The 54,876-nt window shown below is 59.6% G+C and carries 58 protein-coding genes, 1 tRNA gene and 4 pseudogenes (2 of these 63 cut by a window edge); 40 read left to right on the top strand and 23 right to left on the bottom strand.

The features are described from left to right. Positions 1-673, bottom strand: partial view of a substrate-binding domain-containing protein gene (locus tag PSH86_RS20455; RefSeq protein WP_370873825.1) — the 5' portion only. 653 nt of this gene lie to the left of the window's left edge; only the first 673 of its 1,326 coding nucleotides appear in the window; the start codon lies at positions 671-673; its stop codon lies off the left edge, out of view. 101 nt (positions 674-774) lie between these two features. Then, positions 775-1,668 (bottom strand): LysR family transcriptional regulator, encoded by an 894-nt coding sequence (locus tag PSH86_RS20450; protein ID WP_305484587.1) that lies wholly within the window; start codon positions 1,666-1,668, stop codon positions 775-777. Between the two features lie 114 nt (positions 1,669-1,782). Between PSH86_RS20450 and PSH86_RS20445 the strand changes: the two genes are divergently transcribed. Both PSH86_RS20445 and PSH86_RS20440 read left to right on the top strand, forming a co-directional pair. Continuing rightward, entirely contained in the window at positions 1,783-2,796 is a 1,014-nt protein-coding gene (locus PSH86_RS20445; RefSeq protein ID WP_176689420.1) for a polysaccharide deacetylase family protein, read from the top strand. 66 nt (positions 2,797-2,862) lie between these two features. Further along, positions 2,863-3,414 carry an ester cyclase gene (locus tag PSH86_RS20440; RefSeq protein WP_116832944.1) on the top strand — a complete coding sequence of 184 codons (552 nt, stop codon included), beginning with the start codon at positions 2,863-2,865 and terminating at the stop codon, positions 3,412-3,414. A gap of 39 nt (positions 3,415-3,453) precedes the next feature. Here the strand turns inward: PSH86_RS20440 and xthA are convergent, their stop codons facing one another. Then, the gene (xthA, locus tag PSH86_RS20435) at positions 3,454-4,266 is read right to left on the bottom strand and encodes an exodeoxyribonuclease III (protein WP_109754667.1); all 813 of its coding nucleotides are present in this window, start codon (positions 4,264-4,266) and stop codon (positions 3,454-3,456) included. 177 nt (positions 4,267-4,443) lie between these two features. Here xthA and PSH86_RS20430 point away from each other — a divergent pair, with 177 nt between their 5' ends. The 7 genes from PSH86_RS20430 (at position 4,444) to PSH86_RS20400 (ending at position 15,660) form a co-directional block, all read left to right on the top strand. Then, positions 4,444-5,088: an N-acetyltransferase gene (locus PSH86_RS20430; RefSeq protein WP_109754668.1), complete on the top strand. Its 645-nt coding sequence runs from the start codon at positions 4,444-4,446 to the stop codon at positions 5,086-5,088. 65 nt (positions 5,089-5,153) lie between these two features. Next, positions 5,154-6,881, top strand: a complete 1,728-nt coding sequence (locus PSH86_RS20425) for an autotransporter assembly complex family protein (RefSeq protein ID WP_218950892.1) — start codon at positions 5,154-5,156, stop codon at positions 6,879-6,881. Next, a complete protein-coding gene (locus PSH86_RS20420) occupies positions 6,878-10,552 on the top strand; it encodes a translocation/assembly module TamB domain-containing protein (RefSeq protein ID WP_305484580.1) in 3,675 nt (1,224 codons plus the stop codon). Before PSH86_RS20425 ends, PSH86_RS20420 begins: the two co-directional genes overlap by 4 nt. Before the next feature lie 233 nt (positions 10,553-10,785). Next, positions 10,786-11,259 carry a MarR family winged helix-turn-helix transcriptional regulator gene (locus tag PSH86_RS20415; RefSeq protein WP_109754671.1) on the top strand — a complete coding sequence of 158 codons (474 nt, stop codon included), beginning with the start codon at positions 10,786-10,788 and terminating at the stop codon, positions 11,257-11,259. Continuing rightward, positions 11,256-12,725 (top strand): efflux transporter outer membrane subunit, encoded by a 1,470-nt coding sequence (locus PSH86_RS20410; protein ID WP_109754672.1) that lies wholly within the window; start codon positions 11,256-11,258, stop codon positions 12,723-12,725. Before PSH86_RS20415 ends, PSH86_RS20410 begins: the two co-directional genes overlap by 4 nt. Before the next feature lie 15 nt (positions 12,726-12,740). Beyond that, on the top strand, positions 12,741-13,937 hold the full coding sequence (locus tag PSH86_RS20405) for an HlyD family efflux transporter periplasmic adaptor subunit (RefSeq protein ID WP_109754673.1): 1,197 nt from the start codon (positions 12,741-12,743) through the stop codon (positions 13,935-13,937). Between the two features lie 193 nt (positions 13,938-14,130). Continuing rightward, positions 14,131-15,660, top strand: a complete 1,530-nt coding sequence (locus PSH86_RS20400; protein WP_163857820.1) for a DHA2 family efflux MFS transporter permease subunit — start codon at positions 14,131-14,133, stop codon at positions 15,658-15,660. Between the two features lie 158 nt (positions 15,661-15,818). On the opposite strand, the gene PSH86_RS20395 is transcribed toward PSH86_RS20400, so the two are convergent. Then, positions 15,819-16,568 carry a UDP-2,3-diacylglucosamine diphosphatase gene (locus PSH86_RS20395; RefSeq protein ID WP_305484576.1) on the bottom strand — a complete coding sequence of 250 codons (750 nt, stop codon included), beginning with the start codon at positions 16,566-16,568 and terminating at the stop codon, positions 15,819-15,821. Continuing rightward, positions 16,565-17,068, bottom strand: coding sequence for a peptidylprolyl isomerase (locus tag PSH86_RS20390; RefSeq protein WP_305484574.1), 504 nt, complete (start codon positions 17,066-17,068; stop codon positions 16,565-16,567). Before PSH86_RS20390 ends, PSH86_RS20395 begins: the two co-directional genes overlap by 4 nt. Positions 17,069-17,317: 249 nt before the next feature. Here PSH86_RS20390 and PSH86_RS20385 point away from each other — a divergent pair, with 249 nt between their 5' ends. The 3 genes from PSH86_RS20385 to PSH86_RS20375 all read left to right on the top strand — a co-directional run bounded on the left by PSH86_RS20385 (position 17,318) and on the right by PSH86_RS20375 (position 21,203). Then, the gene (locus PSH86_RS20385) at positions 17,318-19,015 is read left to right on the top strand and encodes a glutamine--tRNA ligase/YqeY domain fusion protein (protein ID WP_109754678.1); all 1,698 of its coding nucleotides are present in this window, start codon (positions 17,318-17,320) and stop codon (positions 19,013-19,015) included. A 21-nt stretch (positions 19,016-19,036) separates the two neighbouring features. Then, on the top strand, positions 19,037-20,419 hold the full coding sequence (gene cysS, locus PSH86_RS20380) for a cysteine--tRNA ligase (RefSeq protein WP_305484573.1): 1,383 nt from the start codon (positions 19,037-19,039) through the stop codon (positions 20,417-20,419). Between the two features lie 328 nt (positions 20,420-20,747). Continuing rightward, positions 20,748-21,203, top strand: coding sequence for a DUF2214 family protein (locus PSH86_RS20375; protein WP_305484571.1), 456 nt, complete (start codon positions 20,748-20,750; stop codon positions 21,201-21,203). Between the two features lie 191 nt (positions 21,204-21,394). On the opposite strand, the gene csrA is transcribed toward PSH86_RS20375, so the two are convergent. Further along, the gene (gene csrA / locus PSH86_RS20370) at positions 21,395-21,589 is read right to left on the bottom strand and encodes a carbon storage regulator CsrA (RefSeq protein WP_003179932.1); all 195 of its coding nucleotides are present in this window, start codon (positions 21,587-21,589) and stop codon (positions 21,395-21,397) included. A gap of 247 nt (positions 21,590-21,836) precedes the next feature. Here csrA and PSH86_RS20365 point away from each other — a divergent pair, with 247 nt between their 5' ends. Next, entirely contained in the window at positions 21,837-22,202 is a 366-nt protein-coding gene (locus tag PSH86_RS20365) for an SPOR domain-containing protein (RefSeq protein ID WP_212801196.1), read from the top strand. Between the two features lie 135 nt (positions 22,203-22,337). Here PSH86_RS20365 and PSH86_RS20360 read toward each other — a convergent pair whose 3' ends face one another. Both PSH86_RS20360 and PSH86_RS20355 read right to left on the bottom strand, forming a co-directional pair. Continuing rightward, positions 22,338-23,027, bottom strand: coding sequence for an endonuclease (locus PSH86_RS20360; RefSeq protein WP_176689427.1), 690 nt, complete (start codon positions 23,025-23,027; stop codon positions 22,338-22,340). A 5-nt stretch (positions 23,028-23,032) separates the two neighbouring features. Continuing rightward, on the bottom strand, positions 23,033-23,332 hold the full coding sequence (locus PSH86_RS20355) for a DUF1654 domain-containing protein (protein WP_176689649.1): 300 nt from the start codon (positions 23,330-23,332) through the stop codon (positions 23,033-23,035). A gap of 198 nt (positions 23,333-23,530) precedes the next feature. Here PSH86_RS20355 and PSH86_RS20350 point away from each other — a divergent pair, with 198 nt between their 5' ends. The 8 genes from PSH86_RS20350 (at position 23,531) to PSH86_RS20315 (ending at position 31,079) form a co-directional block, all read left to right on the top strand. Continuing rightward, the gene (locus PSH86_RS20350; protein ID WP_109754685.1) at positions 23,531-23,983 is read left to right on the top strand and encodes a hypothetical protein; all 453 of its coding nucleotides are present in this window, start codon (positions 23,531-23,533) and stop codon (positions 23,981-23,983) included. A 134-nt stretch (positions 23,984-24,117) separates the two neighbouring features. Continuing rightward, positions 24,118-25,074 (top strand): sugar ABC transporter substrate-binding protein, encoded by a 957-nt coding sequence (locus tag PSH86_RS20345; RefSeq protein WP_163857828.1) that lies wholly within the window; start codon positions 24,118-24,120, stop codon positions 25,072-25,074. A 58-nt stretch (positions 25,075-25,132) separates the two neighbouring features. After that, the gene (locus PSH86_RS20340) at positions 25,133-26,686 is read left to right on the top strand and encodes a sugar ABC transporter ATP-binding protein (RefSeq protein WP_305484568.1); all 1,554 of its coding nucleotides are present in this window, start codon (positions 25,133-25,135) and stop codon (positions 26,684-26,686) included. Beyond that, positions 26,683-27,660 (top strand): ABC transporter permease, encoded by a 978-nt coding sequence (locus PSH86_RS20335; RefSeq protein ID WP_013693780.1) that lies wholly within the window; start codon positions 26,683-26,685, stop codon positions 27,658-27,660. Before PSH86_RS20340 ends, PSH86_RS20335 begins: the two co-directional genes overlap by 4 nt. A gap of 3 nt (positions 27,661-27,663) precedes the next feature. Then, positions 27,664-28,683: a LacI family DNA-binding transcriptional regulator gene (locus tag PSH86_RS20330; protein WP_109754688.1), complete on the top strand. Its 1,020-nt coding sequence runs from the start codon at positions 27,664-27,666 to the stop codon at positions 28,681-28,683. A gap of 23 nt (positions 28,684-28,706) precedes the next feature. Next, entirely contained in the window at positions 28,707-29,621 is a 915-nt protein-coding gene (gene rbsK, locus PSH86_RS20325; RefSeq protein WP_305484566.1) for a ribokinase, read from the top strand. Continuing rightward, a complete protein-coding gene (gene rbsD / locus PSH86_RS20320; RefSeq protein WP_116832927.1) occupies positions 29,618-30,022 on the top strand; it encodes a D-ribose pyranase in 405 nt (134 codons plus the stop codon). Before rbsK ends, rbsD begins: the two co-directional genes overlap by 4 nt. Positions 30,023-30,050: 28 nt before the next feature. Continuing rightward, positions 30,051-31,079 carry a nucleoside hydrolase gene (locus PSH86_RS20315; RefSeq protein WP_116832926.1) on the top strand — a complete coding sequence of 343 codons (1,029 nt, stop codon included), beginning with the start codon at positions 30,051-30,053 and terminating at the stop codon, positions 31,077-31,079. Between the two features lie 48 nt (positions 31,080-31,127). Here the strand turns inward: PSH86_RS20315 and PSH86_RS20310 are convergent, their stop codons facing one another. Next, positions 31,128-31,325, bottom strand: a complete 198-nt coding sequence (locus tag PSH86_RS20310; RefSeq protein ID WP_109754692.1) for a hypothetical protein — start codon at positions 31,323-31,325, stop codon at positions 31,128-31,130. A 129-nt stretch (positions 31,326-31,454) separates the two neighbouring features. Here PSH86_RS20310 and PSH86_RS20305 point away from each other — a divergent pair, with 129 nt between their 5' ends. Together PSH86_RS20305 and PSH86_RS20300 are read left to right on the top strand one after the other, a co-directional pair. Continuing rightward, positions 31,455-31,760, top strand: a complete 306-nt coding sequence (locus tag PSH86_RS20305; protein WP_109754693.1) for a hypothetical protein — start codon at positions 31,455-31,457, stop codon at positions 31,758-31,760. A gap of 164 nt (positions 31,761-31,924) precedes the next feature. Then, positions 31,925-32,239, top strand: coding sequence for an I78 family peptidase inhibitor (locus PSH86_RS20300; RefSeq protein ID WP_176689429.1), 315 nt, complete (start codon positions 31,925-31,927; stop codon positions 32,237-32,239). Between the two features lie 68 nt (positions 32,240-32,307). Here the strand turns inward: PSH86_RS20300 and PSH86_RS20295 are convergent, their stop codons facing one another. Both PSH86_RS20295 and PSH86_RS20290 read right to left on the bottom strand, forming a co-directional pair. Beyond that, on the bottom strand, positions 32,308-32,520 hold the full coding sequence (locus PSH86_RS20295; protein WP_003179963.1) for a cold-shock protein: 213 nt from the start codon (positions 32,518-32,520) through the stop codon (positions 32,308-32,310). Positions 32,521-32,809: 289 nt separating this feature from the next. After that, complete coding sequence (locus tag PSH86_RS20290; protein ID WP_109754695.1) at positions 32,810-33,112, bottom strand: hypothetical protein; 303 nt, start codon at positions 33,110-33,112, stop codon at positions 32,810-32,812. Positions 33,113-33,479: 367 nt separating this feature from the next. Here PSH86_RS20290 and thrS point away from each other — a divergent pair, with 367 nt between their 5' ends. The 9 genes from thrS to PSH86_RS20245 all read left to right on the top strand — a co-directional run bounded on the left by thrS (position 33,480) and on the right by PSH86_RS20245 (position 40,946). After that, the gene (gene thrS / locus PSH86_RS20285; protein ID WP_109754696.1) at positions 33,480-35,402 is read left to right on the top strand and encodes a threonine--tRNA ligase; all 1,923 of its coding nucleotides are present in this window, start codon (positions 33,480-33,482) and stop codon (positions 35,400-35,402) included. Further along, the gene (gene infC / locus PSH86_RS20280) at positions 35,402-35,953 is read left to right on the top strand and encodes a translation initiation factor IF-3 (RefSeq protein ID WP_169432615.1); all 552 of its coding nucleotides are present in this window, start codon (positions 35,402-35,404) and stop codon (positions 35,951-35,953) included. The genes thrS and infC overlap by 1 nt, the downstream gene beginning before the upstream one ends. Positions 35,954-36,013: 60 nt before the next feature. Next, entirely contained in the window at positions 36,014-36,208 is a 195-nt protein-coding gene (gene rpmI, locus PSH86_RS20275) for a 50S ribosomal protein L35 (RefSeq protein ID WP_002553160.1), read from the top strand. 30 nt (positions 36,209-36,238) lie between these two features. Next, on the top strand, positions 36,239-36,595 hold the full coding sequence (gene rplT, locus PSH86_RS20270) for a 50S ribosomal protein L20 (protein WP_002553161.1): 357 nt from the start codon (positions 36,239-36,241) through the stop codon (positions 36,593-36,595). A 109-nt stretch (positions 36,596-36,704) separates the two neighbouring features. Then, positions 36,705-37,721 carry a phenylalanine--tRNA ligase subunit alpha gene (pheS, locus tag PSH86_RS20265; RefSeq protein WP_025212923.1) on the top strand — a complete coding sequence of 339 codons (1,017 nt, stop codon included), beginning with the start codon at positions 36,705-36,707 and terminating at the stop codon, positions 37,719-37,721. 35 nt (positions 37,722-37,756) lie between these two features. Then, positions 37,757-40,135 (top strand): phenylalanine--tRNA ligase subunit beta, encoded by a 2,379-nt coding sequence (gene pheT / locus PSH86_RS20260; RefSeq protein ID WP_305484559.1) that lies wholly within the window; start codon positions 37,757-37,759, stop codon positions 40,133-40,135. Positions 40,136-40,138: 3 nt separating this feature from the next. After that, positions 40,139-40,441: an integration host factor subunit alpha gene (gene ihfA, locus PSH86_RS20255; protein WP_002553164.1), complete on the top strand. Its 303-nt coding sequence runs from the start codon at positions 40,139-40,141 to the stop codon at positions 40,439-40,441. Then, positions 40,422-40,778, top strand: a complete 357-nt coding sequence (locus PSH86_RS20250) for a MerR family transcriptional regulator (protein ID WP_003179985.1) — start codon at positions 40,422-40,424, stop codon at positions 40,776-40,778. Before ihfA ends, PSH86_RS20250 begins: the two co-directional genes overlap by 20 nt. A gap of 91 nt (positions 40,779-40,869) precedes the next feature. Next, positions 40,870-40,946, top strand: a tRNA-Pro gene (locus tag PSH86_RS20245). A gap of 33 nt (positions 40,947-40,979) precedes the next feature. Here the strand turns inward: PSH86_RS20245 and PSH86_RS20240 are convergent. From PSH86_RS20240 to PSH86_RS20230, 3 genes and pseudogenes are all read right to left on the bottom strand, one after another. Next, positions 40,980-41,165, bottom strand: a complete 186-nt coding sequence (locus PSH86_RS20240) for a hypothetical protein (RefSeq protein WP_305484557.1) — start codon at positions 41,163-41,165, stop codon at positions 40,980-40,982. 402 nt (positions 41,166-41,567) lie between these two features. Continuing rightward, positions 41,568-42,420 (bottom strand): annotated as a pseudogene (locus PSH86_RS20235) (tyrosine-type recombinase/integrase); the annotation flags it as partial. Next, positions 42,309-42,713 (bottom strand): hypothetical protein, encoded by a 405-nt coding sequence (locus tag PSH86_RS20230; RefSeq protein WP_305484555.1) that lies wholly within the window; start codon positions 42,711-42,713, stop codon positions 42,309-42,311. The pseudogene PSH86_RS20235 and the gene PSH86_RS20230, both read right to left, overlap by 112 nt. 64 nt (positions 42,714-42,777) lie before the next feature. Between PSH86_RS20230 and PSH86_RS20225 the strand changes: the two genes are divergently transcribed. Then, positions 42,778-43,008, top strand: coding sequence for a hypothetical protein (locus tag PSH86_RS20225; RefSeq protein WP_305484553.1), 231 nt, complete (start codon positions 42,778-42,780; stop codon positions 43,006-43,008). Here the strand turns inward: PSH86_RS20225 and PSH86_RS20220 are convergent. Continuing rightward, a pseudogene (locus PSH86_RS20220) lies at positions 43,005-43,928 on the bottom strand (DNA cytosine methyltransferase). The gene PSH86_RS20225 and the pseudogene PSH86_RS20220 overlap by 4 nt on opposite strands. A gap of 84 nt (positions 43,929-44,012) precedes the next feature. On the opposite strand from PSH86_RS20220, the gene PSH86_RS20215 reads away from it, so the two are divergent. Next, positions 44,013-44,318: a hypothetical protein gene (locus PSH86_RS20215; RefSeq protein WP_305484551.1), complete on the top strand. Its 306-nt coding sequence runs from the start codon at positions 44,013-44,015 to the stop codon at positions 44,316-44,318. A gap of 26 nt (positions 44,319-44,344) precedes the next feature. Here the strand turns inward: PSH86_RS20215 and PSH86_RS20210 are convergent, their stop codons facing one another. Further along, positions 44,345-44,983 (bottom strand): hypothetical protein, encoded by a 639-nt coding sequence (locus PSH86_RS20210; RefSeq protein WP_305484549.1) that lies wholly within the window; start codon positions 44,981-44,983, stop codon positions 44,345-44,347. Positions 44,984-45,118: 135 nt separating this feature from the next. Here PSH86_RS20210 and PSH86_RS20205 point away from each other — a divergent pair, with 135 nt between their 5' ends. After that, on the top strand, positions 45,119-45,853 hold the full coding sequence (locus tag PSH86_RS20205; RefSeq protein ID WP_305484547.1) for a DUF5677 domain-containing protein: 735 nt from the start codon (positions 45,119-45,121) through the stop codon (positions 45,851-45,853). 15 nt (positions 45,854-45,868) lie between these two features. On the opposite strand, the pseudogene PSH86_RS30690 reads toward PSH86_RS20205, so the two are convergent. Beyond that, a pseudogene (locus PSH86_RS30690) lies at positions 45,869-46,237 on the bottom strand (hypothetical protein). Between the two features lie 349 nt (positions 46,238-46,586). Continuing rightward, positions 46,587-46,817: pseudogene (locus PSH86_RS20195) on the bottom strand (DNA cytosine methyltransferase); the annotation flags it as partial. Positions 46,818-47,088: 271 nt separating this feature from the next. Here PSH86_RS20195 and PSH86_RS20190 point away from each other — a divergent pair. Continuing rightward, entirely contained in the window at positions 47,089-47,607 is a 519-nt protein-coding gene (locus PSH86_RS20190) for a hypothetical protein (RefSeq protein WP_305484545.1), read from the top strand. Between the two features lie 43 nt (positions 47,608-47,650). Here the strand turns inward: PSH86_RS20190 and PSH86_RS20185 are convergent, their stop codons facing one another. Further along, entirely contained in the window at positions 47,651-48,529 is an 879-nt protein-coding gene (locus PSH86_RS20185) for a hypothetical protein (protein ID WP_305484543.1), read from the bottom strand. Then, positions 48,510-49,319, bottom strand: a complete 810-nt coding sequence (locus tag PSH86_RS20180) for a HipA family kinase (RefSeq protein WP_305484541.1) — start codon at positions 49,317-49,319, stop codon at positions 48,510-48,512. The genes PSH86_RS20185 and PSH86_RS20180 overlap by 20 nt, the downstream gene beginning before the upstream one ends. Before the next feature lie 688 nt (positions 49,320-50,007). Here PSH86_RS20180 and PSH86_RS20175 point away from each other — a divergent pair. After that, a complete protein-coding gene (locus tag PSH86_RS20175; protein WP_305484540.1) occupies positions 50,008-50,247 on the top strand; it encodes a YceK/YidQ family lipoprotein in 240 nt (79 codons plus the stop codon). 107 nt (positions 50,248-50,354) lie between these two features. Continuing rightward, positions 50,355-51,395: a zinc-dependent alcohol dehydrogenase family protein gene (locus PSH86_RS20170; RefSeq protein ID WP_305484538.1), complete on the top strand. Its 1,041-nt coding sequence runs from the start codon at positions 50,355-50,357 to the stop codon at positions 51,393-51,395. Here PSH86_RS20170 and PSH86_RS20165 read toward each other — a convergent pair. Beyond that, positions 51,392-53,401 (bottom strand): DKNYY domain-containing protein, encoded by a 2,010-nt coding sequence (locus PSH86_RS20165; RefSeq protein ID WP_305484536.1) that lies wholly within the window; start codon positions 53,399-53,401, stop codon positions 51,392-51,394. The two genes, PSH86_RS20170 and PSH86_RS20165, sit on opposite strands and share 4 nt — an antisense overlap. Positions 53,402-53,526: 125 nt before the next feature. Between PSH86_RS20165 and PSH86_RS20160 the strand changes: the two genes are divergently transcribed. Beyond that, the gene (locus tag PSH86_RS20160; RefSeq protein ID WP_109754714.1) at positions 53,527-53,757 is read left to right on the top strand and encodes a type II toxin-antitoxin system ParD family antitoxin; all 231 of its coding nucleotides are present in this window, start codon (positions 53,527-53,529) and stop codon (positions 53,755-53,757) included. Between the two features lie 2 nt (positions 53,758-53,759). Further along, entirely contained in the window at positions 53,760-54,077 is a 318-nt protein-coding gene (locus PSH86_RS20155; protein WP_109754715.1) for a type II toxin-antitoxin system RelE/ParE family toxin, read from the top strand. Positions 54,078-54,351: 274 nt separating this feature from the next. On the opposite strand, the gene PSH86_RS20150 is transcribed toward PSH86_RS20155, so the two are convergent. Together PSH86_RS20150 and PSH86_RS20145 are read right to left on the bottom strand one after the other, a co-directional pair. Next, positions 54,352-54,615, bottom strand: a complete 264-nt coding sequence (locus tag PSH86_RS20150) for a hypothetical protein (protein ID WP_109754716.1) — start codon at positions 54,613-54,615, stop codon at positions 54,352-54,354. 60 nt (positions 54,616-54,675) lie between these two features. Further along, positions 54,676-54,876: the end of a glycosyl transferase gene (locus PSH86_RS20145; protein ID WP_305484533.1), read on the bottom strand. It continues 906 nt past the right edge of the window; 201 of the gene's 1,107 nt are visible here — the last part of the coding sequence; its start codon lies off the right edge, out of view; its stop codon occupies positions 54,676-54,678.

The following is a 54,876-nucleotide window of genomic DNA, read 5'->3' as shown; positions in this document are numbered from 1 at the left end:
GGTCCTGGCTGACCGCGTCGGACAACTGTTCGCTGGATTCGAAGCGCCGCGCTGAAAGATCCAGCCGTTTTCCCTGGCGGCTGAGCACCAGTTCCTTGAAGGTATCGTAGGTGCCGGATTGTTCATCGCGGGCATACAGATGAATCGGCCCGCCAGTGCCGCCCACTGCCTCCCAGGTTTTCGCCTCGCCACTGAATATCCGTGCCAGTTGCAGGGTATCGAGCTGACGTAGCGGGTTCTGCGGATGAAGGATGATCGCCAGGCCGTCGATGGCAATGACCTGCTCGGCGGTAGGACTTTTCAGATCGCCGAGGGACGCGAGTTCCTTCAGCTCGCTGTCCTTGATCGGGCGGGACGAGGCGGCCAGGTCGGCGCTGGCCTGCCTGAGGGCAGCGAACCCGGTGCTGGAGCCGTGGGCGGCAATGTCGATCTCGACCCGTCGGCCATCGGTGGTCTGGCCGACGATTCGTTGTTCGTTGTCCCGGCCGGTGATTTCGCTACTGACCCTGCGCAGCCCCTGATCCTCCATCAACCCCCTGACCAGTGCCGGCCCCAGCGCCGCACCGATGGTATTGGAGCCCTGGAGGCGCAGGGCCGGGCCGGACGCAGGAAGGGGCAGGCCAGGCGCGGGCTCACGCTCGGCGCAGAACGCCAACGGCAGCCACAACGCCATTATCCAGACCACGCACAGCCGCATGCCGCCACCTTCAGATCCCAGGGAAGTGCCGGGAGAATAAGTCAGGCAGATGACTGAACGATGACAGGGTGGTTGCGCTAGGCCTCGCTCGCCGCCAGCCCGGCCACCAGGCATTCGATCAAGGCGCGCACGCGCCGGGGCTGGATGCGGGCGGTCGGGTAGACGATCTGCAGCAGCGTGTTGCCGGCGGTGAAGTCCGGGAGCAATTCCACCAGCCGTCCGCTCTTGAGATCGTCGCGTACGTCCCAGATCGACTTGAGGCTGATGCCATGTCCCTCCAGGCACCATTGCCGCACCAGGCCGCCGTCGTTGGCGATTCGCCGGCCCTGGACCATCACCCGATGCACCTCGCCGTCCCGGCTGAATGTCCATTCCCGCGCGGTGTTGATGCCCAGGCGCATCACCAGGCATTCGTGCCGGGCCAGTTCGCAGGGATGCGTTGGCGTGCCATGTCGCGCCAGGTAAGTGGGGGCGGCACAGACCACGCGACGATTCTCTCCCAACGGCCTGGCCCGCAGTGAGCTATCGGCCAGGGCACCGTAGCGAATGGCGAAATCGAACCCCTGGCTGACCAGGTCCACATAGCCATCGCCCAGATTCAGATCGAGGCTGACATCAGGGTGCTCGTCGAGAAAGCGCGACAGGATCGGCTCGATGTACTGGCGGCCCAGGTCTTGCGGGGCACTCAGGCGAATCGGCCCGCTGAGGGCTTGGGTACCGGTGCGGATGCTGCTGTGCAACTCGCCGGCCTCGGCCAGCAAGCGCCGGGCGCCTTCGACCAGAATCCTGCCTTCGTCGGTCAGGCTGATCGCCCGCGTGGTGCGATTGAGCAGGCTGGCACCGTAATAGGTTTCCAGGAGGGCAAGCCGCTCCGAGACCGAGGCCGGGGACAACCCTACCTCTCGACCGGCAGCAGACAAGCCACCTTTTTCAACGATGAGCAGAAAGAGCTCGAGATTCTTCAGGAACATTGTTCGGAAGTTCCGAAATGTATTTTCGTAAGTTGATCAATTATCAGGAAAACCCGCAAGGCATACCTTAGCGCCTCAGACGATCACACCGCAGCGTTTCCCAGGAGTTCTGCCATGGCCATCCCCGAAGCAGCCGATGTCACTCACAATCCCGAACGCAGGACTTTCCTGGCCCAGGCAAGTGCTGGCGCGGCGCTGTTGGCCGTAGGCGACCTGCTGACGACGGGCTCGGCGCAGGCTGGCGTCTTGGCAAAAGCCGCCGGCGTTTCCAAGGGGGGCTTCTGGCCGGGCGACACGCGCTTGGTCATTTCGATTTCCATGCAATTCGAAGCGGGCGGACAGCCGCCTAAAGGCACTGACAGTCCGTTTCCCGCGGTCGACTTCCCGGACAGTGTGCCTAGCGATCCGGCAACCAATACCTGGTTTGCCTACGGCTATCGGGAAGGCATCCCACGCTTGCTGGATCTGTGGGACCGCCATGGCGTCAAGGTCACCTCCCACATGATCGGCGAAGCGGCGCGGCGCCAACCGGCCCTGGCACGGGAGATCGTCACTCGCGGTCACGAGGCGGCCGGGCACGGGCCGCGCTGGAGTTCGCAATTTGCAATGAGTCGGGACGAGGAACGCACGTTCCTGCGCCAGGCCGCGCAGATGGTCCAGGAGGTCACCGGGCAGCCAGTCACCGGCTACAACTGCAACTGGCTGCGCCGGGGACCCAATACCCTGGGGTTGTTGCAAGAGTTGGGCTACCTCTATCACATCGATGACGTCAGCCGCGATGAACCCTTCATCGAAGCGGTCAACGGCAAGGATTTCGTCGTGGTCCCCTACACGTTGCGCAACAACGACATCGTGCTGATCGAAGGCCGGCATTACTCGCCCCAGGTTTTCCTGGAGCAAGTGAAGCTCGATTTCGACCAGCTCTACGAAGAAGCCGGCACGCGGCGGCGAATGATGTCCATCAGTGCCCACGACCGCATCAGCGGCACGCCACAAATGGTGCGGGTCTGGGATGAGTTCCTGCGTTACGCCAAAAGCCATCCGGGCGTGGCGTTTATGCGCAAGGACGACATTGCCCGCTACACCCTTGCCAGCCCGCTGTCCTTGCGGGAGTCCGAAACCCTCTGAAACCTGTTCCATAACCCCGGGCCGCACGGTGTTGTCCGGCCCTTGATCGACCCGAAGGAATCCATCATGTCGTTCTCATCCCTTGCCATGCCCGGCGGCCTGCGCCTGGCCGGTTTTTTCCTGAGCCTGGGCCTGTCGCTGGGGGCTTCGGCCGCCACCGATGCGCTCGTGCAACCTCAAAGCCTGATTGTCGACCGCAGCCTGTCCGAGCAGCAGGCGACATCGATGATCCTGGCGGCGCGGCGCTATGACACGTTCTGGCACACCGGCGACGAAGCGCTGGCCCGCGAAGCCTTGGCGTCGAGTTTCATCGATAAGACCCCTCCGGCCGGGCGCAAGCAGGGCCCGGAAGGCCCGTTGCTGGCGTCGCGGGCTTTCCGCACTGCCGTGCCGGATCTCAGCTGCGTCGTGGAGCAGATGCTGGTGGCGGGGGATCGGGTGGTGGTGCACCTGCGCTTTCGCGGGCATTTCACCGGGACCTTCGACCAGCTCAAGGGCCAGGGCCAGCCGGTGGAGTTCATTGCGACGGATATCTACCAGGTCGACCAGGGCAAGATCGTCGCCAACTGGCACATCGAGGACAACCTGACCCTGTTCAAGCAACTGGGTACGCTGTGACAGGACGGCTCGCCATTGCGGCGAGCCGTTTCTTGCCGGTCAGCTCAACTGCAGCCAGATCGGCGCGTGGTCCGACGGTTTTTCCATGCCCCGCAGCTCATAGTCCACCCCGGCGTCCTTGACCCGTGGCAGCAGGCCGTGGGAGGTGAGGATCAGGTCGATGCGCAGGCCGCGCTTGGGCTCGTCTTCGAACCCGCGGCTGCGGTAGTCGAACCAGCTGAAGCGGTCGGTGACGTCCGGGTTCAGGTGGCGGAAGCTGTCCACCAGGCCCCAGTTTTTCAGGCGGGCCATCCACTCGCGTTCTTCCGGCAGGAAGCTGCATTTGCCGGTCTTCAGCCAGCGCTTCATGTTGTCCGGGCCGATGCCGATGTCGCAGTCTTCCGGGGAAATGTTCACGTCACCCATCACCACCAGCGGCTGATCGTTGCTGAAGCGGCTTTCCAGCAGTTGCTGCAAATCGCTGTAGAAACGCTCCTTGGCCGGGAATTTGGTCGGGTGGTCGCGGCTTTCACCTTGTGGGAAATAGCCGTTCATGATGGTCACCGGTACGCCGTTGGCATCGGCGAAGGTGCCCCAGATGAAGCGCCGCTGGGCGTCCTCGTCGTCGCCCTCGAAGCCTTTGTACAGGCTCAGCGGCGCCTGGCGGGAGAGCAGGGCGACGCCGTAGTGGCCTTTTTGTCCGTGGTAATGCACGTGGTAACCCAGGGCCTGGATTTCGGCCAGGGGGAACTGTTCGTCGTGGACCTTGGTTTCCTGCAGCCCGATCACATCCGGCTGGTGCTTCTCGATCAGCGCCGCCAGCTGATGGGGACGGGCGCGCAGCCCGTTGATGTTGAAGGAGACGATCTTCATGGTCGGCTGTCCTGGCAAAACTGCGATGCTAGCTGACATGTGGGAAGGGAGCCAGCGTGGCAGTAGGACAAATGCGCTGCTAATGTCCTGTGGGTGTAGGAACGATCGCAACCCAATCGGGTTCGTACTCAATAAGAGCTGGGCCTCACCGAGCCTCGCCCCAGGAGATCCAACGCCATGCCTGAAACCGCCATCGCCGACGTCCATATGCTCGACAGTGGTTATTCCCGTGAAGCCCGTTCGTTGTTGTACCAGGCCTATCGCCATGAGCCGACCTTCAGCTACCTGTTCGAATCCGAGCGTCCAGGTTATGAACAGCGGGTCCGGGCCACGGTGCGTGAGTTGGTCAAGCAGCATTTTCTCCAGGACCTGCCGGCCATTGGCCTGCTGGTCAACGACCGCCTGATCGGCATCGCCCTGATCGCCCCGCCGCAGCGACGCCTGGGTATCACCGAAAGTTGGGCCTGGCGTCTGCGCATGGTCTTGAGCACCGGTTTTCGCTGCACCCGACGCTACTTGGAATACCACGCGGCGGTGTTGGCCTGCCTGCCTTCGGATGCAGTGCATGTACTGCCGCTACTGGGGGTGCACCCACAGTTCCAGGGCAAACATTTCGGTGAACAGTTGCTTGAGGCGGTCCATAACTGGTGTGCGGTGGACGAGCATTCCCAAGGCGTGGTGCTGGACACCGGCAACCCGCGTTACCTTGAGTTCTATAAGCGCCAGGGTTACGAGGAAATTGGTGAAGTTGCTGTAGGACCGATCCGCGAGCATGTGTTCTTCCACGCCAACCCGCAGGTTCTGCAAAGCGCAACGGCATAGTCGGCCGAACTTTTGCGAAATGTCCGGCTCTATCAGGCACCTACGCTCGTGATAGCATCCGCGCCATGAACCTCCCAGGAAGAATGACCGGTGGCGCGCTTTTGCTGTCCCTCAGCTGCGCGGCACTGGCAAACAGTGAGTTGGAAGTACGAGTCCAGCCGTCCAACGATGAACTCAAGGCCAACGTAGAAGGTTACATCGGTGGCTTGGGGGATCGTGACGAGGAGGCCTTGCTGCGCTTCAGTCGCGGCGCCGAGGAGCAGGCGCGCAAGGCCGCCCAGGCGCTGGGCTACTACCAGCCGCAGATCGACAGTGAGGTCAAGGGCGGCAAGGACCCACGCCTGGTGCTGACCATCGACCCGGGCGAGCCTGTGCACTTGCGCAATGTCACCGTGCGCATCGATGGCCCGGCGGCGTCGCTCAAAGCCTTTCGCGTGCCCAGCAACGCCGCCCTCAAGCCTGGCGCGGTGCTCAACCATGGTCGCTATGAAGATGCCAAGCGAGTGATCCAGAACCAGGCCTCGCGCTATGGTTTTTTCAGCGGACGCTTTACCCGGCAGAAACTCTTGGTGGACCCCCAGGCAGGCATCGCCGACATTGAACTGATCTACGACAGCGGCCCGCGCTATGCCTTGGGCCCGGTGCGCTTCGAGGGCGACACGCCGTTCGACGAAGAGCTGCTACAGCGCATGGTGCCGTTCAAGGCCGGCACGGCGTACGACTCTGAACTCATCGCAGAGCTCAACCAGGCCCTGCAATCGAGCGGCTATTTCGAAGGCGTGCGCGTGGATGCCGCGCCCACCGCCGCCACCGATAACGTGATCCCGGTGGCGGTCAAGCTCGACACGCGCAAGCCGCGGACCATGGGCCTGGGCCTGGGTTTTTCCACCGACGTCGGCCCGCGGGCGAAAGCCAACTGGACGCGCCACTGGGTCAACCCCCAGGGCCATAGCTATGGCTGGGAAGCGGAAGTGTCGGCGCCCCGGCAGAACGTCGGCCTGTGGTACGACGTGCCGCTGGACCCGCCGCTGACCGACAAGATGCGCTACGCCGGCGGTTATCAATATGAAGAACTGGCCGGCACCGACAGCCTCAGCAAACTGCTGACCGTGGGCCCGGAATGGCACAGCAAGTTGCCCAGTGGCTGGCAGCGGGTGGTGTCGCTCAAATGGCAGCGCGAGGAGTACCGCCTCGGTGACGATGCGGGCCTGAGCACACTGTTGATGCCGGGCGTGAGCTATTCCTACCTGCGCAGCGACAACCGCATCGATCCGCACAACGGCTACCGCTTGCAGTTCGACACCAAGGTCGCCAAGGAGGGCCTTGGTTCGGACAACAACCTTTTATATGGCACCGCCATGGTCAAGGGCCTAACCACAGTGTTCGACAAGCATCGGCTGCTGGCTCGGGCGCAGATCGGCGGCAGCGCCACCAATGGCTACAGATCCATCCCGCCGTCCCTGCGCTTTTTCGCCGGTGGCGACCAGAGCGTGCGCGGTTATGACTACCAGAGCCTGTCGCCGGAAAACTCCGAGGGCGACCGTATTGGCGGCCGCTACATGGTCGCTGGTAGCCTCGAATACCAGTATTCAATCGCGGAAAAATGGCGGCTGGCGACGTTCGTCGACCAGGGCAACTCGTTTAACAGCCTTGAACTGCCGAGCCTCAAGACCGGCGTGGGTGTTGGCGTGCGCTGGGTATCGCCGGTGGGCCCGATCCGCCTCGACCTGGCCCATGCGATGGACGACGACGGCGGTATCCGATTGCACTTTTCCATGGGGCCTGAGTTGTGAAGCGTGGTGTGAAAATAACGCTGCTGGCGGTTGCCGGGGTGTTGCTGGCACTGGTGCTGGCCTTGAGCGTTGTGTTGGGCACGGCATTCGGCAGCCGTTGGGCCCTCGGCCTGGTGCCGGGGCTGAGCGTGGAGAATTTCCAGGGCCGCCTGGGCGGGCAGTGGAGCGCCGATCACCTGTTGTGGCAGCAGGACGCCAGTCGCGTGGAGGTGGATCGGCTGATATTCGCCTGGTCGCCGCTGTGCCTGGCACGCATGACCCTCTGCATCGAACAGCTCAAGGCTGACCAGGTCGCCTTGCAATTGCCAGCCTCTGCCGATGAACCGAGCAGCGGCCCGATCAGCTTGCCGGACCTGGACTTGCCGCTCGCTATCGAACTGGGCGATGTGCAGGTCGGCAGCCTGTCGTTCAACGGCAGCGAGCAGCTCAAAGGCCTGCAATTGGTTGCCCATTGGACCGCCGAGGGCCTGCAGATCGATTCGGTGCAATTGCAGCGCGACGAGTTGAGCCTGAAACTGTCCGGCTTGCTGAAGCCGGGCGGCGACTGGCCGTTGAACGCCGAGGGCCGGTTGACCTTGCCAGCGCCGGGCGCCACGCCCTGGGCCCTGGACCTGAAAGTCGACGGCAACCTGCTCAAGACCCTCAACCTCAAGGCCGGCAGCAGCGGTTACCTGCAAGGCCAGTTGACCGGTGAACTGCAACCGTTGGCGGACAACCTGCCGGCCAAGGTGCGTATCACCGCCGACGGCTTCAGGGCGAGTGCCGATCTGCCAGACACTTTGTTGCTCAACCAACTGGAATTGACCGGCGAAGGCGACCTGAAAAATGGCTATCGACTGCTCGGCAAGGCGACATTGCCCGCCGAGAAAGGGCCGGTGGCGTTGTTGCTGCAAGGCAGCGTGGACGCCAATGGCGCACAGATCGCCGGCCTGGATCTTGATGCCGGCGATCAGCGAAGCCTGAAACTCAGCGGGCAATTGGACTGGCGCGAAGGCCTGCGCGCCGAGGCGAAAGTCGCCTGGCTGGATTTCCCCTGGCATCGCCTCTATCCGCTGATCGACGAGCCGCAGGTGACATTGCGCAGCTTCGACGGCGAAGTCTCCTACACCGATGGCAAATACCTGGGCAACTTTCAGGCCGCACTGGACGGCCCCGCCGGGGCCTTCAGCCTGGACAGCCCGTTCAGCGGCGATCTGAGGCAAATCCATTTGCCGCAACTCAAGCTCGCGGCGGGGCAGGGCAAGGCCGAAGGGCACCTGAGCCTGCAATTTGCCGATGGCATTGCCTGGGACACGGCGCTGCAACTGTCGGCCATCAACCCGGCGTACTGGCTGGGCGAATTGCCTGGGACCCTGGCCGGGCCGTTGCGCAGCAAAGGGGCGATGAAGAACGACCATCTCGAGCTCGATGCGGACCTGGATCTCAAGGGCAAGTTGCGTGGCCAACCGGCGCTGTTCCAGGCCAAGGCCAGCGGCGCCGGCGAGCAGTGGAACCTCAGCGCCCTGGACATCCGCCTGGGGGACAACCGCATCAACGGCACCGGCAGCTTGCAAGAAAAACTCACTGGCCAGATCGATATCAAACTCTCGCGCCTGGCCCAACTGTGGCCGCAATTGCGCGGCCAAGTCGTCGGCCGTGTCGATGTGGCCGGCACGCTCAAGGCGCCCCAAGGCAAGCTCGGCCTGCAAGGCACGCAACTGGCGTTGCAGGACAATCGCCTGCAAAGCCTGAACCTCGATGCGACGCTCGACAGCGCCCAGCGCGGCAAGCTCGATCTCAAGGCCAGCGGCATCCGCGTCGGCGAGACTTCGCTGGGCGTGCTGACCGTCAGCGGGCAGGGCGACATCAAGCAACAAAAGCTCAACCTGGACCTGCAAGGGCCACAGCTCGACACCACCCTGGCGCTCGATGGCACGCTCGACCAGGGCAATTGGCGCGGACGCCTGGCCAGTGGCGACGTGGAGGCTGGCGGTCAAGCCTGGCGCCTGCAAGCCCCGGCGAAACTGGAGCGCCTGGCAGATGGCACGCTCAACGTCGGTGCTCATTGCTGGCGTTCTGGCGAGGCCAGCCTGTGCGGTGAAGATCAGCGGCTGATGCCGGAACCGAAGCTGCGTTATCACCTCAAGCAATTCCCCATCGAAAGCCTGGCCCAGTGGATGCCCAAGGATTTTGCCTGGCAGGGCCGGCTCAACGCGGACCTGCAACTGGACTTGCCGGCCAGCGGCCCGAATGGCCGGATCCTGGTGGACGCCAGCGGCGGTACTTTAAGGATCCGCGACAAGGAGCAATGGCTGGACTTTCCATACCAGACCCTGACGCTCAACAGTCGCCTGACCCCCAGGCGCATCGACACCGACCTGAATTTTGTCGGCGCCAGGCTCGGCGAACTGATGCTCCAGGCGCAGATCAACCCGCTACCGGCCAGCAAGCCCCTGAGCGGTTCGTTCCGCCTGAGCGGCCTGGACCTGTCGGTGGCCCGGCCGTTCGTGCCGATGGTGGAAACCCTCACCGGGCATCTGAGTGGCAGCGGGACCCTGGCCGGTGGTTTGCTCGCGCCCCAGGTCAACGGCAACCTGCTGCTCAGCGACGGCGAGGTGTCTGGCCCGGAACTGCCGGTCAGCCTTGAGGCCTTGCAGGTGCGGGCGATGATTGCCGGCGAAACGATACGGCTCGACGGCGACTGGAAAAGTGGCAAGAGCGGGCAGGGCCGCTTGAGTGGCACTGTCGGTTGGGGCGACGCCCTGACCATGAACCTGGCCCTCAAGGGCTCGCAACTGCCGGTCACCGTCGAGCCCTATGCGGTGCTCGACGTGGCGCCGGACCTCAATATCACGATGCACGGCGATCAGCTTTCCATTGCCGGCAAGGTGCTGGTGCCCAAAGGTGAGATCACCATCCGCGAACTGCCGCCGTCCACCGTCAAGGTTTCCGATGACACCGTGATCGTCGGCCACCAGACCGAGGAGGGCAAGCCGCCGCTGGCCATGGCGATGGACATTGATGTGATCGTCGGCCAGGACAAACTCGCGTTCTCGGGGTTCGGCCTGACGGCCAATGTGCAAGGCCAGGTTCACATCGGCGACAACATGGATACCCGCGGCGAGCTCTGGCTCAACGACGGTCGCTATCGCGCCTACGGGCAACGATTGACGGTGCGCCGGGCGCGACTGCTGTTCGCCGGCCCCATCGACCAGCCCTACCTGGACATCGAAGCGATCCGCCAGACCGACGACGTGATCGCCGGCATCCGCTTGAGCGGCAGCGCCGAGCAACCGACCACGCAAATCTTCTCGGAGCCGGCCATGAGTCAGGAGCAGGCGTTGTCCTACCTGGTGCTGGGCCGACCGCTGAGCACCACCGGCGAGGACAACAACATGCTCGCCCAAGCGGCGCTGGGCCTGGGCTTGATGGGCAGTTCGGGGGTGACCAGCAGCCTGGCCAACAACCTGGGCATCGAGGATTTCCAGCTCGACACCCAGGGCAGCGGCAATGCCACCAGCGTGGTCGCCAGCGGCAACCTGTCGGAAAAGCTCAGCCTGCGCTACGGCGTCGGCGTGTTCGAACCGGCCAATACCATCGCCCTGCGCTACAAGCTCAGCAAGAAGGTCTACCTCGAAGCCGCCAGCGGCGTGGCCAGCTCGCTGGACATCTTCTACAAGCGCGATTTCTAAACCCTCCCTGAATCCTCCATGTCCAATGTGGGAGCGAGCCTGCTCGCGATAGCGCAGTGACATTCAGCATCTTCGTTGACTGACACACCGCTATTCGCGAGCAGGCTCGCTCCCACATTTTTATCTGCGTTTGTCTGTTAGTGCATAGCAACCTAACTATTTGATTGACATTCGCTGCCTAAGCAGTAATATCTCGACATACATTCACTGCCTAGGCAGCAAACGGTGGTCAGATGAAGCACTTCACCCCAGACAACTTCCACAATTGCCATCTCGGCATGCTGCTCGGCCGCACCGCGTTGCTCAAGGACCGAATCATCGATACCCACATGGAACCTGTCGGCATCACCGCCGCGCAGTTCAAGGTATTGATCATCATGGCCCAGTACGGCATCGAGACACCGGCCGAGCTGTGTCGCTACCTGTCCCTGGACAGCGGCTCGATGACGCGGATGCTCGATCGCCTGGAGCAGAAAGGTTTCCTGGCCCGCGAACGTTCCGCCCAGGATCGCCGGCAAGTGCGCCTGGTGCTGACCGAAGCCGGCCAGGCCCTCGCCGATCGCCTGCCGTTTATCGGTGCCGAGGCCATGAACCAGTTGGCCAGCGCCATCAGCCCCGAGGAATTGCAAACCCTCGAACAGATCCTCAAGAAAATTCTGCTCGCCGCCGGTGACCCCATTACCGTGTCGCGACTGGGGGAAAAATGAAGCGTAAAACCTTGCGTACCCGATTAAGCCTGGTGGTCTTGGCCATGAGCCTGGCCGGTTGTGCCAGCTACAGCGGCTTGAAGACCGAAGGCGTCAGCCTCGAGGCCCAGAGCCTCAAGGCCGGGCAATCCCTGAACGGTGTCACGCTGTCACCGGCCGCGTGGCCGAAAAGCGATTGGTGGAAAAGCCTTGGCGACCCGCAACTCGATGGCCTGATCCGGGAAGCCTTGCGCGATAGCCCGGACATGCAGATCGCCAGCGCCCGGGTGCATCAGGCCAGTGCTGCCGCCTATGCCGCCAACGCGGCGCGCATGCCGACCCTGGATGCCAGCGGCGGCGTCAGCCGTTCGCGCCTGTCCCGTGACCAGGACCCGCAAGGGCTGGGTGAGGCGTATAGCACCCTGCGCACGCTGGGTGTGGATTTCAATTACACCTTCGACCTCTGGGGCGGCCAGCGTGCTGCCTGGGAAGCCGCCCTGGGCCAGGCCCGCGCCGCCGAGATCGATCGCCAGGCCGCGCAACTGACCTTGGCCGCCGACGTGGCCCGGGCCTACAGCGACCTGGGCCAGGCCCACATCATTTATGACCTGGCCACCGAGGACCTCAAGCGCACCCGACAGATGCTCGACCTGAGCAAGCGTCGCCTCACTGCCGGGATCGACAGCGAATATCAGTTCCAGCAGACCGAAAGCCTGGAAGCCAGCGCCGATGCCTCCCGGATCGATGCGGAGAAACGCCTGCAAAGCGCCAAGATCGCCCTGGCGGTCTTGCTCGGCAAGGGCCCGGACCGCGGCAATGAAATCGCCCGGCCCAATGTGCTGCAAGCCAGCGCGGTCGCCTTGCCGTCGAACCTGCCCGCCGAGTTGCTTGGGCGGCGTCCGGACTTGGTCGCGGCGCGTTGGCGGGTCGAGGCGGCGAGCAAGGACATCGAGGCCGGCAAGACCAACTTCTATCCCAATCTCAACCTGAGTGCGGCGGCCGGGACACGCTCGCTGCTGGGTGATGCGATGTTCGGCTCGGCCAGCCGCTTCTTCAATGTGGCGCCGACGGTGTCGTTGCCGATCTTCGATGGCGGCCGCTTGCGGGCCGACCTGGATGCCCGGGACGCCGATTACGACCTGGCGGTGGCGCAATACAACAAAAGCCTGGTCACGGCCCTTGGCGATGTCAGCGACACCATCAACCAGTTGCGCGATATCGCCCGGCAAATCGGTGCCCAGCAGCATGCCACCGATATCGCCCAGAGTTCCTACGACACGGTGGTCCAGCGCTACGGCTCGGGTATCGGTAATTACCTGGACGTGCTGAGCATCGAGCAGCAATTGCTCCAGGCCCAGCGCCAACTGGCGAACCTGAATGCCGAGCAGATCGATTTGTCGATTCAACTGATGCAGGCCCTGGGTGGTGGTTTCGAGGCCCAGACCCTGGCGGCGGCCACCCCGGCCTCTGCTACGCCGAATAACTGATTCGAGGTACTTGTCATGGCTACTGCCGAAACGACTCAATCCGAACATGCGCAAGACAGCAACCCACGCAAGCGCAAGGTCATGCTGGTGACGCTGACGCTGCTGGTCATTCTCTCGGGCCTGGGCGTCTGGGCCTGGCACGAACTGTATGGTCGCTGGAGCGAAAGCACCGACGATGCCTATGTGAACGGCAACGTGGTGGAAATCACACCGCAAGTCACCGGCACCGTGGTGAGCATCGGTGCCGACGACGGCGACCTGGTGCGTGAAGGCCAGGTGCTGGTGCAGTTCGACCCGAACGATGCTGAAGTCGGGCTGCAAAGTGCCCAGGCCAACCTGGCCCGGACCGTGCGCCAGGTGCGTGGCTTGTACAGCAACGTCGATGGCATGCGGGCGCAAGTCAATGCCCAAGAGGCCGAAGTGCAGAAGGCCCAGGAAAACTACAGTCGACGCAAGAACCTGGCGGCTGGCGGGGCGATTTCCCAGGAAGAACTGTCTCACGCCCGGGATGACCTGACTTCGGCACAGAACGCCTTGGCCAATGCCCGGCAACAACTCAAGACCACCAGCGCCCTGGTGGACGATACCGTGGTGTCGTCCCATCCCGACGTGCAATCCGCCGCCGCGCAATTGCGCCAGGCCTTCCTGGCCAACGCCCGCAGCACCTTGATTGCACCGGTCACCGGTTATGTCGCCAAACGCACCGTGCAACTGGGCCAACGGGTGCAGCCAGGCACGGCGTTGATGGCGGTGATCCCGCTGGATCAGCTGTGGATCGATGCCAACTTCAAGGAAACCCAACTGCGCGACATGCGCATCGGCCAGCCGGTGGACATCGAGGCCGACCTGTACGGCAGCGATGTGAAGTACAGCGGCACCATCGACAGCCTCGGCGCCGGCACCGGCAGCGCGTTTGCCTTGCTGCCGGCACAGAACGCCACGGGTAACTGGATCAAGATCGTCCAGCGGGTGCCGGTGCGCATTCATGTCAATGCCCAGGAGCTGGCCGAGCATCCGCTGCGGATCGGCCTGTCGACCCTGGTCAGCGTCAATCTGCGCGACCAGAGCGGCCCGGTACTGGCCCAGCAGCCACCGCAGAAAGCCTCGTTCAGCACCCAGGTCTATGACCGGCAACTGGCCGATGCCGACGCGATGATCTCGCGGCTGATTCACGAAAACAGCGCGGTTGCGAGCAAGACTGCCCAGCGCTGATCACCCTGTGGGAGCCGAGCTTGCTCGCGATAGCGGCATGGCAGGCAACAAAGATATTGGCTGTAAGGGCCCCATCGCGAGCAAGCTCGGCTCCCACAGGTTTTGTGTTTTGTTCAATGGTTCAGGTAGTCCTGGAACCTGTGGGAGCAAGGCTTGCCCGCGATTCACCACCGTCGCTTCATAGGATTTCGCAATGAGCAATAACGCGTCTTTCACGCCGCCCAGCCTGTTGCTCAGCACCATCGGGCTGTCGCTGGCGACGTTCATGCAAGTGCTCGACACCACCATTGCCAACGTCGCCTTGCCGACCATTTCCGGCAACCTGGGCGTCAGTTCGGAGCAGGGCACCTGGGTCATCACCTCGTTCGCGGTGAGCAACGCCATTGCCTTGCCGCTCACCGGCTGGTTGAGCCGACGGTTTGGCGAGGTGAAGCTGTTTTTGTGGGCGACGATGCTGTTCGTGCTCGCTTCGTTCTTGTGTGGCATTTCCACTTCGATGCCAGAACTGATTGGTTTTCGCGTACTTCAGGGGCTGGTCGCCGGACCGTTGTACCCGATGACCCAGACCTTGCTGATCGCGGTGTATCCGCCGGCCAGGCGCGGCATGGCCCTGGCCTTGCTGGCGATGGTCACGGTGGTGGCGCCGATTGCCGGGCCGATCCTCGGTGGCTGGATCACCGACAGCTACAGCTGGCCGTGGATCTTTTTCATCAACGTGCCCATCGGGGTCTTCGCGGCGATGGTGGTGCAACAACAGCTCAAGGCGCGGCCGGTGGTCACCAGCCATCAACCGATGGACTACGTAGGGCTGATCACGCTGATCATCGGGGTCGGCGCGCTCCAGGTGATCCTCGACAAAGGCAACGACCTGGACTGGTTCGAATCGAACTTCATCATCATCGGAGCACTGATTTCGCTCATTGCCCTGGCGGTGTTCGTGATCTGGGAAATGACTGACCGCCATCCGGTGGTCAATCTGCGGCTGTTCGCCTACCGCAACTTTCGCATCGGCACCATTGTGCTGGTGGGGGGCTACGCCGGGTTCTTCGGCATCAACCTGATCCTGCCGCAGTGGTTGCAGACCCAGATGGGCTACACCGCGACCTGGGCCGGGCTGGCAGTGGCGCCCATCGGTATCCTGCCGGTGCTGATGTCGCCCTTCGTCGGCAAGTACGCCCACCGGTTCGACCTGCGTGTGTTGGCCGGGCTGGCGTTCCTGGCCATCGGCCTGAGCTGCTTCATGCGCGCCGGGTTTACCAATGAGGTGGATTTCCAGCACATCGCGATGGTGCAGTTGTTCATGGGCATCGGTGTGGCGCTGTTCTTCATGCCGACCCTGAGTATCCTGATGTCGGACCTGCCGCCGCACCAGATTGCCGACGGTGCCGGGCTGGCGACGTTCCTGCGGACCCTGGGTGGCAGCTTCGCCGCGTCCCTGACCACCTGGATCTGGATCCGTCGGGCCGACCAGCACCATGCCTACCTGAGCGAACACATCAGCGCCTACGAGCCGACCACCCGTGAGGCACTCAACCAGCTCGGCGGCGCGAGTGCCCCGGCCTATGCCCAGCTCGACCAGATCCTCACCAGCCAGGCATACATGCTCTCCACCGTGGATTACTTCACGCTGCTGGGATGGGGGTTCATGGGCTTGATCGTGCTGGTGTGGCTGGCGAAGCCGCCGTTCGCGGCGAAGGCGGGGCCTGCGTCGGCGGGGCATTGATTCAGAAGTGAAATGCAATCCAATGTGGGAGCGGGCTTGTGGGAGCAAGGCTTGCCCGCGATGCGGGCGACACGGTTCAACTGCAAGACCGTGTCATCGTTCATCGCGAGCAAGCTTTGCTCCCACAGGCCTACTCCCACAATGGACAGCTGCGCGCTTCAGTTGCCTGGCAACGCCAACTGCGCATTGCCAAAACCAAACGGCGCCAACGCAAACCCTTGCTCATCCACCTGCAACGCCCAGCCTTGCTTGTCCCAATCCCCCAGCACGATGCGTCTCGCTGCGTGTTCGCCCAGTTGCAGCTTGTGGATGGCGGGGCGGTGGGTGTGGCCGTGGATCAGGGTCTTCACGCCGTACTCCTGCATGATCCGCGGGATCTCTTCGGGCGTGACGTCGACGATGTCATTGGCTTTCATGCGTGTCTGCGTGCGGCTTTCGCTGCGCAGTTTGCGCGCCAGTTTCTGGCGACTGCCCAGCGGCAGGTGGCGCAGGATGAACAGCGTGATCGGGTTGCGCAGCCAGCGCCGCAGCTTCATGTAGCCTTCGTCGCGGGTGCAGAGGCTGTCGCCGTGCATGAGCAGCACCGGCTCGCCGTTGAACTGCACGACACTCGGGTCCTTGAGCAGGGTGCAGCCGGCCGCTTTGCAAAAGGCCTGCCCCAGCATGAAGTCGCGATTGCCGTGCATCAGGAAGATGGCCGTGCCGCTGTCGCTCAATTCGCGCAGGGCCTGGCAGATGGAACGCTGGAACGGCGTCATGGCATCGTCGCCGATCCAGGCTTCGAAAAAGTCGCCCAGGATGTACAACGCTTGCGCCGAGCGGGCGCGTGTGGCGAGTAAATCCAGAAACGCCCGGGTGATGTCCGGGCGCTCCTCTTCCAGATGCAAATCTGAAATCAGCAGTATCACTCAATGATCTCGGCTTTCTCGATGATCACGTCTTCTGCCGGGACGTCCTGGTGGCCGGCCTTGGACGTGGTGGCGACGCCCTTGATCTTGTCGACCACGTCGGTGCCTTCGATCACTTCACCGAATACCGCATAGCCCCAACCCTGTACGGTCTTGGCGCTGTGATTCAGGAAGCTGTTGTCGGCCACGTTGATGAAGAACTGCGCGGAGGCCGAATGCGGCTCCATGGTACGGGCCATGGCAACGCTGTACTTTTTGTTCGGCAGGCCGTTGTCGGCTTCGTTCTGAATGCTTGGGCGCTTGTCTTTCTTTTCTTTCATGCCTGGCTCGAAACCGCCGCCCTGGATCATGAAGTTGCCGATGACACGGTGGAAAACGGTGTTTTCGTAGTGGCCGGCTTCGACGTATTCAACGAAGTTCTTAACGGTGATCGGTGCTTTCTCGGCGTTCAGTTCCAGGACGATGTCGCCGTGGTTGGTGGTCAGTTTGACTTGGGTCATGATCGCTACTCTTTCAAGGAATTCGTGGGTTTCGGGGCTTCACTGCCCGCCACCGGTCTGGCTGCAATCGGCCAGGTTGGGCAGTTTAGCGCGCCAGGCACGAATTTCGAGGCTGTTTTTCATCTGGTCGTCGATTAAATTCAATCGTTTACCGACCTGGCCTGTCAGGTGCTTGACAGCATCGGCTATGATACGGGCTTTGATTTATCAGGCCGCACCCGGCCGCGCACTTGTACGTTCAAGGATCCTATGAGCAAGCCCACTGTCGACCCTACCTCGAATTCCAAGACCGGCCCGGCCGTGCCGGTCAACTTCCTGCGCCCGATCATCCAGGCGGACCTGGACTCGGGTAAGCACACACAGATCGTCACTCGCTTCCCGCCGGAGCCCAACGGCTACCTGCACATCGGCCATGCCAAATCGATCTGCGTGAATTTCGGCCTGGCCCAGGAGTTCGGCGGCGTCACGCACTTGCGTTTCGACGACACCAACCCGGCCAAGGAAGACCAGGAATACATCGACGCGATCGAAAGCGACGTCAAGTGGCTGGGTTTCGAATGGTCCGGTGAGGTGCGCTATGCCTCGCAATATTTCGACCAACTGCACGATTGGGCGGTGGAACTGATCAAGGCCGGCAACGCCTACGTGTGCGACCTGACCCCCGAGCAGGCCAAGGAATACCGCGGCAGCCTGACCGAGCCGGGCAAGAACAGCCCGTTCCGTGACCGCAGCGTGGAAGAGAACCTGGACCTGTTCGCCCGCATGCGCGCCGGTGAGTTCCCGGACGGTGCACGGGTGCTGCGCGCCAAGATCGACATGGCCTCGCCGAACATGAACCTGCGCGACCCGATCATGTACCGCATCCGTCATGCCCATCACCACCAGACCGGTGACAAGTGGTGCATCTACCCCAACTATGACTTCACCCATGGTCAGTCGGACGCTATCGAAGGCATCACCCACTCGATCTGCACCCTGGAGTTCGAAAGCCACCGGCCGTTGTACGAATGGTTCCTCGAGCACCTGCCGGTGCCGGCCCATCCGCGCCAGTACGAATTCAGCCGCCTGAACCTGAACTACACCATCACCAGCAAGCGCAAGCTCAAGCAACTGGTGGACGAGAAGCACGTCAACGGCTGGGACGACCCGCGCATGTCGACGCTGTCGGGCTTCCGTCGTCGTGGCTACACGCCAAAATCGATCCGCAACTTCTGCGAAATGGTCGGCACCAACCGTTCCGACGGCGTGGTGGACTTCGGCATGCTGGAATTCAGCATCCGTGACGACCTGGACCACAGCGCCCCGCGCGCCATGTGCGTACTGCGTCCGCTGAAAGTGGTCATCACCAATTACCCGGAAGGCCAGATCGAGAACCTCGAGCTGGCGCGTCACCCGAAAGAAGACATGGGCGTGCGCGTCCTGCCGTTCGCCCGGGAGATCTACATCGACCGTGAAGACTTCATGGAAGAGCCGCCAAAAGGCTACAAGCGCCTGGAGCCGGCCGGCGAAGTGCGCCTGCGCGGCAGCTACGTGATCCGCGCCGACGAAGCGATCAAGGACGCCGACGGCAACATCGTCGAGCTGCGTTGCTCGTACGACCCCGATACCCTGGGCAAGAACCCGGAAGGTCGCAAGGTCAAGGGCGTGATCCACTGGGTGCCGGCCGCTGCCAGCGTCGAGTGCGAAGTGCGTCTGTACGATCGCCTGTTCCGTTCGCCGAACCCGGAGAAGGCCGAAGACAGCGCCAGCTTCCTGGACAACATCAACCCTGACTCCCTGCAAGTACTCACTGGTTGTCGTGCCGAACCTTCGTTGGGCAATGCACAGCCGGAAGACCGTTTCCAGTTCGAGCGCGAAGGTTACTTCTGCGCGGATATCAAGGACTCGAAACCCGGTGCTCCGGTATTCAACCGTACCGTGACCTTGCGCGATTCCTGGGGTCAGTGATCAAGTCTTAAGGGAAACCCTGTGCTTACGATCTACAACACGCTCACCAAGAGCAAAGAAGTCTTCAAGCCGCTGGATGGCAACAAGGTCCGCATGTACGTCTGCGGCATGACCGTGTACGACTACTGCCACATTGGCCATGGTCGCAGCATGGTCGCGTTCGACCTGGTGACCCGCTGGTTGCGTTTCAGCGGTTATGACCTGACCTATGTGCGCAACATCACCGACATCGAAGACAAGATCATCAACCGTGCCCGCGAAAACGGCGAGCCTTACGATGCGTTGACCGAGCGCATGATCAAGGCCATGCACGAGGATGAGGCGCGCCTCAATATCCTCAAGCCGGATCTGGAACCACGGGCAACTGATCACATTCCTGGCATGCTGAGCATGATCCAGACCTTGATCGACAAGGGCTATGCCTACGCACCGGGCAATGGTGACGTGTACTACCGCGTCGCCAAGTTCATGGGCTACGGCAAGCTGTCGCGCAAGAAGATCGAAGACCTGCGCATCGGCGCGCGTATCGAAGTCGATGAGTCGAAACAGGATCCGCTGGACTTCGTGCTGTGGAAGGCTGCCAAGCCGGGTGAGCCGAGCTGGGAGTCGCCGTGGGGCGCCGGGCGTCCGGGCTGGCACATCGAATGCTCGGTGATGTCCACCTGCTGCCTGGGCGAGACCTTCGACATTCATGGCGGCGGCAGCGACCTGGAGTTCCCGCACCACGAAAACGAAATTGCCCAGAGCGAGGCGGCCACCGGCAAGACCTACGCCAACGCGTGGATGCATTGCGGCATGATCCGGATCAACGGCGAGAAGATGTCCAAGTCCTTGAACAACTTCTTCACCATCCGTGACGTGCTGGAAAAGTACCACCCGGAAGTCATTCGTTACCTGCTGGTGTCGAGCCACTATCGCAGCGCCATCAACTACTCGGAAGACAACCTCAAGGACGCCAAGGGCGCCCTGGAGCGTTTCTACCACGCGTTGAAGGGCATGCCGAATGTGCCGGCGGCCGGCGGCGAAGCGTTCGTTGCACGCTTTACCGAGGTGATGAACGACGACTTCGGCACGCCGGAAGCCTGCGCGGTGCTGTTCGAGATGGTGCGTGAGATCAACCGCCTGCGTGAGAGCGATCTCAATGCAGCGGCCGGTCTGGCGGCACGCCTGAAAGAACTGGCCAGCGTGCTGGGTGTGTTGCAACTCGAAGCCGATGATTTCCTGCAGGCTGGTGCCGAAGGTCGCGTGGACGCCGCCGAGGTCGAGGCATTGATCCAGGCGCGCCTGACTGCCCGGGCCAACAAGGACTGGGCCGAATCCGACCGCATCCGCGACCAGCTCACCGCCATGGGCGTGGTGCTGGAAGATGGCAAGGGCGGGACGACCTGGCGATTGGCGGACTGAAGTCTTACGCAATACCACTGTGGGAGCGAGCCTGCTCGCGATAGCGGAGTGTCAGGCAACATTTTTGTCGACTGATACACCGCCATCGCGAGCAAGCTCGCTCCCACATTGGATCTGTTGCAGTTTCCAATTTTTTGCCCGCCGCCAATCCCTGTGGGAGCCGAGCTTGCTCGCGATGACGGCGGTACATTCAGCATCATTGCAAACGGATACACCGCTATCGCGAGCAGGCTCGCTCCCACAGTTTTTTGCATGCCTACCCTGGCAATCATGGTTTTATGAGCTAGTACTGTCAGGTCGATTCGACGTTCTCTGACAGGGCTCTTCCATGTTGACTCATTGGTCTTTGGCGGCCATTCATCTTCTGGCGTTCGCCCTCGGGCTCTGGGCAGTGCTGACGCGCGGCACGGCGCTGCGACGCCTGGCGGGCGGTGTGGATGCGGTTCGCAATGTGTTGATTGCGGATAACGTATGGGGTGTGTCGGCGCTGGTGTTGTTGGTGACCGGTGGGATGCGGGCGTTCGGTGGGTACGAAAAAGGTACGGATTATTACCTGCACCAGCCGCTGTTCCACCTGAAGATGGCCTTGCTCCTGCTGATCCTGTTGCTTGAGATCGCGCCGATGATCGCCCTGATCAAATGGCGGATGGCACGGGGCAAAGGGGCGGCGATTGACTCTTCGAAAGCCGGTCGGTTGGCACGGATCAGCCATATCGAAGCCTTGCTGCTGATCTTGATGGTGGTTGCCGCCACTGGAATGGCGCGCGGCGTGAGCCTGGGCTGACGGGCCGCGAACGCCCGCTTCGTCATCATTAAAACGAAACGTCTGACAGCCATGCCAAGAGCCATGCCATTAGTATCGATTCACGAGTGGGACGAAAGAAGGCGAGGGGGCAGGGTAAGGCGCGGTCGATCGGAATCTTTAGCCAGCCATTGCGGCGATGCAAACGGGCTGGCTGCGGACTGCTGCAATGTTCAGGGGGTTTGCGGCTTGTCGGGGGCGGTGAGGCCGGCCTGAATACGCTGATAGATTTCTTCGCGATGCACCGCAACGTTTTTCGGGGCGTTGATGCCGATCCGGACTTGTTGGCCACTAACGCCCAGAATGGTGATCGTGATGTCGTCACCAATGTTTATGCTTTCACCGACTTTGCGGGTGAGTATCAGCATGGTGTTCTCCTTGATTGCTTTATAGGGCACCTGATTCAGACAGTGCAGATGTCGGTACTGCTTATAGATTAGTGCTAAGTGTCACAATGTGGGTGCCTCTTTCTGACGTGCAGATGCAGCATTAATTCCCAGGGTGCGACTATACAGAGACGCCGGGCAGGATTCTCGTGTTTTGAGCACTGTTTGCGGCGATCTTGATGGGCACGGGTGCTAAAATCCGTGCCTCATGTCTTCCGGGGGAAACGTTGTGCGCAAATTGGCTTGGGTAATCGCGGTGTTGGTGCTGGCAGGGTGCGGTGAAGGGCGTGACATCGAAGCAGCGAAGCCGAAACCCGCCGCGACCTCTGCACCGGCCGCCGCTGCCGCGCCGCAGTGGGCCGTCGAGGTTCGTGGCGAGACGCCTCAGGCAGTCAGCGACCTGACCGGTTGGCTCATCGAACACAGCTTCATGTCGAACGTAGTGCGCGAGGGCGGCAAGGAGCGGGTCCTGGTCGGTCCTTTCAGTTCCAAGGCTGAAGCCGAAGCCAAGCAGGAGCAGGTCACTGCCGCTTTGGTCCGGGCGAAAAAACGCAACATCGAGACGTTGGTGGTGGATTATCCGGCCACTCAATAACCGGACAGAACAAAACCTGTGGGAGCGAGCCTGCTCGCGATAGCGGTGTATCAGTCGACAAACTGTTGTCTGTCACTCCGCTATCGCGAGCAGGCTCGCTCCCACAGTTGATTTGTGCTGTTCAAGAATGCGAGGTCAGCCGCAGGCCTTCAAATTTACCGGCCCCACGAACTCATTCCCACGCCCCATGACGCACGCCACGCTCTGGTTGCGCTGACGCTCCCAGCTTTCGACCGGGTAGGTCTTGTCCCAGGCTTCGTACAGGCGCCGATCCTGTTTCGAGAGGCGCAGGCCATATTGCTTGCTCATGTAGAAATAGGTCCGGGCGATCATTCCCCGGATAGAAGGGCGGGGCATGACCTTCTTGGCCTTGAAATCCACCTGGGTCAGGCATGAACCGTATTGCCCCTTCTGCACCGGCAACCAGCCGAAACTGAAATTGCTGCGATCGCCATTCACTTCCCCGATGCTCGGCACCAGGTTGTGCAGGTCGGCCTCGGCCCGTTGATAGACCGGGTCGTACCGGGTGCAGTTTTTACGCCCGCCTTGTTGCCAGCATTGGCGCTGATGGCCGATCTGCCACGCCGGGACAATATGTTCCCACTCGATGCGGGCGGCGCGGCTGGCGTTCTTGCGCGGCACGTAACCGCAGGCGGCCAGGTTCACGCGATTGCCGGTGTATTTGCAGCCACAGTAGAACTCGGTGGATTGCGGCGCGTAGAGTTTCCAGGCGACTTTCTTGGCTTCGTTGAAGGTGCGCGGCGCACCGGCCTGGGCGCCCATGGTGATGAACACAAGCAAAAAAGCTAAACAGCGAACACTCATCAGGCTCAATCTTCCTTCGGCACGACCCAGAAAACCTGCACGCCACCGTCGTCGCGATAGGCGAGGGTCACGTTGTCGTTCTCGTCGATTTCTTCCAGGAGGCGCTCCCATTCATCCACCGGCTCGTCGGGAAGCCGGAAGATCAGCGCGGCCTTGGCTTTTTGCGCGGTGGGGGAATTGATGATTTTCGAGACCCGCAGGCCGAGTCGCGTATAGGAATCTAAGGGGGTAGTTGCAGCGGAGGGCGTGGCCACAGGATTATCCTTATTAAGCTGTACGTGCATACAGTATTTAACTGTAGGTATTTACGCAACTGCTTAAAATTCAAGAAGATCGTCTGACAGCGCTTTTTTCGTTTTGGTGTAAGAGGAGGAAGTTTTTTATTGGCTGGCGTAAACGGCTGGGCCAAACGCTCTGGCTTGTGACAGATTTGCGTGGGCGCTAAAGAAAGTGCTTTGGCGGGCGATGTCTTTCGTAGGAATCTCATCTTATGGAGTTTTGATATGGCGTTTTCTGTCGGCTTTCCCAATGCGGCGGCCGTGACTATCGGTGGCCAATCCGCTGCTACCCTGAAGGCCCTGAGCGAGGCCGAGACCGAGGCTGCCGATGAGGCCCTTGGTACAACGCGCGCGTCGGGCAAGGTCCGCGTGGACATGGGGGCGGGCGCTGAGGCAACCGATCAGACGCAGGAGAGCGGCAGTACCCAGAGCATTGCCGTCCAGATATTGCTCAAGCGGATGCAAGAGCTTCAGGAGCAGCTCAGGGAGCAGCAACAGCAATTGGCCGCTGCGCAGACACGGAATTATCCGAAACCGGAAGACAAGACCGCGGCGGTCATGGCGGTTCAAGGGCAGATTGCCGACACCAGTGGCGCATTGTTGGAGGTCACCGGTCGCCTGGTCACGGAGCTGGCGAAGGGCGGCAGTTCGGGAGCAATGGTCAATACGACGGCCTGACGCTTCGCCATTGCGGATGCAACCGCAGCGTTGACAAATCCACGAAGCCTTACCATAGTTCACTTCACGCAAACGTTTGCGCGGCGTTCCGTGCATTGATTTGCTCACAATAATCATAAGATCGGAGTGAACCCATGAAGTTGCCATTCGCTGGACGCCTTCTCGCTGTTGCCATGCTCGCGGCCGCATCCGCTGCTCTGCCTCTCTCCTCGGCATTCGCCCAGACCGCTGAAAAACCCAAGGTCGCCCTGGTCATGAAGTCCCTGGCCAACGAATTCTTCCTGACCATGGAAGACGGCGCCAAGGCTTATCAGAAGGAACACTCCGCCGATTTCGACCTGATCTCCAACGGGATCAAGGACGAAACCGACACCGCCAACCAGATCCGTATCGTCGAGCAAATGATCGTGTCCAAGGTCGATGCCCTGATCATCGCGCCTGCGGACTCCAAGGCCATGGTGCCGGTGATCAAGAAAGCCGTCGACGCAGGCATCACGGTGATCAACATCGATAACCAGCTCGATCCGACCGTGGTCAAGAGCAAGAACATCAACGTGCCGTTCGTAGGCCCGGACAACCGCAAGGGCGCACGTCTGGTCGGTGAGTACCTGGCCAAGGAGCTCAAGGCCGGTGACGAGGTCGGCATCATCGAAGGTGTGTCCACCACTACCAACGCCCAGGCGCGTACCGCGGGCTTCAAGGATGCGATGGAGGCGGCGCAGATCAAGGTCGTCTCCCTGCAATCCGGCGACTGGGAAATCAACAAAGGCAACCAGGTTGCCGCGTCGATGCTCAGCGAATACCCGAACATCAAGGCGCTGCTGGCTGGTAACGACAGCATGGCGGTCGGCGCGGTATCGGCCGTGCGCGCGGCGGGCAAGGCGGGCAAGGTGCAAGTGGTCGGCTACGACAACATCAATGCCATCAAGCCAATGCTCAAGGACGGTCGTGTCCTGGCGACTGCCGACCAGTTCGCCGCCAAGCAGGCTGTCTTCGGTATCGAGACGGCGCTGAAGATCCTCAAGGGCGAAAAAGTCGACAGCGGTACCAACGGCGTTATCGAAACTCCGGTCGAGCTGGTGACCAAGTAGTTATCCTGGCGACACAACGGTGCTCGCCCATTCGGGCGAGCGCATGGAGAGTTTTGTTATGTCCGTTTGCGACCCGAACGCTGTCCTTTCTGTCAGCGGCATCGGCAAGACCTATGCCCAACCGGTACTGACCGATATCAACCTGACGTTGATGCGTGGTGAAGTGCTGGCGCTGACCGGCGAAAATGGTGCCGGCAAAAGCACCTTGTCCAAGATCATCGGCGGACTGGTGACGCCGACGACCGGACACATGCAATTTCAAGGTCAGGATTATCGTCCCGGCAGCCGTACCCAGGCTGAAGAGCTGGGCGTGCGCATGGTGATGCAGGAACTCAACCTGTTGCCGACCCTTTCCGTGGCCGAGAACCTGTTTCTCGACAACTTGCCCAGCGTCGGTGGCTGGATCAGCCGCAAGCAATTGCGCAAGGCGGCCATCGAGGCCATGGCCCAGGTCGGGCTCGATGCAATCGATCCCGACACGTTGGTCGGCGAGCTGGGGATCGGTCATCAGCAGATGGTCGAGATCGCTCGCAATCTGATTGGCGATTGCCATGTGCTGATTCTCGATGAGCCGACCGCCATGTTGACGGCCCGGGAAGTCGAGATGCTCTTCGAACAGATCACTCGCTTGCAGGCTCGCGGCGTGTCGATCATCTACATTTCCCATCGCCTCGAAGAACTGGCGCGGGTCGCCCAGCGCATTGCTGTATTGCGTGATGGCAACCTGGTCTGCGTCGAGCCGATGGCCAACTACGACAGCGAGCAACTGGTGACCCTGATGGTTGGCCGGGAGCTGGGTGAGCATATTGACCTTGGCCCGCGCCAGATCGGCGCGCCAGCGCTGACCGTCAAAGGCCTGACCCGTGCCGACAAGGTCCGCGACGTGTCCTTCGAAGTGCGCAGTGGCGAGATCTTCGGCATCTCCGGCCTGATCGGGGCAGGGCGGACCGAACTGTTGCGGCTGATCTTCGGTGCCGATACCGCCGACAGCGGCACGGTGGCGCTGGGCTCGCCGGCCCAGGTGGTGAGCATTCGCTCCCCGTCCGATGCGGTGGCCCATGGCATTGCGCTGATCACCGAAGACCGCAAGGGGGAAGGCCTGCTGTTGACTCAATCCATCGCCGCCAACATTGCCCTGGGCAACATGCCGGAGATTTCCAGCGCCGGCCTGGTCAATGGCAGCGCCGAACTGGCCTTGGCGCAGCGGCAGGTCAATGCCATGCGCATCCGCAGTTCCAGCCCGACCCAGTTGGTGTCCGAGCTGTCGGGCGGCAACCAGCAGAAAGTCGTGATCGGTCGCTGGCTCGAGCGCGACTGCGCGGTCATGCTGTTCGACGAGCCGACCCGGGGCATCGACGTCGGCGCCAAATTCGACATTTATGCGTTGCTCGGCGAGTTGACTCGCCAGGGCAAGGCGTTGGTCGTGGTGTCCAGCGACCTGCGCGAGCTGATGTTGATCTGTGACCGGATCGGCGTGTTGTCCGCCGGGCGCCTGATCGACACCTTCGAGCGCGACAGCTGGACCCAGGATGACTTGCTTGCCGCCGCATTCGCCGGCTACCAGAAACGTGATGCGTTGCTCAACGAAGCAGCGCCTAGGGATCTTTCATGAAAACCGCATCTGCCGTCGGCAAATCGAGTGGCAATTTCTATGGCCTGGGGACGTACCTGGGCCTGGCTGGCGCGCTGCTGGCCATGGTCGCGCTGTTCTCGGCCCTGAGCAGCCATTTTTTGTCCTATGACACCTTCAGCACCTTGGCCAACCAGATTCCGGACCTGATGGTGTTGGCGGTCGGCATGACCTTCATCCTGATCATCGGCGGCATCGATCTGTCGGTGGGCTCGGTGCTGGCGCTGGCGGCATCGACGGTCAGCGTGGCCGTGCTCGGCTGGGGCTGGAGCGTCTGGCCATCGGCGTTGCTCGGCATGGCCGTGGCGGCGCTGGCGGGGACGGTCACCGGTTCGATTACCGTGGCGTGGCGGATTCCATCGTTCATCGTCTCCCTCGGCGTGCTGGAGATGGCCCGTGGCCTGGCGTACCAGATGACTGGCTCGCGTACCGCCTATATCGGCGACTCGTTCGCCTGGCTGTCCAACCCCATCGCCTTTGGCATTTCGCCTTCGTTCATCATCGCCTTGCTGGTGATCTTCATTGCCCAGGCGGTGCTGACCCGTACGGTGTTCGGTCGCTACCTGATCGGCATCGGCACCAATGAAGAGGCCGTGCGCCTGGCCGGTATCAATCCAAAGCCCTACAAGATCCTGGTGTTCAGCCTGATGGGCTTGCTGGCCGGCGTGGCCGCGTTGTTCCAGATTTCGCGCCTGGAGGCGGCGGATCCGAACGCTGGCTCAGGTCTGGAACTGCAGGTCATCGCTGCGGTGGTCATTGGCGGCACCAGCCTGATGGGTGGGCGTGGTTCGGTCATCAGCACCTTCTTTGGCGTGCTGATCATCTCGGTGCTGGCGGCGGGCCTGGCGCAGATCGGCGCCACTGAACCGACCAAGCGCATCATTACCGGCGCGGTGATCGTGGTGGCGGTCGTGCTCGATACCTATCGCAGCCAGCGCGCCAGTCGGCGGGGCTGAACCATGGCGACGATCAAGGATGTAGCAGCGCTCGCGGGGATTTCCTACACCACCGTGTCCCACGTGGTGAACAAGACGCGACCGGTCAGCGAAGAGGTGCGGCTCAAGGTCGAGGCGGCCATCGAGCGCCTGGACTACGTGCCCAGCGCCGTGGCCCGGTCGCTCAAGGCCAAGACCACGGCGACCATCGGCCTGTTGGTGCCCAACGCCCTCAACCCATACTTTGCCGAGTTGGCCCGGGGTATCGAGGATTACTGTGAGCGCAACGGCTATTGCGTGATCCTGTGTAACTCCGACGATAACGCGGACAAGCAACGCAGCTACCTGCGGGTGCTGCTGGAAAAGCGCATCGACGGGTTGATCTTCGCGTCCGCCGGCGGCGATGTCGGCCTGGCCGAGGGCCTGGCCAACGTGCGCACGCCCATGGTGATTGTCGACCGCGGGCTCGATGGCGTCGACGCCGACCTGGTGCGCATCGACCATGAATACGGCGCTTACCTGGCGACCCGGCACCTGTTGGAGCTGGGGCACCGCGACATCGCCTTCATCGGTGGCCCGGCCGATACCAGCGTGGCGCAAATGCGCCTGGCCGGTTACTGCCGGGCGCTGAAAGAGGCCGGAATCGAACTGCCCGTCGAGCGTATGCTCGAGAGCGATTTCACCAGTACCGGCGGCTACCGAGCCGCCGCGCAACTGCTGGAGCAGCAGCCGCCGAGCGCGATTTTTGCGGCCAACGACATGATCGGCATCGGTGTGCTGCGCGCCGCCGCTGAACGCAACGTGCGCGTGCCCAGCGAGCTGTCGGTCATCGGTTTCGATGACATTCAGATGAGCCGATATGTCTACCCGGCGTTGACCACGGTAGGGCAGTCGATCCTGCAACTTGGCGAGATGGCGGCCGAAGTGCTGCTGCGACGAATTGCGACGCCAGGCCTTGCCACCGACCAGCGGATCGTGACGCCGAGTATTGTCTTGCGAGAGTCGACTGCGCCGCTGTCCGGCACATTCGCCCAATACCGCTGAACCGAATTGATGAGTAGTGATGTATGCCAGCAAAAGTAGTGGTAATAGGCAGCCTGAACATGGACCTGGTGACCCGGGCGCCGCGTCTGCCGCGCGGTGGTGAAACACTGATTGGCGAGTCGTTCTCCACCATCCCGGGCGGCAAGGGCGCCAACCAGGCGGTGGCCGCCGCGCGCTTGGGCGCGAAGGTGTCGATGGTCGGTTGTGTGGGCAGCGACGCCTACGGCGAGCAATTGCGTGGCGGGCTGTTGGCCGAGGGTATCGACTGCCAGGCGGTCAGTGTGGAGGAGGGTGCCAGCGGCGTGGCGCTGATCATCGTCGACGACAACAGCCAGAACGCGATCGTTATCGTCGCCGGTGCCAACGGTGTGCTCACCCCTGAAGTCCTGGGCGGTGTCGATGAAGTACTGCAAAGCGCCGATGTCATCATCTGCCAGCTCGAAGTGCCGGATGCCACCGTTGGCCATGCCCTCAAGCGCGGTCGTGAGCTGGGCAAGATCGTCATCCTCAACCCGGCGCCGGCCTCCCACACATTGCCGGTCGATTGGTACGCCTGCGTCGATTACCTGATTCCCAATGAAAGCGAAGCCGCAGTCTTGAGCGGACTTGCGGTGGATTCCCTGGAGACCGCCGAAGCCGCCGCAGCGCATCTGATCGCCGCCGGGGCTGGCAAGGTGATCGTGACGCTGGGCGCCCAGGGTCTGATGTTCGCCAACGGCACAAGTTTCGAACACTTCCCGGCCCCGCGGGTCAAGGCGGTGGACACCACGGCGGCCGGCGACACTTTTGTCGGCGGCTTCGCGGCAGCCTTGGCCAGTGGCAAAAGCGAGGTCGATGCGATTCGTTTCGGCCAGGTCGCCGCGGCGCTGTCGGTCACCCGCGCTGGCGCGCAGCCTTCAATCCCCACGTTGCTGGAAGTACAGGCCTTCAAATCATGAAAAAGACGCCGTTGTTGAATGTGGCACTGTCGCGACTGATCGCTTCCCTCGGCCATGGCGACAAAGTGGTCATCGGTGATGCCGGGCTACCGGTACCGCCCCAGGTCGAATTGATCGACCTGGCCCTGACCCATGGCATCCCGGATTTTGTCAGCACCTTGAAAGTGGTGCTCAGCGAAATGCAGGTAGAAAGCCATGTCCTGGCCGAGGAAATCCTCGATAAGCAACCGTCGGCCTTGACGACCCTGGAAGCGCTGCATGCCGAAGGCGCGTTGGGCGAGCGGGAACTGGTCAGTCATGAACAGTTCAAGGTCATCAGCCGACAAGCTCGGGCGATCATTCGCACAGGCGAGTGTTCTCCATACTGCAACATCGTGCTGATCGCTGGAGTCACGTTCTAACCTGTCAACCCTGCACAAGGAGTGCGCCATGCACCGCTATGCTCAGAAAATGCATCAACTGTTCCGGAGTCTGCTGCTTTTGTCATTGATCACCGCTACAAGCGCCCAGGCGGCGGAAAAGATCGACCTGATCATCGACACCGACCCGGGGGCCGATGACGTGGTAGCGCTGCTGTTCGCCCTGGCGTCCCCTGAAGAGCTCCATATCCGCGCGCTGACCACCGTCGCCGGCAATGTTCGCCTGGACAAGACCTCCCGCAATGCTCGCCTGGCGCGAGAGTGGGCGGGGCGCGAAGACGTGCCGGTGTATGCTGGGGCGCCGAAACCGCTGATGCGCACGCCGATCTACGCGGAAAACATCCATGGCAAGGAAGGCCTGTCGGGTGTCACCGTCCACGAGCCGAAGAAAGGCCTGGCCGAGGGCAATGCCGTCAACTACCTGATCGACACGCTCAAGGCCGCCAAGCCCCACAGCATCACCATTGCCATGCTCGGCCCGCAGACCAACCTGGCTTTGGCGCTGGTCCAGGAGCCGGACATTGTCCAGGGCATCAAGGAAGTGGTGATCATGGGCGGCGCGCACTTCAACGGTGGCAATATCACGCCGGTGGCTGAATTCAATCTGTTCGCCGACCCACAGGCGGCCGAGATCGTCGCAAAAAGTGGCCTGAAGCTGACGTATCTGCCGTTGGACGTGACCCACAAGATTCTCACCAGCGAAGCGCGCCTGAAGCAGATCGCCGCAGTGAACAACAACGCCAGCAAACTGGTGGGCGATATCCTTAACGAGTACGTCAAGGGCGACATGGAGCACTACGGCATGACCGGTGGGCCGGTGCACGACGCGACGGTGATTGCCTACCTGCTCAAGCCGCAATTGTTTACCGGCCGTTCGGTCAACCTCGTGGTGGACAGTCGTGAAGGTCCGACTTTCGGGCAGACCATCGTCGACTGGTACGACGGCTTGAAGGCGCCCAAGAATGCCTTCTGGGTGGAGAACGGTGATGCCCAGGGCTTCTTCGATCTGCTGACCGAGCGCCTGGCGCGCCTCAAGTAACCTGTCTCGCGGCGGGCCCGCAGGCCATGGCCTGCGGGTGCCCGAGCTTCACTCGACCGTTTCGGTGATGTTCGGGTATCGCTCGAACGCCTGCTGGATGAATTTCTGCGCGGCCGCCGTTCCCAGCTCCTTGACCAACAGGTCGATACCAATAATTGCCAGCTCTTCCGCGGTACTGGGGCTGTAGGAGCTGTGTCCCTCTGACCATTTGGCATTGATGGTGACTTCGATGCTGACGGTGCTCATGGTGGGGCTCGCGAGTTGGGAGGTCTGTAGGCTGAGTTAACCATTTTTGCAGCGGGTTTGGCACTGCGACTTAGGCATCGGGTGAGGGCTGTGCGACACTTGTTTTTTGACTTCTGAAGGAGCCCTGCCGTGCAGATCGATTTGAACGCGCCTGACGGGTTGACCCTTGAGTCGGTTCGTCAGTTGCTGGCTTCTGCCAGTGATGACGAGCACACCCAATTGCGCGTGACCAAGGGGGGGATCGCTTATCTGTCTTCGGGCGTTGTGGGGGGCGTCGACATCGATGGCTTGCTGTTTCGGCTTGAGACGTGGGCCAAAGGTTCCGGCTATGTCGGACGGGTCGCTGCCAGCGACGAGGTCTGGGTCATGCAGATCTACAACGCACTGAAAGACAACTGGCCAAACCCACCCTTCGATTACATTGACGTTTACTGAACGTTGTTCATATTCAGTCACGATTCATGTCTGACCAGGGCGACTGGGGTCAGGCAAACTGCCGGTTTTCCGGATGAGGGGAGGCTGATGGCCATGGTCTTGAAACCAAGTACCGTTTGGGCTGTCGCACGCTCTCTGTTTATTTATTGAAAAAAGGAGGCTTCATGCCTTGGAAGCTCGCGTCATTGAGTACTTTGCTGGCCGCCGTGGTTTTGAGTGGTTGCAGCAGCACCTCTGAGTCGACCCCCGATCCCGTGGCGGCCGAGACCGGTCACAGCCGCTGCGAAGCAAAGGCTGCCGAGTTCGCCATTGGCAAGCAGGCCTCGCCGCAATTGCTGGAGCAGGCCCGTGCCCGCGCCGGCGCGCAGAACGCGCGTATTCTCAAGCCCAACGACATGGTCACGCTTGAGTACCGCTCCGATCGCCTGAACCTCAATACCGACGCCAACCTGGTGGTCAACCGGGTGAACTGCGGCTGATTGGCGGCTTTCAATCGCCCATAAAAAACCCCGTCACATGGACGGGGTTTTTTTAGTGCGCCGAGAAATTACTCTGGGCGAACCTGTGCAGCTTGCATACCCTTTTGGCCTTTCTCAGCCACGAAGGAAACGGTCTGGCCTTCTTTCAGGCTTTTGAAACCGTCGCTTTCGATAGCTTTGAAGTGTACGAACAGGTCGTCACCGCCACCTTGAGGAGTGATGAAGCCGAAGCCTTTTTCATCGTTGAACCATTTAACGGTGCCGGTTTGGCGATTAGACATGGTGTATCTCCAAGAAACATATATTTTCAGTGTACTGTGCTGCTCAGGCCAACTGGGCACACCCGGGTATCATAGTCGAAATGTTCGATTTGGGAGCCCCCCGGACGCGCTGTTTGCCAATCAGTCGTGTTTACTTTACCGCCTATACCCGCTGAAAGGCCCGGTTTTAAAGGCTTTCAGCCGAAAGTAAAGACGATAAAAAAAGCTGTAAAACCTGAATAAATCGTTCGAAAAAGCCTTGAATCAGGGTTTTTCAACCCTGCCGGGCCTGTTCAGGAAGGCTGCTTCCTCATTTTTTCGCCTTGTTATCGGCCTTGCATTTTGCGATCTGCCCCAGGGCTTTTTGCTGCAGTTCCGGTGCGGCCTTGTTATCCATCAAGGCCTGGATGTCCGAGGCCGGGTAGGACTTGATCGCGTCGGCGCCACAGGCGCAATGAGCCTTGGCTGCAGCCGCGCCGATCTGGGGCGTTGCCGCCTCCGTGCATTGGGCCATGTATTTTTCGCGCTCGCCTTTGGGCCAGTCGGCATGGGCGGTCAGTGGAAGCAGCAGGGCAAGGGGGGCGACTACTGCAAACAACGTATTGAGACGCATGCGAAGATGCTCCTTTCGGGTCGATGTCTTGATATCTGAGGCGTTGCGCTCGGTTCAGTTCAGCACTCTGGCATAAAAACCCGGATTTACGCCTGTTTCAATTCCAGCACGGCGATGACCGTTCATCTGTGCTAGCATGCCGGGCTCGGCTATTTCCAGGCTGTGGACGACTCGTCCCAGTGGCAAATGTTCGAAATAACCCTGATTTGAATCCCAGTCACTCTGGTTCGGTTTTCCCGGTTGGCCGCAAGGCTCCTGCCGCTGTAAGGCAGGCGTTCGTCATTGAATGGCCTGGACTGGATCTTGTACTGGCTCATCCCAACCCACGTGACCTTTGGTAGGGGTCACCACTAGGAGAGGAGGCGCCATGCCAACTATTACTCTTCCCGACGGCAGTCAACGTTCATTCGACCACCCGGTTTCCGTAGCCGAGGTCGCCGCATCCATCGGCGCGGGCCTGGCCAAGGCCACCCTGGCCGGCAAGGTCAACGGCAAGCTGGTCGACGCCAGTGACGTCATCGACAGCGACGCCACGCTGCAAATCATCACGCCAAAGGATGAAGAGGGGCTGGAGATCATTCGCCACTCTTGTGCGCACCTGGTCGGCCATGCGGTCAAGCAGCTGTACCCGAGCGCGAAGATGGTCATCGGGCCAGTCATCGATGAAGGCTTCTATTACGACATCGCCTTCGAGCGGCCTTTCACGCCGGACGACATGGCCGCCATCGAACAGCGCATGCAGCAGCTGATCGAGAAAGATTACGACGTCATCAAGAAAGTCACCCCGCGCGCCGAAGTCATCGAAGTGTTCAAGGCCCGTGGCGAGGATTACAAGCTGCGTCTGGTGGAAGACATGCCGGACGAGCAGGCCATGGGCCTGTACTACCACGAAGAATACGTCGACATGTGCCGTGGCCCGCACGTGCCGAACACGCGTTTCCTGAAATCCTTCAAGCTGACCAAGCTGTCCGGCGCCTACTGGCGTGGCGATGCGAAGAACGAACAGTTGCAGCGCGTCTATGGCACCGCCTGGGCGGACAAGAAGCAACTGGCGGCTTACATCCAGCGTATTGAAGAAGCCGAGAAGCGCGATCACCGCAAGATCGGCAAGCGCCTGGGCCTGTTCCATACCCAGGAAGAGTCCCCGGGCATGGTGTTCTGGCACCCGAACGGCTGGACGATGTACCAGGTGCTCGAGCAGTACATGCGCCAGGTCCAGCGTGAAAACGGCTACCTGGAGATCAAGACGCCGCAAGTGGTTGACCGTAGCCTGTGGGAGAAATCCGGGCACTGGGCCAACTACGCCGACAACATGTTCACCACCCAGTCGGAAAACCGTGACTACGCCATCAAGCCGATGAACTGCCCATGCCACGTGCAGGTGTTCAACCAGGGCTTGAAGAGCTACCGCGAGCTGCCGATGCGCCTGGCCGAGTTCGGTGCCTGCCACCGTAACGAGCCGTCCGGTGCGCTGCACGGCATCATGCGCGTGCGTGCGTTCACCCAGGACGATGCGCACATCTTCTGTACTGAAGAGCAGATGCAGGCCGAATCCGCCGCCTTCATCAAGCTGACCATGGACGTCTACCGGGACTTCGGCTTCACCGAAGTCGAGATGAAGCTGTCCACTCGTCCGGAAAAACGCGTTGGCTCCGACGAATTGTGGGATCGCGCCGAAGCGGCCCTGGCCGCCGCCCTCGATAGCGCGGGCCTTGCGTATGACCTGCAACCGGGTGAGGGGGCTTTCTACGGCCCCAAGATCGAGTTCTCGCTGAAAGATTGCCTTGGTCGCGTGTGGCAGTGTGGTACCCTGCAGCTCGATTTTAACCTGCCGATCCGTCTGGGCGCCGAATACGTGTCCGAAGACAACAGCCGCAAGCACCCGGTCATGCTTCACCGCGCGATCCTCGGTTCGTTCGAGCGCTTCGTCGGGATTCTGATCGAACACTACGAGGGCGCGTTCCCCGCGTGGTTGGCGCCGACCCAGGCAGTGATCATGAATATCACTGATAAACAGGCAGATTTTGCCGCCGAGGTCGAAAAAACTCTCAACCAAAGCGGATTTCGTGCCAAGTCCGACTTGAGAAATGAAAAGATCGGCTTTAAAATCCGCGAGCATACTTTGCTCAAGGTTCCCTTTCTCTTGGTTATTGGAGATCGGGAGGTCGAGATGCAGACTGTCGCTGTGCGTACTCGTGAAGGTGCTGACCTGGGCTCGATGCCCGTCGCCGAATTCGCTGAGTTTCTCGCGCAAGCGGTTTCCCGGCGTGGTCGCCCAGATTTGGAGTAATTATTATTAAGCGTGAAATGAGACAAGATAAACGAGCTGCACCGAAAGCCCCGATCAACGAGAATATCTCGGCACGCGAGGTTCGGTTAATTGGCGCTGACGGCGAGCAGATTGGCATCGTCTCGATTGATGAAGCGCTTCGTATTGCTGAAGAAGCCAAGCTTGATCTGGTAGAAATTTCCGCAGACGCAGTCCCGCCGGTTTGCCGGGTGATGGACTACGGCAAGTCTATCTTCGAAAAGAAGAAGCAGATTGCCGCGGCGAAGAAAAACCAGAAGCAGATTCAGGTAAAAGAAATCAAGTTTCGTCCAGGGACGGAGGAAGGGGATTACCAGGTAAAACTGCGCAACCTGGTACGTTTCCTGAGTGACGGGGACAGGGCCAAGGTATCCTTGCGATTCCGCGGCCGTGAGATGGCCCACCAGGAGCTGGGGATGGAACTCCTCAAGCGGGTTGAACAAGACCTGCTCGAGTACGGTTCGGTCGAACAGCATCCTAAGATGGAAGGACGCCAGCTGATCATGGTCATCGCCCCGAAAAAGAAGAAGTAATCAACAGGGCACGGCAGGCCTTGCGATTATGTTTATCAACTGAATGCGGAGTATCCGAACATGCCAAAGATGAAGACCAAAAGTGGTGCTGCTAAGCGGTTTCTGAAAACTGCTAACGGTATCAAGCACAAGCACGCTTTCAAGAGCCACATCCTGACCAAAATGTCGACCAAGCGTAAGCGTCAACTGCGCGGTAGCAGCTTGCTGCATCCGTCTGACGTGGCAAAAGTCGAGCGCATGCTGCGCCTTCGTTAATTTTTGGATCAAGAATAGAGGAAGTAACTCATGGCTCGTGTAAAGCGTGGCGTCATTGCCCGTAAGCGTCACAAAAAAATTCTGAAACTTGCTAAAGGCTACTACGGCGCGCGTTCCCGCGTATTCCGTGTTGCCAAGCAAGCGGTAATCAAGGCAGGCCAATACGCCTACCGTGACCGTCGTCAGAAAAAACGTCAGTTCCGCGCTCTGTGGATCGCTCGTATCAATGCTGGTGCTCGTGTTAACGGTCTGTCCTACAGCCGTTTCATCGCTGGCCTGAAAAAAGCGTCCATCGAGATCGACCGTAAGGTTCTGGCTGATCTGGCAGTGAACGAAAAAGCGGCGTTTGCTGCGATTGTCGAGAAAGCTAAAGCCACCTTGGCTTAAGTACCCCCGGCAGTCACCGGGGTCCGCATCTGTGGGCCTTGGTGTCAAACGTCATAAATAGGGGAAGAGCCTTAAAGCTCTTCCCCTATTTCGTATCTGGAGTCTGTACATGGAAAACCTGGACGCGCTGGTCGCTCAAGCACTAGAGGCTGTGCAAAGCGCTGAAGATATCAATGCCCTGGAGCAAATCCGGGTTCTGTACCTTGGCAAGAAGGGCGAGTTGACCCAGGTGATGAAGACCCTGGGGAACCTGCCGGCCGAAGAGCGCCCGCAGGTCGGCGCGCTGATCAACGTTGCCAAGGAGCGTGTCACAGAGGTCCTCAATGCGCGCAAGGCGTTGTTCGAGGAGGCGGACCTGGCTGCCAAGCTCGCCGCCGAGTCCATCGACGTGACCCTGCCTGGCCGTGGCCAGACTTCCGGTGGCCTGCATCCGGTGACCCGGACCCTGGAACGCATCGAGCAGTTCTTCACCCACATCGGCTACGGCATTGCCGAAGGCCCTGAGGTCGAAGACGACTACCACAACTTCGAAGCGCTCAACATCCCAGGCCATCACCCGGCCCGGTCGATGCATGACACCTTCTATTTCAATGCGAACATGCTGTTGCGCACCCATACCTCGCCGGTACAGGTCCGCACCATGGAATCGCAGCAGCCGCCGATCCGCATCGTCTGCCCAGGCCGTGTGTACCGCAGCGACTCCGATATCACCCACTCGCCGATGTTCCACCAGGTCGAAGGCCTGCTGGTCGATCGCGACATCAATTTCGCCGACCTGAAAGGCACTATCGAAGAGTTCCTGCGGGTGTTCTTCGAAAAAGAACTGGCGGTGCGGTTCCGCCCTTCGTACTTCCCGTTCACCGAGCCATCGGCTGAAGTCGACATGGAATGCGTGATGTGCAGCGGTAAAGGCTGCCGCGTCTGCAAACAGACGGGCTGGCTGGAAGTCATGGGCTGCGGCATGGTTCACCCGAACGTGCTGCGTATGTCCGGGATCGATCCGGAAGAATTCTCGGGCTTTGCTTTCGGCATGGGCGTCGAGCGCCTGGCCATGCTGCGTTACGGTGTGAATGATTTGCGCCTGTTCTTCGACAACGACTTGCGGTTCCTTGCGCAATTTCGCTAGGTCGCAACCCGTAACGAATCTATTAGGAGAGCAGGATGAAATTCAGTGAACAATGGCTGCGCGGCTGGGTAAGCCCGCAGGTAAGCCGGGACGAGCTGGTTGCTCGCCTGTCGATGGCCGGCCTCGAGGTCGATAGCGTGACCCCCGCCGCCGGTGAGTTCAGCGGTGTGGTCGTGGGCGAGGTGCTGGGCACCGAGCAGCACCCGGACGCTGACAAACTGCGGGTTTGCCAGGTCAGCAATGGCGCGGAAACCTTCCAGGTCGTCTGCGGTGCGCCCAATGTGCGCCCGGGCCTGAAGATCCCATTCGCCATGATCGGCGCCGAACTGCCGGGCGACTTCAAGATCAAGAAAGCCAAGCTGCGTGGCGTCGAGTCCAATGGCATGTTGTGCTCCCAGGCTGAACTGCAGATTGGCGAAGGCAACGATGGCCTCATGGAACTTCCGGCTGACGCGCCGGTGGGCCAGGACATTCGTGAATACCTGGGCCTGGACGATGCGAGCATCGAGGTCGACCTGACCCCGAACCGCGGCGATTGCCTGTCCCTGGCCGGCCTGGCCCGTGAAGTTGGCGCGTTGTATGCCGCTCCGGTGACGCGCCCTGTGGTGGCGAGTGTGCCGGCTGTGCACGATGAAGTGCGTTCGGTTGAAGTACTGGCGCCAGCGGCGTGCCCGCGTTACCTGGGCCGTGTGATCCGTAACGTCGACCTGTCCAAGCCGACGCCGCTGTGGATGGTCGAGCGCCTGCGTCGCGCCGACGTGCGCAGCATCGACGCTGCCGTCGACATCACCAACTATGTGATGCTGGAGCTGGGTCAACCGCTGCATGCGTTCGATCTCGCCGAAATCAACGGTGGCATCCGCGTACGCATGGCCGAAGAAGGCGAGAAGCTGGTGCTGCTCGATGGCCAGGAAGTGACCCTGCGCAGCGACACCCTGGTGATTGCCGACCACGCCCGCGCCTTGGCGATTGCTGGCGTAATGGGCGGCGAGCACAGTGGCGTATCCGCCACGACCCGCGATGTATTCCTGGAAAGCGCGTTCTTTGACCAGATCGCCGTCGCTGGCAAGGCGCGTTCCTATGGCCTGCACACCGACGCCTCGCACCGCTACGAGCGTGGTGTGGACTGGCAGTTGGCCCGTGAAGCCATGGAGCGCGCCACCGGCCTGCTGCTGGACATTACTGGCGGCGAAGCCGGCCCGATCATTGAGACCGTCAGCGAACAGCACCTGCCCAAGATTGCACCGGTTACCCTGCGTGCCCAGCGCATCACCCAGATGCTGGGCATGGAAATGGCCCCGGCCGAAGTCGAGCGCCTGCTCAGCGCCCTGGGCCTGAACATCAGCGCCGATGGGGCAGGGCAATGGCGCGTCGAAGTGCCAAGCCATCGCTTCGATATCAGCCTGGAAGTCGACCTGATCGAAGAACTGGCTCGCCTGTACGGCTACAACCGCCTGCCGGTTCGCTACCCGCAAGCGCGCCTGGCCCCACAGGCCAAGACTGAGGCCCGTAGCAACCTGCCGGAGCTGCGTCGCCTGCTGGTGGCCCGTGGGTATCAGGAAGCGATCACCTACAGCTTCATCGATCCACGCCAGTTCGAACTGTTCAGCCCAGGTGTCGAGCCGCTGTTGCTGGCCAACCCGATCTCCAACGACATGGCCGCCATGCGCTCGTCCCTGTGGCCGGGCCTGGTCAAGTCGCTCCAGCACAACCTGAACCGCCAGCAGGATCGCGTGCGTCTGTTCGAAAGCGGCCTGCGTTTTGTCGGTCAACTGGAAGGCTTGAAGCAAGAGCCGATGCTGGCCGGTGTTGTCTGCGGCAGCCGCTTGCCGGAAGGCTGGGCGCAAGGCCGTGATGTCGTCGATTTCTTCGACGTCAAGGCTGATGTCGAAGCGGTGCTGGGTTTTGCCGGTGCGCTCGACGCGTTCACGTTCGTGCCTGGCAAGCACCCGGCGTTGCACCCGGGGCAGACCGCGCGCATCGAGCGCGAAGGGCGTGAAGTCGGTTATGTGGGGGCAATTCACCCTGAACTGTCGAAAACCCTGGGGCTTGATCGTCCGGTGTTCGTCTTCGAGCTGGTACTGGCCGAAGTGGCACAGGGGAAAATGCCGAAATTCCAGGAGTTATCGCGCTTTCCTGAAGTGCGTCGTGACCTTGCATTGCTGGCCGATCGCGACGTTGCCTCCAGCGCCGTACTGGACGTAATCCGTGAAAATGCAGGCGAATGGCTCACGGACCTCAGGCTATTTGACGTGTATCAGGGTAAAGGTATTGATCCGCATAGAAAAAGCCTTGCAGTCGGCTTGACCTGGCAGCATCCATCGCGCACTCTTAATGACGATGAGGTGAATACCGCAACGCAAAACATCCTCACCTCGCTCGAAACCAGGTTGAACGCCACGTTAAGGAAGTGACGTATGGGGGCTCTGACGAAAGCTGAGATGGCGGAACGTCTGTATGAGGAGTTGGGCCTGAATAAACGGGAGGCCAAAGAATTGGTCGAACTGTTTTTCGAAGAAATCAGGCACGCTCTGGAAGACAACGAGCAGGTCAAATTGTCCGGTTTCGGCAATTTCGACCTTCGGGACAAACGCCAGCGGCCTGGCCGCAATCCGAAAACGGGAGAAGAAATCCCGATCACGGCTCGCCGTGTGGTCACCTTTCGTCCAGGGCAGAAGTTGAAGGCCCGAGTTGAGGCTTATGCTGGAACCAAGTCATAACGACGAACTACCCGTCATCCCGGGCAAACGCTACTTCACCATTGGTGAAGTCAGCGAGCTGTGTGCGGTAAAACCGCACGTGCTGCGCTATTGGGAGCAGGAGTTTCCTCAACTCAACCCGGTCAAGCGCCGCGGAAACCGCCGGTATTATCAGCGACAAGACGTGCTGATGATCCGGCAGATCCGCGCGCTGCTCTATGACCAGGGGTTCACCATCGGCGGCGCGCGCTTGCGCCTCTCCGGTGATGAGGCCAAAGACGACACAACCCAGTACAAACAGATGATCCGCCAGATGATCGCCGAGCTTGAAGATGTACTGGTGGTGCTCAAGAAATAAAATTTCTGCTTTTAAATACTTCCAGTTTTCAAAAGCTTGCGATATATTCCTGAGCGTTCCGCTGAGAAGCGAAACAAGATTCACGCCTAGTCGGGGCGTAGCGCAGTCCGGTAGCGCACTAGCATGGGGTGCTAGGGGTCGAGTGTTCGAATCACTCCGTCCCGACCATATTCACTGAGTAAAATCAGGCAGTTAAGCCGATCAGATAGATCGGCTTTTTTGTGCCTGCGCAAAACCCGCGCAAAACCCGCGCAAAACCCGATGAAGAATTGGCTCCTCAAAGGTGAATTTATGGTCAACGTAGAGTTCAGCAAGAAGCACGATCAGCGTTTCGAAAAGCACTTTACTGCCCAAATGGATGACATAACCCTCATCTTGAAATGCCATCTAATGCTCGAAGAAATGCTTCGCGATTTTTGCTCGGAGATGGTGCCTCAGCCTCAGTTTTTGAAGGATTCTCGATTTACGTTCGCTCAGATTTTGGACCTGTCCAGAGCCTTATATCCGGATGACATAAAGCTTGGAGGGATGGTTGAGATGTGGTCGTTGTGCGAGAAACTTAACCGTATTCGCAACATGATGGCCCACGCGCTAGATCCGGACGCTTCAAAACTAGATGGGCATAAAGCCGCAATAATTGAAGCTGTTCGGTCAAGGGGGCCGGGAAATACCAATTCACTGGAGTTTGTGGGGTGCCTCACGTACATACTGGGGGCGTTCAGCTTAATACTTCAGGTCGGGGTGACCCATTATAGAGGGGAGGACTTTCGGGATATCCCAAGGAAGTAGTCACATCTCGGATATCTCGCTGATATCTAGATCCGGAATCGCCTCGGACCAAATGATTTCTTGGTGGTCCCGTTGGTAGTTTTTGGTCATGCCCTCGCTCGCATGGCCTGCGATCTTCTGCCCATCCTTTCCGGCTTTCTTGTACAGGTGCAGTGAAAACGCCCGCACTTCATGGAAGCCTGGCATCTCCTCCTTCCATCCCGCGTAGCAGTTCGCCGCCGCCCTGACCTCTTTGAATGCTCGCGTCAAATACCGCTCCTCAACCTTCGTCCAGTGGTCCTTTGTCTGCGCCTGTTTCTGTTTCTTGCGATCAGGCCGGCGATGAATCAGGTACGGCGAAACGATGTCATCCCGGCACCGGCTGATCACAGCCTGAAGCTCATCGGTCACTTTGAACCGAATCCAGGCCGCGTCACTAGCCTTGGCCGTCTTTTGCTGAACCACATACAGAAATCCCCCCCGAATTCCATCAAACCGCATATTCAGGATGTCGGTGCGGCGCTGGGCTGTTATCAGTGCCAGGTCGATTGCGTTCTGCAGCCAGGCCGGCGAATTCTCGAATAGCCTTTAACCCATCGACGGTATGCCGCTTGCGCTGCTTCTTCTCGATCCGGTTGATCGTGCTGGCTGCTGGGTTGTCTGGACACAGGCCTTTGGCCGCCGCGTGATTGAATATGTCGATCAGCAGGGCGCGGCACTGGTTGGCCGTGCGCGGGGTGAGCGCGTCCAGCATTTCGGCGATCATGCGGATCGTAATTTGCTCCACTGCCTTGCCTTCGAAGTGTTTCCGAAATCGCCGGAAGTGGACGGCGTATAGGCCCAGAGTGCCCTTGGCGGGCCATGGAGGACAAACCTGCCGAGAGACCCGACCAGACTCTTCAGCGTGCCGCCGTGTGAGAAGCCGTCCCATTCACCTTCTTTGCCGACGTTGATGCGGGCGCCGGTGTAGTCGTCATGAAGCCAGACGACTCTCCCGCGGGCATTCATCGACAGGTAGTCGTCATGGCCCGAGCCTTTGTTGCGGAAAAAGTGCTGGCCGCAACCGGCTATTACCTGCAAGAACTCGTTGGCGGCGGTGAGTCGTTCCTGGCGCCGCCGGCCCAGGGTTATCTTTCTGCGGGCATGGGTATGTTCTTGCTGGGGCATGCCCGGGTGGTGGAGGGTGGTGAGGGATCAGCTACAGTTCAGCGATCAGCAAATGGAGGTGGGTATGAGCTGCTACATCTGCGGTAATGAAGTTGAGGCTGTTGTGTTCGCCGATGTCGAGGACTGTCCGTGCCCGGACTGCGGGCACCACCGAATATCAGGAACGGCTATTGCGCTGCACAAGCAGAACAATTGGAAGTTCGACGTTGATCTGGCGCGGCGATGGATCGCATCCCAGCAAGGAAGCGGCACCATTCCGCTAATCGATTCAAGCCGAGCGGCATCACTGATTTAAGCGGCCGCCTTCAGCGCCTCGATGACCAGCTTGCCCGCTAGCGGCGGTACCGCGTTGCCGGTCATGTGCATGGTCAGCCGGTGGTTATCCGGACGCTTTGTATCTGGGCCGAAAGACTGGGCGGCCAGAACCTCATCCGCCGAGAGCATGCGCATTTCATCACCACGCACCAGGGTCCAGCGGTCCAGCGTTGTGGTGGTGCCGATTGGCCGGTCCAGGCTGCGCCCGGTCGGGCCGGACCCCGAACCGTAGTAAGGCATAATGAAGCGATCGCCGAAGCGCTCCCGGCCGTTCTTCACGCGAAGGAGTGTCGATTCGGCGCGACCGGGCTTATCGATCTTGCTCCACTTGCCGGCGTCGAAGTCGAGGATGTCGCGCGCGGGTACGTGCTGGCACTGAGGTAGCTGAAGATGCAACGGCGCCTTACTGCGGGAGCGGATCATGAACAGTCGCACTCGGTGCTGGGGAACGCCAAGGTCGGCGCAGTCAACAATGTGAGGTGCCAGTGCATAACCCAAGCGCTGCATTGCATCCGCCCAGGCTGGGTACAGCACCCAATCCATGAACTCCGGAACGTTTTCGATGATGGCGAAGTCTGGGCGATTTACCTCTGCGTTCGACTCCGGCGCCCAGGCAGTCGATCTTGAATTGTCATGCTTTGGGTTGCCGTTATCCCGGCCCCTGGCCTTGGTGTGACCCTGGCAGCAGGGAGAGGCTAGCATCAGGTCATGTTTCGGTACCTGCGACCAGTCAGCCTGGTGCAGATCCTGGCAGACGTGCTGCGTTTAAGGATGGTTGGCGCTATGCCATTCCACCGCGGCGGGCCAGTGGTTGGCCGCCCAAAAGACATCAAGGCCGGCGGCGCGGCCACCAGTGGTCCATCCGCCGAGACCGGCGAACAAGTCGATTGCTGTATCCATGCGGGATCCTCGCCGGTTGGCGTGATTCGAGTTTGTGGGCTATTGGTTGATGGTCCGGCATGGGGCCGGACCAAGGAGAAAAAAATGGCTGACCCTGTTATCAAATACATGTTTGTTGATCGCGCGCCGGCTCACCTCATATATCAAGCTGCAGATGGTGTAGAGCCACTGGTCCTTGAGTGGGAGGGGAGGCCAGGTGCCTTCAAGGTGAGACTTAAGCCAGGGCAGTACAGCTGGACCGGCAACGAAACAGGAGATGGAACAGTTACGATCGAGCTGGAAGATGGAACTCCATTCACTGGAGTCGTGATATCGAGCTTCCCCGTCAGCGTGCCCGACGATGCGTTCGGTCCTATCGATCTCGAGCTGAATATTCAGCAGGATGACTGATCCTGGATGCGTAGCATGGGGCCGGATCAGGCGGCGGACTGTTCGGCGGTGAAGAGGTCCCAGGCGGCCTTATCGCCCTGGGCTACATACCATTTCAGCTCCAGCCCGTCTCTAGTGTCGCTCACCGAACCACCGTATTGCGCGCCGGGAAACGTGAAGATTGCCTTGTTGCCGCACCAAGGGTAACCGCCGGTGAACTCGGTAAAAATAACGCCTAGCCGGGCCGCTACAACCCGCTCCTTGAACGCTTCGAACTTGGTGTTGCGTGCCGCGACTTCGGCTTCATGCTCCGCCTTGCAGTCCGCAGAGCAGTAGACAACGCGACCATCGAATACAAGCTCAAGCGGGATATCGGTGTCGGTCTCTTCGTCCCAATGGGTTGCATCGCTGTCGCATCTAATACCGCAGTGGTTGCAGTCGAGCCACCAGCCAGCATCGATGTACGCCTTGGCCGGGATAAAGCGCTGATTGGCGTATTGGTCGGCCCACTGAGCCCTGCGGCATGACACTGCGCTGAAGTCTGTGCCGATCTCGTCCGCTCCCTGGCGTCGGGCTGCAGCGTTCGAAGTAGCGAACTGGATTGTTGATTCTTCGGGGTCATTAGTTTCCACGGAATAGGCCAGCACCTTGCGCGGCGCCGTCTCGGACTTTTGGGTCTTGCTCATGGATTATCTCCAGTCGGGCGCCGCCCTCCGTGACCGGTGGTGGCAATTTGGTTTGGGTTGGGGTATTTGTGTTCGGCCCGGCAACGATCGGGCTTAGGCGTCAGAACGAATTCGATTTTTGAGAGTGCTATACAAGTGGATCAAGCCGAACTGGATGAAGCCCTGAATCTCAAAGGGTTCCTGTCTCCCTCGATGGACTTCGTTCGAGAGAGCCTAAAGTCGAATTTTAACAATTCCTTTGCTGCCGCCGAGTCTGCATCTGGCGCTGCACAGCGTTCGATGATGGAGGCAGGCGTCGATTGGAAAGAGCCGCACATGTTGGCTGCATTAGTTTTTCTGCACCGGACAATCAGGAGTTGTCAGGCCGCAATAATTTTGTGCGAGCGAGGGCTCGTCGTTGATGCTCAAACCATCACGCGTTCCGCGGCGGAAGCCTTGTTTCATGGTATGGCGTTGATCAAAGATCCATCCGTATTTCCTAGAATGTCTCGTCAATGTGACATCGATGAGAAAAAGCAAGCCAAGGCGATGATCGACTCCCTATCTGACAAGGGTTTGACCAAACAAAACATAGCTGATTTAACAGAGGTTGTTCTTCGAGGGGAAGGTAACGCGCCAGGTTTTTCAACGCATGACGCGGCACGCGTTGCTGAACTTATGCCTATTTACGACACCCTCTACCGAGGCCTATCAGTTGCAGCAAGTCACGCTACATTCAGGTCGATGGATTCTTCCTTTCAGATAACAGACGAACAAGTTGGCCTTATCACGGGTCCAACCGATCATAATCTGGAATTTACTCTAGGCCTTGTGCAGAGCTGCCTAGACATCGCTCGTAAAGGTCTCGATGAGAACTTCATTGTCCAATGATTCATTGTTCGGCAATTAGAGCGCCGGCACGTCGACTTCGTCGTCGGGCTCTGGCGGATCATCGGCAAGCGACTTGCGGCCCGCCACCTCAATGAGTCGCGACACCTTTTCCGTAACAACAAAAGGAGTCGTGACACATCGAAGCATTCAGGCCTGGGTTTCGAAGTCGGCGCCAATCAGATTGCGTAACAGGTTCTGATGCACCTCCTGCTGGTTGTTGAACCCGTGGGCCTTCATGACCTTCTTCAGGTCAGGCTTGAACACACCCGCCACTTCAACCGTGAACTTCTCGATACCCAGCGCGGCAGCCTTCGCCGCTGCCTTCTCGCGCTTTCGCCGCTGCTTGAGCGCTTCCGCCGTCGGCTGCTTCTCTTCCTCGGCCATGGCCTGCTCCTTCAATTCCACTGGCCGGCAGTGCCAGCCAGGTCTGTCGTTTGCGTTATTGGGTGCGACCGCTGAATCTGCGCATCAGGCGTTTGTCGGGTGCCGAGGCATGCCCGGGCGGTAGAGTGGGGGAATAGTGGAAAACCCACAAGAGGAAAGCGGGGCCGGAAAAGTCGCACCCTCACAATAGGAAGAGGCAGCGCAGTGCTGTCTCCGGGCTTGACCTGTCTGAGGCTTGCTCCTTTGAAAAAATTTATCGCTGACCTGATTTACCAGATCCTGATCGACCTGATTTTTCGTGCCATTGGCTGGCTGTCGGAATGGCTCGCGTCGTTGCCATGGCCGTAAGCTATGCTGCTGCCTTAAGCGCCTCGATGACCAGCTTGCCGGCCCGCGGCGGTACCGCGTTGCCGGTCATGTGCATGGTCAGCCGGTGGTTATCCGGACGCTTTGTATCTGGGCCGAAAGACTGGGCGGCCAGAGCCTCATCCGCCGAGAGCATGCGCATTTCACCACCACGCACCAGGGCCCAGCGGTCCAGCGTTGTGATGGTGCCAATTGGCCGGTCCAGGCTGCGCCCTCTACAACAGAGACCATATCTGAGGTCATCGCATCAATGAGATTTGGATTGAATCTTGCCGTTCACCAAGGTCATACACCATGGTATACGTAAATCTCCGTCCCCCAAGTATAAACTTGCACGTCGCCACTACTGCCCACCTCCTTACCGGAAATTTTTACTATGTCTAGAACTTGCTCATAGGTTATTCCTGGCATAATTGCAGCGTATTTCTTCAAAATTTTAGGGAAGCACCTAGGGTAAAGTTGCCAGCAGGGGAATCGAAGTCAGCATGATAAGGAGCATTTACAGCCCTAGCGTTGATGACCAGATCGCTTACCTAAGAGGAGCGTTAGAGTTACGTGTCCTTGAGGCCTCGGACATTGTGCGATGGGCGGATGATCAGATCATTGCACAGGAAAATCCTGCCTACGAGCTGATAGAGCTTGCACTGATGAGTGACTCGAATCGGTACGACACAGCAAGTCAGTTACTTCGAGTCGGGACGCCCTCCTTGAGCCGCGCAGAGATATTGCCCTATGTGCTTGCCAAGGCACATGAAAAACTTCTTCTAGATTCTGATTTTGGAAAGGTCTTAGCAGAAGGACTGTATCAATCCTGGTTCCGGTCGAATTACGACTTTCCTGACGCTCTTAGCTTGTGCGGCTATTTCGAAGATGCCTATTCATTGGCTGAGAGCGGAGTAGTTGGAACAGTTGACCAGATCAACCGAGAGCTGCTTGAGTTTACTGCTCAGTTCCAGGACTGCAATTTGTTCGAAAGCGCGCTTGGCCGATTGCGCGGGCGATAAAAAGCCCGCTCAGTGGCGGGCTCTTTGATAGAGAAGAGTCCTCTTAAGCTGCTGTTTTTTCTAGTTTCTGAATCTCTTTCGCTCCCTCAAAGGCACTATGTACTGTGACGAGATCAAAATCTTTTTTCTCGGCCATGTCCTGAAGCAACAAAATCCGTTCTTTGTAATTCTTCAGAGCCGCCGGCTTTAGCAATTCGACCGTAGCGTCCTGGGGCAGGACCAGCATCATCGCTGCTTTATGGTCGTGCTTAATGAGCGCGTCATGGTTTTTCAGCTGTTCCAGGCGAAACACCTTGGATGTTGCCGCATCGAACAGGTGGCTTAGTCGGTAATTTGTCGAAAGGCTGCAAACATTCACAGCAATACGGGAGGAGAAGTAGTCGCACTGAAGAGATAGTCGAGATCCGCGAATGGTAACGTCAACCGGTACATTGAAATGCTGGACGAGATTTTTGTCGACTCGCTCCATTGCCTTCTGGACTCTGCGCCAATAGGAGGATCGATCGTGCGCAGACTTCGCATCTTCAGAGTGAACTTGACTTAGGCTTGAACACAGCGCTATGCCTTGAGAAATGATATCGTCGAGGTCGTAGCCAATCCCCTCTCGAGCTTCACCCAGGACAACCCCATGGATGCCAGAGGAGTATCCCTTCACAAAGCCATTTTTGGCGTATGCCATGGCTTTCTTCAGTGCCAACTCCATCATTGATTTCATGCCGTCTGATGAAGCGCCGTACAGACACTCCAAGGCTTTGTCGGTGATGGTAAGGCTGCCCGAAACGTTACCGTTAGCGCCAGCCACCACTCCGATTGTTAGGCGTTCTCCCGATTCTACAATCGGCTCCAAATACACTGGCGCCCATTGAGCTTCAAATGTTGGGAAATCTGGTACTCCTTCAAGATCATGCGCGAGGACGTTCATGGGCTAAGTCTAGATGCGTTTGGCTTAGGCCGAGGCCGCTTTCGAGCAGCTTCGGCATGTGTTGGATTCGATCGGTGAGAAACTCTATCACGGCGTCGACGTGAGCGCCTGTCACCCTGCACGCGCTCGGCATACTTTGTAACGCATGGTTGGGTATGTCTAGATCGGAAAAGGTTAGGGTTGCCTCATTCAGACGTTGTGCCGTCCTGCGCAGTTCAAATTTGGTGACATCTTCGGCCAGGCGTTTGAGTAGGTAATTCTGAATCTGACGATGGGCAACGGTGAGAGGGTCTTGAAGCGCTTCTTCATGATCTATCAGCCAGATTTTTCCGTCGGCGCCCATGAGGATATTTCGAAGGTTACGATCACCGTTTGCTATCAGCTCGTCAAACACGATTGCGGTCCGGACATGGGTCCACTTGATCAAAAGATCATTAACGTCATCAAGGCGAGCAATTCTTGCAACAGGAGTTGCTCCGCAGTCCAGGCTCGCAACGCAAAGAACGTGATCTGCAGCGATGCCTAGGGTCTGGCCCTTTGCGTAAACCGGAATGGTGATCGGAATTGGAAGACTCAGTGCTTGTCCGAGCAGCGATGCAAGCACTTCAGCGTAAACGAGCCTGGCAGGGATCATCTTCACATACGCATTGTATCGGACATGCCCCTTAAGCTGGACGACCCCATAGAAAAGCGGGTGCTGACCACACACAGAAGGATCTATTACTCGCTTGCCTGTAAGGAAAAGCCCCAACTCAATTTCATTTGGGATTTGGTTTTTTGTAGTGGACATCGGCATCGCCCTTATCCTTGAGGCTTTCTTTGTTCAATCCATGCTCAAGCATGGAAAGCAGGTCGTCCAGTTTTCCGCTTCTCTCGACAACAGATAGAGAGGCACTGGCTATGTCCTTCAGTTTTCTGAAAGCTTATCCTCATCATTCCGATGAGCTGTAGGAACGAGCTCGTTGCGTATTTTGAGGGCATGCCCATAAGCAGTGGGAGGTTTTTTCGTTAGCTGCCACGGTAACGAGGAGAGCCAAAGCTGTCAAAGTTTCCCGCTCAATCACCCTGGGTACACCTCGTTTAGGTGGCCGCCAAGCGTCCTCCCTGACCCATACGGCAAAGCTTTGGCTCCGTCCTGATACCCAAACCTCAGGGGTAAGACCCTGGGCCAACACGTCGCGAATACCACTGAACGGCACAAGGCCTTTAATACCTGTCGTTGAGATGTCGCTGAATTCGCGGACAGCGTCGAAACCGGCCTGTGCCTGTTGTTGCTGGGCAACAAAGCCCGGTATTGGAAAGACCCACCCAGTCTTGGCAGTCGTCAACGATCATGGCGACCCCCACCGCGCCAGGCATTAAACGTTGTGCGTTAGCACAACCAACTTGGCTGTGGTACCACGTTAGTGACGAAGGGTGACTCGCCTTTCGCTAAAGCGTCTATGCAGCTCCTCGCAAAGAAGTAATAAGGACATTACGTGCTACAAAGAGTGATTCTGCTGATTCTGATCGCCAGCTTGAGCGGCTGTATGGCCACCGCGATGCGGATGGATTACGACAAGCACCGATGCCCCTACATTGGCCTGCGCTTTGACTGGTGGCTGGTGGGCACATCCAAAGGAAAGCTGATCCCTTTTTTGCTCATCGATGCACCCTTTTCATTGGTGGTCGATACCGTATTCTTCCCCTTCGAATATCAGTACAGCTGCAATTTCTAAGCGGCAGCGATTCTTGCGTGGCGGGATGCCTGTGGCTGCTGCTGGCGTGGGTTTGCGGCCAGGTCTGCGCGAGTTCGATAGTGCTTTTCTAAAGTAGAGGGATTCTCATGAAAGCCGTAGTTTACGAAGCCTTTTCCCAACCCCCGCGTTTGATGACAGTCCAAGACCCGCCCCCTGAGTCTCATGGTGTCGTGGTTCAAGTGCTTGGCACGGGCGTATGCCGAAGCGACTGGCATGGTTGGAAAGGTCATGATCCTGACATCCAGCTGCCTCATGTGCCCGGTCACGAGTTGGCAGGGGTCGTGGCTGAGGTGGGTAAAGACGTCACAAGATGGAAGGTGGGCGATCACATCACCGTGCCTTTTGTCGGTGGCTGTGGGGCTTGTCCGGAATGCAATAGCGGCAACCAGCAGGTGTGTCACAGCCAGTTTCAGCCGGGCTTCACTCATTGGGGCTCTTTCGCCGAGTATGTGGGGATCCACAAGGCAGATTTGAACCTGGTCGCGTTGCCGGAAAGCATGGACTTCGCCACGGCGGCGAGCCTGGGCTGTCGTTTCGTCACGTCGTTCCGTGCGGTTGTCGATCAGGGCAAGGTCACGGCTGGCCAGTGGGTGGCGGTTCATGGCTGTGGTGGTGTGGGGCTGTCCGCAGTGATGATCGCCCATGCTATCGGGGCGAACGTTGTCGCCATCGATATCTCGGACGATAAGCTCAAGCTTGCCCTGGCGCTGGGTGCCGTCGCGACGGTCAACGCGAGCCGCGTGGCGGATGTCACCGAAGCGGTACTCGAGATTACGAAGGGCGGCGCTCACGTTTCGCTGGATGCCCTGGGCCATCCGACAACCTGCTTCAATTCCATCAATAATTTGAGACGGCGCGGCAGGCATGTCCAGGTCGGCTTGATGCTGGCGGGCCAAAGCACACCAGCGATTCCAATGAGCAAAGTCATTGCCTACGAACTTGAGATCTGCGGCAGCCATGGCATGCAGGCTCACCGTTACGGCGCGATGATGGAGATGATCACGTCCGGCAAGCTGGCGCCTGAAAAACTGGTCGGCAAGACCATCAGCCTCGAACAATCGATCGATGCGCTCATGAACATGGACCGGTTTGACACGGCGGGGGTTACGGTCGTGACGCAGTTCTAGGCGTTCGCCGCCGGCTGGCCGAGGGATTCCCGATAATGCGCTTCATCGACTTCGGTCAGGCTCGCATAACCGTCGAAGTGGTAGATTCGATGCTTGTCTCGGGCATAGCGGTCCGTCAGGAATTCCAACGTGCTCAGATCGATCCGCTTGGCGCTCAATGGCCGTCGGTGGCAGAACAACTTGCGCGTGCCCAGTTGCAGGAAATCGGGATGCGGCACGCGGACTTCATCAGGATCGAATGCCACGTCCAGCGGCTTGCCTTCCGAGAGGATCAAAGTGGGGCTGACGGCATAGGTGCCGAGAATGCGAGTATTGGACGGGTGTAGCCGTTTTTTCGCTGCGCCGTAGTAAAACACCGCGTCCCGGTCCTTGGCCCAACCATGCCCACAGGACTCAAAAGTAGCCGCGTGTGCCTTACGAATCGGTTCGGGGGGATGATAGAAAACCCGGTGACAGAACACCGTTTTACCGTCCGTCAGGTAGGGAGAACCGAGTGAGCGGAAGTGCTCTGCGGGTTCCAGGGAAAACCGTTCGGGCACTTGTGTTTGCGTGTTATGAAACGGGATCAGGTACAAGCCTTGGGCATCGCCGCACAGGTGCGTGTCGAGCAATTTGAAACTCGCCGCGTCCAGTCCGTTGATCACGCGTCCATGGAAATACACTTGGTCGCCCAGTTCGAAACCGAGACCGATGGCCTGTAGCGGCTGCGTTTGCGTGGCTTCAGGCTGTACCTGCAAGCGATGCCACCAATAACCTTCCAACTGCGGATGGGCTTCGAAGAAAGGAGCCCACGTCTCTTGCATGGCCGCATCGATGATCCCGCCGGAGCCCAGTGGGCCGTGCTTGTCACCTGCCAGCACGGGCGAGTAATCCTGGTCATTGTGATAGAGCTGGGTCACCACGAAGCTTTCTACGTCGACATCGAGGCGTTTCTGGCGCCGGTAGACGTGCTGTTGATCACGGTAATAGTCGAACCCCAAGTGGCGAAAACTCGGGCCATGGGCGTCGCGCAAGCGGGTCCCGGCGGCGTAGACGAACGCGTCGTCCACGGCAAAATAATCATCCTCGTATTCGCTGGTGCTGACCACGCGGCCGCATTCATCGAACGCAGGCTGCCAGCACTTGAGCAACTGGAAGTCGCCAACGTAGCGGATTGATTTGCCGGTCAGGTAATAGGCCCGTTGCTTGTCCTTGGCGTAGCGTTCGTTCAGCACGGTGAAGGTTGCCAGGTCGGCATTGTCGATGCAGTAGAAGTACTCGTAGGAAATGCTCGAGCCTTGCTGCGCTTGCACGATGATCGACTGCCCATCGGTTCCCCAGCGTTGGGCGAGCATCTGGAAGTCGTCCGGGTTTGCGACCGGCAGCGGCGTGCCGTCCTTCTGGTGCAGGGGCCTGAAGCCCTTATAGACCTGATCGTCGATCACTCGATAGGCCGGGTGGTTGCAATAGCGCACCCGCGCCGTGGCGCTGGCGAGCAATTGCCCCTGCAAAAAGATATTCACCCCATCACAGAACAGGGCGGAGGCTGAAGTCACCGAGGTTGGCGACGCTGCCAACAGGGCCAGGCTGTCAGGTCGTGCTTCGGAAATTTGGGTGATCGCGTACTCGCCGAACCAATAGGCGCCGATTGCGTCGCGCCAGTACTGGTGGCCGAGGCTTTCCAGGCCTTTGTCGAATCGAAACGGCAGGGCCTGAAGCGCGTAGTAGCCGTGGCGCTCCCGGTAGGCCGGAAGCAGGTAGTAGTCGCGCAGCGCATCGCGCAAGATCCACGGATTGCGTCGATGCCGCCACACCGGCTGGCCGGCCAGCAAGGGCGAGGGAGGATAATGCCCAGCGCTGGCAGCTTGAGCTAACTCGCCGGGTCGTACGCCTTCGGGGTTGAGCATGATGTACACATCAGGCACTTGCCCGTCGCCCAGCAGAATACCTTCCATGAACGCGAAGCCTTGATGCCATTCAAGCTGCAGTGGTTCCCAGTCAGCAATAGCCGTGTCTATGTCTGTCATGTCATTGCGACCTGAACGTTTGATGGTTGGCCAAGGACTACACGTTTTACCACGACTTCGACCCCTGGCGAGGCTGGCCCAAGGGTGTATACTTTGGCAAATTTTGTCAAAAAACAGGCAAAGTCATGAGTACCATGAACATCTCCCTGCCGGACGCTCTCAAATCTTTCATAGATGATCAGGTTAGCCAGAGAGGCTACAGCACCAGTAGCGAATATGTGCGGGAGCTGATTCGCAAGGATCAGGATCGGCAGCAGCTGCGTAGCCTGGTACTGGCCGGGGCGGAGTCTGCTCCCACTGTTCCTGTGAATGGCGACTACTTCGAATCCCTAAGGGCCAAGGTGCGCAAGGGGTGAGGATGAAGGCGAAACCCGTCATTCCGCGAGCTCTTGCCAGCCAGGATGTAGAGGACGCCATCAACTATTACCTAGGTGAGCAGGCCGAGCAGGCGGCACTCAATTTCATCGACGCCTTGGAAAACGCCTATACGCATATCAGCCGCCATCCGGCATCGGGTATGTTCAGGTACGCCCATGAGCTGGATCTCCCCGGATTACTCTGCTGGCCGCTGAAACGTTATCCCTATTTGGTGTTCTACGTAGAGTGCAATGAACACATTGACGTATGGCGCGTTTTACACGCCATGCGGGACATCCCTGAATGGATGTCATCATGAATCAAGCAAACCAGTTGGCTACAACGACGTAGCCCAATCTGCAAAGATTGGGCTTTTTCACGCCTGAAAATATGGATCACCAAGCCAACGATCGCCGCTGCCGCGCTCAGAAAATGAACTTGAACAGCGCGATCACCACGATCAGGCCAATCAGGAAAATGATACCTACGGTACCGCCAAGGAATTTCAACATAAGAACGCTCTCATCGGATGGGCTTAATCGTCTAGACCGCTACCGATAACGCTCGTTTCGTTGAATATTCATTCGTGGTGATCAATGAACCGCGAAGGACCTTGGCACCGGCACATGCTCGAATTTTGAAATGGTCTTGATCCAGTAGCGGCGATAGTCCGTCTGGTCCGGTGCCAGCGGTTTGTGGCTCGACCATGGGTGTTTGGCCTTCAGGCTGGCGCGGTACGCCTCCCATTCTTTTTGCTCGGCCACTTCCCTGGCTTTGCTCCGGTCATCGAACCAGCCCAGAACGTAGGCTTCGCCCTGGTCCGTGCCGTGCGCTATCAGCAAATAAATCTCTGTCATGACTGACCTACCGTTCTGTCCTGCGCCCCAGTCGCGGGGTCTTATCCTGGGTATCGGCCGTTACTTGATGTTTTTGAGATTTAACGCAGAAAAACGCTGCGCCCAAAGGTGCGTCTCACGAAATCGATGCACAGTCGCGCAATCACTTCGACTGGCGAGCGCTTCAACGGCGGTTTTGCGCAAATCGGCGCCTTCATCCACGATCCAGACGCCCGGTTCCTGGTCGCGCAGGGCCATTTCACCGAAGCGGGTGGAAATCAC

It is taken from the genome of Pseudomonas sp. FP2300 (genome assembly GCF_030687595.1).
In the GTDB taxonomy this organism is placed as follows: Bacteria; Pseudomonadota; Gammaproteobacteria; order Pseudomonadales; family Pseudomonadaceae; genus Aquipseudomonas; species Aquipseudomonas bijieensis.
The sequence above is the reverse complement of the archived record's forward strand: the minus strand, read 5'-3'. Positions and strand labels throughout refer to the sequence as shown.

Coding starts and splice junctions, on each gene's coding strand:
- PSH86_RS20445 (WP_176689420.1), top strand. CDS start 1,783: ATGGCCATCCCCGAAGCAGCCGATGTCACTCACAATCCCGAACGCAGG.
- PSH86_RS20415 (WP_109754671.1), top strand. CDS start 10,786: ATGAAGCACTTCACCCCAGACAACTTCCACAATTGCCATCTCGGCATG.
- PSH86_RS20440 (WP_116832944.1), top strand. CDS start 2,863: ATGTCGTTCTCATCCCTTGCCATGCCCGGCGGCCTGCGCCTGGCCGGT.
- PSH86_RS20180 (WP_305484541.1), bottom strand. CDS start 49,319: ATGTCCACTACAAAAAACCAAATCCCAAATGAAATTGAGTTGGGGCTT.
- PSH86_RS20240 (WP_305484557.1), bottom strand. CDS start 41,165: ATGGCATTTCAAGATGAGGGTTATGTCATCCATTTGGGCAGTAAAGTG.
- thrS (WP_109754696.1), top strand. CDS start 33,480: ATGCCAACTATTACTCTTCCCGACGGCAGTCAACGTTCATTCGACCAC.
- pheS (WP_025212923.1), top strand. CDS start 36,705: ATGGAAAACCTGGACGCGCTGGTCGCTCAAGCACTAGAGGCTGTGCAA.
- PSH86_RS20330 (WP_109754688.1), top strand. CDS start 27,664: ATGGCGACGATCAAGGATGTAGCAGCGCTCGCGGGGATTTCCTACACC.
- PSH86_RS20350 (WP_109754685.1), top strand. CDS start 23,531: ATGGCGTTTTCTGTCGGCTTTCCCAATGCGGCGGCCGTGACTATCGGT.
- PSH86_RS20400 (WP_163857820.1), top strand. CDS start 14,131: ATGAGCAATAACGCGTCTTTCACGCCGCCCAGCCTGTTGCTCAGCACC.
- PSH86_RS20290 (WP_109754695.1), bottom strand. CDS start 33,112: ATGCGTCTCAATACGTTGTTTGCAGTAGTCGCCCCCCTTGCCCTGCTG.
- PSH86_RS20430 (WP_109754668.1), top strand. CDS start 4,444: ATGCCTGAAACCGCCATCGCCGACGTCCATATGCTCGACAGTGGTTAT.
- PSH86_RS20375 (WP_305484571.1), top strand. CDS start 20,748: ATGTTGACTCATTGGTCTTTGGCGGCCATTCATCTTCTGGCGTTCGCC.
- PSH86_RS20335 (WP_013693780.1), top strand. CDS start 26,683: ATGAAAACCGCATCTGCCGTCGGCAAATCGAGTGGCAATTTCTATGGC.
- PSH86_RS20150 (WP_109754716.1), bottom strand. CDS start 54,615: ATGACAGAGATTTATTTGCTGATAGCGCACGGCACGGACCAGGGCGAA.
- PSH86_RS20410 (WP_109754672.1), top strand. CDS start 11,256: ATGAAGCGTAAAACCTTGCGTACCCGATTAAGCCTGGTGGTCTTGGCC.
- PSH86_RS20165 (WP_305484536.1), bottom strand. CDS start 53,401: ATGACAGACATAGACACGGCTATTGCTGACTGGGAACCACTGCAGCTT.
- rbsD (WP_116832927.1), top strand. CDS start 29,618: ATGAAAAAGACGCCGTTGTTGAATGTGGCACTGTCGCGACTGATCGCT.
- pheT (WP_305484559.1), top strand. CDS start 37,757: ATGAAATTCAGTGAACAATGGCTGCGCGGCTGGGTAAGCCCGCAGGTA.
- PSH86_RS20310 (WP_109754692.1), bottom strand. CDS start 31,325: ATGAGCACCGTCAGCATCGAAGTCACCATCAATGCCAAATGGTCAGAG.
- PSH86_RS20190 (WP_305484545.1), top strand. CDS start 47,089: ATGATAAGGAGCATTTACAGCCCTAGCGTTGATGACCAGATCGCTTAC.
- PSH86_RS20405 (WP_109754673.1), top strand. CDS start 12,741: ATGGCTACTGCCGAAACGACTCAATCCGAACATGCGCAAGACAGCAAC.
- PSH86_RS20425 (WP_218950892.1), top strand. CDS start 5,154: ATGAACCTCCCAGGAAGAATGACCGGTGGCGCGCTTTTGCTGTCCCTC.
- xthA (WP_109754667.1), bottom strand. CDS start 4,266: ATGAAGATCGTCTCCTTCAACATCAACGGGCTGCGCGCCCGTCCCCAT.
- PSH86_RS20160 (WP_109754714.1), top strand. CDS start 53,527: ATGAGTACCATGAACATCTCCCTGCCGGACGCTCTCAAATCTTTCATA.
- PSH86_RS20250 (WP_003179985.1), top strand. CDS start 40,422: ATGCTGGAACCAAGTCATAACGACGAACTACCCGTCATCCCGGGCAAA.
- PSH86_RS20185 (WP_305484543.1), bottom strand. CDS start 48,529: ATGAACGTCCTCGCGCATGATCTTGAAGGAGTACCAGATTTCCCAACA.
- rbsK (WP_305484566.1), top strand. CDS start 28,707: ATGCCAGCAAAAGTAGTGGTAATAGGCAGCCTGAACATGGACCTGGTG.
- csrA (WP_003179932.1), bottom strand. CDS start 21,589: ATGCTGATACTCACCCGCAAAGTCGGTGAAAGCATAAACATTGGTGAC.
- PSH86_RS20215 (WP_305484551.1), top strand. CDS start 44,013: ATGGCTGACCCTGTTATCAAATACATGTTTGTTGATCGCGCGCCGGCT.
- PSH86_RS20210 (WP_305484549.1), bottom strand. CDS start 44,983: ATGAGCAAGACCCAAAAGTCCGAGACGGCGCCGCGCAAGGTGCTGGCC.
- PSH86_RS20390 (WP_305484574.1), bottom strand. CDS start 17,068: ATGACCCAAGTCAAACTGACCACCAACCACGGCGACATCGTCCTGGAA.
- PSH86_RS20385 (WP_109754678.1), top strand. CDS start 17,318: ATGAGCAAGCCCACTGTCGACCCTACCTCGAATTCCAAGACCGGCCCG.
- PSH86_RS20170 (WP_305484538.1), top strand. CDS start 50,355: ATGAAAGCCGTAGTTTACGAAGCCTTTTCCCAACCCCCGCGTTTGATG.
- PSH86_RS20345 (WP_163857828.1), top strand. CDS start 24,118: ATGAAGTTGCCATTCGCTGGACGCCTTCTCGCTGTTGCCATGCTCGCG.
- PSH86_RS20340 (WP_305484568.1), top strand. CDS start 25,133: ATGTCCGTTTGCGACCCGAACGCTGTCCTTTCTGTCAGCGGCATCGGC.
- PSH86_RS20155 (WP_109754715.1), top strand. CDS start 53,760: ATGAAGGCGAAACCCGTCATTCCGCGAGCTCTTGCCAGCCAGGATGTA.
- PSH86_RS20360 (WP_176689427.1), bottom strand. CDS start 23,027: ATGAGTGTTCGCTGTTTAGCTTTTTTGCTTGTGTTCATCACCATGGGC.
- rpmI (WP_002553160.1), top strand. CDS start 36,014: ATGCCAAAGATGAAGACCAAAAGTGGTGCTGCTAAGCGGTTTCTGAAA.
- PSH86_RS20295 (WP_003179963.1), bottom strand. CDS start 32,520: ATGTCTAATCGCCAAACCGGCACCGTTAAATGGTTCAACGATGAAAAA.
- PSH86_RS20450 (WP_305484587.1), bottom strand. CDS start 1,668: ATGTTCCTGAAGAATCTCGAGCTCTTTCTGCTCATCGTTGAAAAAGGT.
- ihfA (WP_002553164.1), top strand. CDS start 40,139: ATGGGGGCTCTGACGAAAGCTGAGATGGCGGAACGTCTGTATGAGGAG.
- PSH86_RS20225 (WP_305484553.1), top strand. CDS start 42,778: ATGAGCTGCTACATCTGCGGTAATGAAGTTGAGGCTGTTGTGTTCGCC.
- rplT (WP_002553161.1), top strand. CDS start 36,239: ATGGCTCGTGTAAAGCGTGGCGTCATTGCCCGTAAGCGTCACAAAAAA.
- PSH86_RS20230 (WP_305484555.1), bottom strand. CDS start 42,713: ATGCCCCAGCAAGAACATACCCATGCCCGCAGAAAGATAACCCTGGGC.
- PSH86_RS20300 (WP_176689429.1), top strand. CDS start 31,925: ATGCCTTGGAAGCTCGCGTCATTGAGTACTTTGCTGGCCGCCGTGGTT.
- PSH86_RS20315 (WP_116832926.1), top strand. CDS start 30,051: ATGCACCGCTATGCTCAGAAAATGCATCAACTGTTCCGGAGTCTGCTG.